This is a genomic window from Kordiimonas lacus (genome assembly GCF_001550055.1).
GTDB classification, from domain to species: domain Bacteria; phylum Pseudomonadota; class Alphaproteobacteria; order Sphingomonadales; family Kordiimonadaceae; genus Kordiimonas; species Kordiimonas lacus.
Genome location: NZ_LRUA01000003.1, coordinates 631,338 through 689,008, shown reverse-complemented (window position 1 = coordinate 689,008; position 57,671 = coordinate 631,338). Strand labels below are relative to the sequence as shown.

Genomic DNA, 57,671 nt, shown 5'->3' with positions numbered 1-57,671 from the left:
CTAGTGAGGTCTGGTTTTGATTTTTGCGCGCCCTGCTGGTTGGAAGCATGCGGTGGCGGGCATGGGTTTCTGCGGTTGATGGCTTCGGCCTTGGCCGCGCCCGAAAGGGAAGGGGTATGACAGAGATTACAACATGTATTGTTGCCGACATCGGCGGCACCAATGGCCGTTTCGGCGTTGCAACCTTCAGTGACGGCCGGGCCAGGCCGGAAATAGATCATGTGATCGTCTTCCCCTGCCGCGAATATGGCAGCCTCGGCCAGATGCTTGGGGCCTATATTGAAAAGCTGGGTGCCACTGTCCCGCGTGTTGCCAAGCTGGCGATCGCCGGCCCGACCACGGAAAAGAAGGGGCGCCTGACCAATTTGGGCTGGGATGTGGACGCAGACCAGATCGCCCAGACCCATGGGTTGGAGCTGGTTAAATTCGTCAATGATTTTGGTGCGCTTGCCCGTGCCTGCCCGTTTCTTGAAGAAGGCGTGGATTATGTCACGCTCAAGAACGGCGCGGTGGATAAGGCGGCGCCGATTTCCGTTATGGGGCCGGGCACCGGCTTTGGTGTGTCGCTTCTGGTGCCGAACGGCAAGGGCTATCACACGGTATCCACCGAAGGCGGTTTCATGGCCTTCGCGCCAGGTTCACGGCTGGAGCATGACCTGACCGAACATCTGCGCGCAGAGCTTGGTTATGTTTCGGTGGAAAGCTTCCTGTGCGGCGAAGGTATCGCCCGCATCTACCGCTTCCTGGTGGACTATGGCGGTGGCGGTGACCGGGACCTCAGCCCGGCGCAGATCACCAAGTTGGCTGCTGAAGGCGGCGCGCCCGCTTGCACGCGCGCTGTGCAACTGTTCCTGTCGATCGTGGGCGCCACGGCGGGTGATATCGCATTGGTGCACGGCGCCAAGGGCGGCATCTTCCTGGGTGGCGGTATCCTGCCGAAAATCGCCGACATGGTGGGGCCAAGTGACCTGCTGCGGCGCTTCGTTGCCAAGGGCGCGCAGTCAGCTTACGTGGAAACCATTCCGGTGCATCTGATCACAGCCAAATATGCGGCGCTTGTCGGCGCGGCGGTGGCCTAGGCTTCCGCCCTATTTGGTGGATCTGAAGAAGGAATAGAGCAGGGTGGGGCGAACTGCCCCATCTCTGACCCCGCCATTGGCGCCATCTGTGGGCGTCTCAAGAACCGGCAGGTCCAACACCCGCAACGGCAGGAACTCCCGCCCCTCGAACGGCACCAGGCCGATGCACTCCCCAAACATGTCACCACCCGCGATGCGGGCGAAATAGCTGGCATAATGCGGGAACAGCGTATTCGGCAGGTCCGCAAAGCTGCCGCCGGCCTTTATCAGATTGCCAAAAATGGCTTCAGCCGTGGTGCCCACCAATCGGAAGCGGATGTTGCCGTCGGCCCTCAGGTCGGAGATGATCATGCGGTCGTGCCAGCCGCCGAAGTCCTGGAAGGAAATATCACTTTTGAGCGGCAGATAGCCATCGCTGCGTTGCCACAGCCGGGTGACTTTGGCAAAGGGTTTCAGGAAGGGGTCGTCTTCAGCACCATCCAACTGCTGCAGGGGGAATGTGTTGGTGGTAAAGCCAACCGATGTTCTGTCCTTTATGCCGTCGTCCATCGCGCTGCCTGATGTTGAAGGGTTCATGCAAACACAACTCTAAGAAAAACACCCTATCATATTACGCGCATCAGGCGAGGGGTGGATCAAAAAAAGCACCCCGGTCAGCCGATGCTGCCGGGGTGAAGATGTGCTCTCTGCAGGTGCGGCGCGGGGTGGGAGGAACCCTGCCCGGGCCGATGCCCCGCAAAGAGGCCCCTAAACTGTTGGAAGCCGGGCACCCGGAGTATCCGGGGGCTGGCTTCCGAGGAAACAAGAAATCGCGGCGGAACCAGGGGCGCCTTGGGAGGGGGAGGAAGGCACGTGGAAGGTGCCAGGCGGCAGCCCCTGATTCCATCTTTTTTGCAAAATAAAGCAAAAAATGAAAATAGCAACAAAAATTGCAAAGGTCTTTGCAGTTGTGCGGTTTCGGAGTAGGTGCGAGAAAATAACGCCTGGCCGGGATGTTTTTCGATAAGCCATTGATTTAATGCGGTATATAAAGATTCTCATACCAATAGCCTCTGGCCTCCCTTTGATTTTTTTGTGAAAAAATTTGGAAATAGATTGCAAAAACATGCAAATATATGTTTATGTCAATCTCAAGCGAGAAGGATGAGTTCGCCCCCATGGGTAGGGAAGTAACGGGAAGTATGGGCAATGGCTTTGGCGCAGCATAATAAAAGCGATAACAATGTGGTTGGGCAGGCGCAGGCGGATACCGATTGGTGGCGCGGTGCGGTGATCTATCAGGTGTATCCGCGCAGTTTCATGGACGCGAGCGGCGATGGTGTCGGCGACCTGAAGGGCATCACCAGCAAGCTGGACCATATCGCCTCCCTTGGCGTGGACGGCATCTGGCTGTCACCCTTCTTCACCTCCCCCATGAAGGACTTCGGCTATGACGTGGCAGACTTCTGCGACGTTGACCCCATCTTTGGCACGCTTGCGGATTTCGACGCGCTTCTGGCACGCGCCCATGCGCTGGGCCTCAAGGTGATCATCGACCAGGTCTATAGCCACACGTCCGACCAACACCCCTGGTTCCAGGAAAGCCGCAAGGGCAGGGCGGGCGACAAGGCCGACTGGTATGTCTGGGCCGACGCCAAGGCGGACGGCAGCGCGCCGTCCAACTGGATGTCTGTTTTCATGGGGTCCAGCTGGGCATGGGACGCCCACCGCGGCCAATATTATCTGCATAATTTCCTGGAGAGCCAACCGGACCTGAATGTCCATAATCCGGCGGTGCAGGACGCGCTCCTGGAAGCGGGCCGCTTCTGGCTCGACCGCGGCGTTGACGGCTTCCGCATGGATGCGGTCAATTTCATGATGCATGACCCAGAGTTCAGGGATAACCCGCCGGCGTATGAATATCGCGGTGACAAGCCGTTTGACCTGCAGGAACATCTCTATAACCAGAGCCACGCCGACATCCCGAAATTCCTGGCCCGCGTGCGTGCCATGATGAACGACTATCCCGGCACCTTCACGGTGGCCGAGGTGGGCGGCGAACGCGCGCTTGAAGAAATGCAGCTGTTCACGCGTGGCGAGCAGGGCCTCAATACTGCCTACAGCTTTGAATTTCTGGAAGCCGACACGCTGTCGGCCAAGGTGATCCGCGAGGCGGTTGAGGCCTGGCCGGACACGCCTGACATGGGCTGGCCGTCTTTCACCTTCTCAAACCACGACCGGCCGCGTGCCGTATCGCGCTGGGCGCTGGACACCCAGACCGAGGACAATCCGGCTTTCGCCAAGATGCTGAATATGCTGATCCTCGGCCTGCGCGGCAGTGTGTGCCTCTATCAGGGCGAAGAACTGGGCCTGCCGCAGGCGCACGTGCCGTTCGAACGCCTGACCGACCCGGAAGCCATCGCCAACTGGCCGGCGACATTAGGCCGCGACGGCACCCGCACCCCCATGCCGTGGGACGCGAATGCCCCGCATGCCGGCTTCAGTGGCCATGAACCCTGGTTGCCTGTGGACCCGCGCCATGCCGCGCGCGCTGTCAGCGTGCAGGACGGGGATGAGGCGTCTGTACTGAATGCGCTTCGGGCGTTCCTCTCGTTCCGCAAAACCCAACCCGCGCTCATCAAGGGCGGTATCCGGTTCCTTGAGGCACCCGAGCCCGTTCTGGCATTTGACCGCACGTATGAGGGTGAGACACTGACATGTGTGTTCAACCTGTCCGATCAGCCGCAAACCTGGTCTGGCGATACATCCGGTGTGTCGCTCTTTTCCCTTGAAGGCGCGGCGCCAGGAAAACCCCTGCCACCCCATGGAGCCTATTGCCTGCGCCGGGTCTAGCCTGATCCTAAAGGCCGTAGTAAAGCGGCACGACTAGCGAAAAGACAGCCCACAGCAGCAGGATCAGGGGGATCCCCAACCGCATATAGTCCGTGAACCGGTAGCCGCCGGGCGCCATCACCAACAGGTTGGTCTGGTAGCTTACGGGTGTCGCGAACGAACAGTTGGCAGCAAAGATTACCGTAACAATGAAGGGTAGTGTCGGCAGCCCCAAGGTCATGGCCATATCCACCGCGATGGGTGTGAAAAGGATGGCCGTGGTATTGTTGCTGAGGATGTTGGAGACTGCCGCGATCAGCAGGAACAGGGCAGACAGGATGATGGCTGGGGATGCATCTGCGAGCGCGGTGAGCAAACCGTGAGCCAGATAGGCAGCGCCGCCCGACGCCGCGAGCGCTGTCCCCATGGCAAGCGCCGCCCCCACCAGCAAAAAGACCTGACGGTTGATGGCCCGGCTGGCTTCCTGGATGGTCAGGCAGCGGCAGGCGATCATCAGAAGCGCCCCGGTTAGCGCGGCGATAACCAGCGGCAGCAATCCGCTGGCAGCCACGATGACAGTGGCCAGAAAGATGGTGCGGGCGGCCCACCGTTTGCGCAGGTCCGGCACGGCGCGACCTGACCATTCCAGAAGAATGACGTCACGGCTGGACCGCAGGCTCCGCATCTCGGCGACCGAGCCGTATACCAGCAAGACATCGCCGGCCTGCAGCCTTATGTCGCCCAACCCTGTGCGCAGCATTCGGGTGCGGCGCTGGATGCCGACGATAATGCCCCCTATCAGCGCGGGATCGATACGCTGCTTGAGCGGGCGACCGTCAAGGACCGATGCAGGCGGCAATAGTACCTCGAACAGGTGGCCGCCCGACGGCTGTGGGGCGCCAACGTCCTGGTTCCGGCTGGTGTGCGGATTGTCAGGTATAAACGACATGGGATCATCGGATACAAGGCCATGCAGGTCTTCCAGTGTGGCCGCAAGGGTTACCCGGTCGCCCGGTTGTAGCGACAGGTCATCGAAGGGCGGCAGGATGGTGGTGCTGTCCCGGTGTATCAGACGCACCGTCATGCCGGGAAAGCAGGGGAACATGCCAGCAGTTGCGGTGGTGCCAAGCCATGGGCTCTGCGGTCCAACTGTCAGTTCGGCAATGAAATGCCTGCCGTGTTTGTTTGGGTTTGAGGCGCCCTGTCTGTCGGCGCGTGGTTTCAGCAGGAAAGGCCCGAATATCCAGAGATAGGCGAGGCCAGTGGCGGCCAATAGCATGCCGGGCGCTGTAAAATCGAAGAAACCAATCGTCTCGCCGGTTATGGATTGGTAGGCACCAGCAGTCAGGAGATTCGTGCTCGTGCCGATCAGTGTGGTCATGCCGCCCAGGATCGCTGCGAAGCTCAGCGGCATCAGGACACGGCCCGGGCTCTGCCGTAGTTTTTCCGACAGCACAATCATGATTGGCAGGAACATCACCACAACCGGCGTGTCGTTGAGGAAGGCACTGATCGCCATGACCAGCAGCAGGCAGACAAAGATCAACAGCTTCGGTCTGTGCCGTCCGCGCCTGAGCAGATACGCTGTCGGGCCGGCAAAGGCGGCGGTTCGGCTCATGCCCTGTCCAATAACCATCAATGCGAGAATGGTAATGAGTGCCGGGTGCGCAAGACCCGACAAAAGCTGGCCGGTGGTAACAAGGGGCAGGCCATCAGAACCCCGCAGGGGTGCAAACTGAAACAGCAGCATCAGGCCTGCCAGCACGCCAAGCGAGATCACTTCTACGCTGAACCGCTCGGTCGCATAGAGAAGGATTGCGCAGGCGATAACCAGAAAGGTCGCCCACATATGAAACGACGCTACAGCAAGGTCCATTCGGGTCTCCGGTAGCAGCTTCAGGCTCAGGGCCGCATGCAATTATATCTGGAAACAGGCTGGACGGTTACCAAAATCGGGGACCTGGCATGATGGGGTGTTCGAGGTCCATGCCTGATCACGGCCAGCGTAAAGGCCATTCAGAAAACCTGAATGGCCTATGGGAACTTTGCAGTTGTTTTGGTGCCTGCACTTGTCGGGCAAAGGCTCAGGCAGTCAGTTTGGGTTGCAGCCTGTCGGCGTGGTTGGTTTCAAGATACGCCTGTATTTTATCCAGCATCATATGACCGTAGGCTGTATTGGCGTGACGGATATCGCCTTCGATTTCGGTTTCGAGGTCCTGCCGCAGGAAGCCATCTTCCGCGCGCACACCGTCTGGCGGCATGATCACATCCACATCCAAGGCGTTTAGAAAGCTTGTCATCACATGATGGTAGCGGCTTTCCATATGCAGGATGACATCCTTGCTGACGTTGCGTTGCAGGATGGGCAGGTGGCGCTGCAGGGGCGGCGAGGCCATGACAAAGAATGGAATGTCCAAACTCTTCACGGCTTCAAAGAAGGCGCGTTGGCCTTTGGTGTCGTCTCTGATGATAGCGTCCGTCACGGCATCTGAAAGCGGCATCTTGTCTGTGCCTTCGCTGAAGTTCGCAGGTGCAAAACGCCGCCAGCTGGTATTTTGGCAAACCCGGAAGGGAAACAGGCCGAGCGAAATCCCGAACAGGAACTGGTCCCCTCGGCGCATGGTGTTTTTGCCCGTCAGCCGAAGCAGGGCTTGTCTGCTGCGCCTCAGGCTGAAGCTGATGTGATTGTCATGGCGGGTGAAAAAGTCATGCACCAGCTGGCCACCCGGGCCCAGGCCGGCGATGCGGATGCTATCCATCGCAGGGCGCTCCGCTGCCGCGCGGATCAGGCAGCTGGTATGCGAATCGCCGATAAGAATGATCATAAAAGGGCCTCCGCCGCCAGCAGTTCTTCCTCGCACACGAGGTCATCATCCGATGCCGCAGGGGAGGCGGTTTCCGGGGCTTTTTCTGTCGGGGGGCTGTGCTGGGCAAAGAAATGTTCCATCACAAAATCAACGCCCCTTGGCGTGACCGTGCGCAAATTTCCGTCAAAGAACATGGCCCGAACCGGGTGACTGGAAACAATCTCATAGGACGGAAAATAGTCGGTTCCCGCGTCTTCCGCCGTCAGTTCGCCGGCTGCGGCGCGCAAGACAGCCTTTGAATAGCTGCTGGCGACAAGAACATGGTTGCCGGATGCCGTGGCGGTCAGCGGAACAGGCGATACCGTCAACAGGAAGCGAATGCCGGGATTGATTGCCCTGACCCGTTCGCGGAACCGTCGGAAAGACGCGACGACCTCAGAAGTGGTGAAGTTGCGAAACTCGTACTTTGCGGGGTCGAAACTTCCGGCTGCAGTCCCGGGGCAGATAGGATAGACGCTGCCGTCCTCTTTGTTAACCCAGGCTTCCGTCAGGCCGAGGGTGAAGATGAAGACGTCCGTTTTGTTGAACAGGCGCTTTACGGCACCGAAGTGCGCCCGTTGCATGATCCTGAATTCTTTTTCAGATGCAAAGCCGTCGGGCTCAATCGTTGGCCGGAACGGGTCGTAATAGCGGCCGTCTTTTTCCCAGACATCTTCTGATGGCGTGAAGCGGCCCGTTGCTCGCTCAAGCAATTGTTCCAGTTGCTGGACAGTATATATGTTGCCGTAGCGGGCAGAATAGAGGTGATACCCGTAGGTCCGGGCTGTTTCTTTCGACAGGAAGCCGGGCGCTGGTTCAAAGTCCCGATAGTTGAACCCGCTTTTTGCCATATGGCGGCCGATATGCTGGGCGAAGCAGCTGCCTGCTGAGGCAACAGCCATGTCAGGTCCTATTGCAAATTTCTTTGTATACAGGCGTTGGAACGCTAGCGGATTATGCGCAGCGACGCCGGACCGCCAATAGGCTTCCTCCGGCAAGTTCTGATATGGATGCTGGACACCATTATCTGATGCAGACATGTAACTTCCTCAATAGCAAGATGTCTGGTTGAAAAACACTTTGTTAAGCAACCAGAGGTGTTCTAACGACTATAATTGGGGGAGTCCAGTGTCGCTATGGTTTACGGTCACGGCGGGTCGCCAACCACCAGCATCTCGCTGTCGATCTTGTCGCGATTCTGTACCCGTATCTTGGCGGCTTCATCGTCATAGAGGAACGGCAGCGTGGCGAACCGTTCGCCTTTGGTGACCGGTGTGGCTTCATGAAGGAGCGAGCAGGAAAACACCACGGCACCACCGGTTGGCGGCTTGTAGGTGCGCGTGCCGAATTCGGGAAAGCACAGTTCGCCGCCGTCATGGCCTTCTGCATTCAGATTGATGCTCACCGCAAAGCGGCGGTGGGCCGTGCCACTGGTGGTGTTGTCCCTGTGGCGTTTGAAAAAGCCTTTCTCTTCGGCGCCGTAGCGCGCAATGATGTAGCGTTCGATCCGTGTGGCATTAAACTGGAAGGCCTTCATGACTTCCGGCTTCAGCCGGTGCGCGATGGCGTTGTTCAGCATATTGCGGATCTTGGCGTCATTGATATGCATGTCGCTGCGGCGCTTGAAGGTCGTATCCATGATAGGGACGGTGCGCCCGCCAAGTTCCCGCATGAAGCCTGATGGGTTCGGTGCGCCTTGCCTGTAGAGGTCGATCAGATGTTCACAAAACCCAGGGGTCAGTACGCGGGGCACCATCAGTACCGGGGCCCACGGGCTCTGTCCTTCCACGGCATGATCTTCCGCCCGTGGCAGGGACCGGGTCGCGCTGAGCAGTTTGTCTGTCTCCTGCAGGCTTCCTTTGCGGTAAACCCGCATCATGGGGTCAATAAGATACCAGCCGCCTGAATACCGCAGGCCTTCGTCGGACCGTTCGGCCACGCCATAGGAAATGGCGATCTGGCCATCAGGATCGTGGAACACGCGGGCTGGGGAAAATACCCGCCCGACGCCTTCGTCCTGCTGGTCGCGCTCTTCCAGGCTCACGGCAAAGGCTACGAATTGTTGGCCGTTCTGTGGCAGGCCAGCGGCGGCAAGCGTATCAATGAAGGTGCGGGCCGCCGGGCACCGTCCGTCGCCCAGGAAAGCCAGAAGAATGAAGCGCCCACCCAGGCTGGCAAAGTTGAAGCGTGGGTTGGCTTGCGTGGCGGCATGAAACCAAGGCACAGGCCGACCCCATTCGATCAAGGATATATTCCCCATAATCACTGTCTCTCAAACGGCGCACAGCTGGCGCCAAAATCTGCCATATGGCAGCCCCCATGCGGCATGGCCTCTTTCGCTTCTGCCGATAGATTCATACGTCAGAATTTCATGCCTGAGAATAGGAATACCGTTGGCCCTGAACGCTTTTATTCCAGCGGTGGAAAATTTCCCTTTCCAAAGCCCCCTCGTTTCGGATAATGGGGTCGTGAAAAGGCGGCCAGGCCTTCAGGCTCCGTCCGTTTCGAGTATTCCAGAAAATGAAGTTTTGATTTTCCCATTGAATGAGCGGGGCTTATGTCCCACCTTCAGGACATGCGTGGAGGCACGGGAATGCGGAGCAAACTGATTATCGGTTGGCGCGAATGGGCGGCATTACCGGATCTTGGCGTGGACCATATCAAGGCCAAGATCGATACGGGCGCCAAGACCAGCGCGATCCATGCTTACCGTGTGAAGAAAATTGTGAAAGACGGCGCCCCGTGGGCGGCTTTCCGGCTGCATCCGGTGCAAAAGCACAAGAAGCCGGAAATCCTGTGCGAGGCCCCCATCGTTGATGAGCGTCTGGTCAGAAGCTCCAACGGTCACGAAGAGACCCGGTTTGTGGTCAGGACGACGCTGCGGCTGGGGCCGCTGGCGCGCCCGATTGAGTTGACGCTCACAAACCGGGACGAAATGGGCTTCCGCATGCTGATCGGACGCCAGGCACTGAAGAAATTTTATCTCGTAGACAGCGGACTGTCCTATGGCCTTGGTGAGCCTGACAACCCGCTCTACCGCACCTAATTCCAGAGGAAGGGCTATTATGCGTATTGCACTGCTCACCCGAAATCCAAACCTCTATTCGCACCAGCGGCTGATGGAAGCCGCGCGCGAACGGGGCCATGAAATCGACCCCATCGACACCATGAAGGTTTATATCAATATTGCCTCGCACCGGCCAGAGATGCGCTACAAGGGCGATATCCTGTCAGGCTATGACGCGGTGATCCCGCGGATTGGCGCGTCGGTTACCTTCTTCGGTACTGCCGTTTTGCGGCAGTTCGAGATGGCGGGCGTGTACCCCTTGAACGAATCGGTGGCGATCACGCGCTCGCGCGACAAGCTCAGGAGCTTCCAGCTGCTGTCCCGCCGCGGCGTTGGCCTGCCGGTAACAGCGTTCGCGAATGGCACCAGTGAAGCAGACGATCTGATCGACATGGTCGGCGGCACGCCCGTGGTGATCAAGCTTCTCGAGGGCACGCAGGGCGTGGGTGTGGTGCTGGCGGACACGCGCGATGCGGCGCGGTCCATGATCCAGGCGTTCGGCAAGCTGAAGGCCCACATTCTGGTCCAGGAATATATCAAGGAAGCCGGCGCGTCCGACATCCGCTGCCTGGTGATTGATGGCAAGGTTGTGGCGTCGATGATGCGCAAGGGCGCCGAAGGCGAGTTCCGGTCGAACCTGCACCGGGGCGGCAGCTCGGGCACCGTCAAGATCACGCCGGAAGAACGGTCCACAGCCGTGCGCGCGGCCAAGATCATGGGCCTCAATGTGGCGGGCGTGGATATGCTGCGTTCCAACCACGGGCCGGTGATCATGGAAGTGAACAGCTCGCCGGGCCTTGAAGGCATCGAGAAAGCCACCGGTATTGATGTGGCGGGCAAGATCATCCAGTGCATTGAAAAGAATGCACGTCCGCACCGCACCAAAACCAAAGGGAAGGGCTAGGCCCATGGCCAGCGAGCGTAAAGCGCGGCGGGCGGCTTTCACGTTCGGTGACCATAAGGTTCAGCCGGGCAGCCGGGCGTCGTTGGCGCTCGAACTGCCGGGCCAAAGCCGCTATACGCCCTTGTCCATGCCGGTCCATATCATTCATGGCAAGAAAGATGGGCCAACCATGTTCATCTCGGCCGCCATCCACGGCGACGAGATCGGTGGCATTGAGATCGTGCGCCAGCTTTTGAAGCAGAAGGCGCTCAACCGCCTGCACGGCACGCTGATCTGTGTGCCGGTGGTCAATGTGTATGGCTTCCTCAACCACACCCGCTATATGCCCGACCGGCGCGACCTGAACCGGTCGTTCCCGGGCTCGGAGCATGGCTCGCTGGCGGCGCGCGTGGCCCATGTGTTCAAAACCGAAATCCTCGACCGCGCCGACTACGGCATCGACCTGCACACCGGCGCCAATCACCGCACCAATTACCCCCATATTCGCGCCAACATGGAAGACGAGGAAACGGCCCGGCTGGCCCGCGCCTTCAATACCGCCGTGATCGTGAATGCCACGTTGCGCGACGGGTCCCTGCGTGGCTGCGCGGTGGATCAGGGCGTGCCTGTGCTCCTCTATGAAGCAGGCGAAGCGCTCAGGTTCGAGACGCTGGCGGTGTCCGCCGGTGTGCGCGGCATATTGAACGTGCTGGGCGCGGTGGGCATGATTAAGCGCACCGCCAAACGCCGCCCGCACGTGACGGTGGAAGCCGAAACCTCGCACTGGGTGCGCGCCAAGCGCTCAGGCCTGATCCGGAACCCGATCGCGCTCGGGTCCCACGTTGAAAAGGGCGACCGGCTGGCGCACCTGTCGGACTGGCTGGGTGACGAGGAAAGCGACATCCGGGCAACCAAGGAAGGCGTGGTGATTGGCCGGACCAACCTGCCGATCGTCAATGAAGGCGACGCGCTCTTTCATGTGGCGGAATTTGACAATGCCGAAAAGGCTGGCAGGACGGTGGAACGCTTCGCAAGCTCACTCGAAGGCCTGGGCGAGGGCGACTATGTCGATCCGGTTGTGGCGGAAGAATAAACGCCATACCGTCCCCACCGAGCAGCGGATACAACCTGTGTTCCGGTCTTTCTGCTTGGCCCGATTCTGACCCCTGTCATTGTGATCCCATCTATGGTAGATAAAATTGTATCGAATGGGGGTTCGGTCGCTAACTGGGGTGGAAAATGACCGATTTCGACTTTATTAAATCAATTTCAAATGTGCCGAAACAGCCTGTGGAATCAACCATTAAAGGCGACGCCTTTGGCCGTCGGGCCGCCAATATGGATGGTGGGGCACATCGGCCTGCATTTACGACTCAGGCTTCGCCGCCGTGGGAACATGAGCCCGGCACACCCAGGAACAGCATTGGCTGGAAGATGGGCTCGGGCGCAGAATACCGGCAGCATTTCGAAAGCTGGTTCACGGGCCTTGATGATGAAAAGCGCGAAACTTTTATGCGGGAACACCCGGAACCTGAGGGCTGGCGCGGCTTCTACGGCAGCCTGATCGAAGGCGACTAAGCCCACCCTGCGACACGACCGCACGCGCGGTTCCCAGGTCCCGCTATCAGGCTTACCCAATGGCGAAGGCAGTTGCACCTTCCGTGAAGACGGCCAGGCGATGATGCTGGTTCGCGGTGAAGACGATGAAATCTCGCTCAAGCTTTGGGGTGCGACGGCAACCAAAAAGGCGGGCTAGTTTATTCCTTCTTTTTCAGACTTGTGCTGTAGTGGCATATCCAAGGAATTCGGGGACAGCATGGATGGGTCTTTTGCTTTTGATTTTGGCGAGCGCAGGCGCGCAGGGGCTGCTTTGGTTTGCCGGACCGTATCGACGCCTGAACCCCATTTTTCGGGCTTTTGCGGGAACTCTTGTCGGATCCATCGCTGGATATCTGATGGTCGATCAGTTGGCAACAGATGCGCAGGACTATTTCGCCATCTTCTACGGGGTAGCCATCGCATTCATGGCTGCCATCCTATTTGAGCTGATTTGCTGGGCAAGGCGCATGGCGCGCTAAATCGCCTCGGTGGCCTTGATCAGCCAGTCTTTCACCTCGCCGCTTACCTGCGGTTCCATCTCATTGCGCACGCGGGCGTGGTAGGCGTTCAGCCAGTCCACTTCGGCTTTTGTGAGCAGGCTGAAATCAATCAGCCGCGTGTCGATGGGCGCGAGCGTGAGGTCGTGAAGCTCCAGGAAGCCGTCCTCGCCCTCGACAATCTCGCACAGGTTCTCGATCCTGATGCCGAAGCGGTCGGCTTCATAATAGCCGGGCTCGTTGGTGATGGTCATGCCGGCCACCAGCTCAACATCATTCACCTGCTTGCCGATGCGCTGCGGGTGTTCGTGAACGGAAAGCCCCACGCCCACGCCGTGGCCGGTGCCGTGGTCATAATCCAGCCCTGCTTGCCACAGCGGCATGCGCGCCAGCGCGTCCAGCTGGTGGCCCTTGGTGCCTTTGGGGAAACGGGCGGTCGCCAGCGCGATATGGCCCTTCAGCACGCGGGTATAACGGTCCTTCACCTCGTCTGACACGTCGCCGATGGCGATGGTGCGGGTGGTATCTGTGGTGCCGTCCAGATACTGGCCGCCGCAGTCCAACAGGTAAATGGTGTTGGCCTCCAGCTTGCCTTCCTTGCCCGCAACCGGCGCATAGTGGCACAGGGCGGCGTTGCCGTCGGCGGCGGAGATGCTTTCGAACGACGGCTCCATAAACTGGTTGGCTTCCTTCCTATGCTCCAGGATCTTGTCGGCGGCCTCGATCTCGCTGATCGGGTTGCCTGCCTTGGCGCGCTTGTGGGCGTTGGCGTCCAACCACGACAGGAACTTCACCCAGGCTACGCTGTCGCGCTTGTTGGCGGCGCGCATGGCCAGGCGTTCGTGGCTGTTCTTGTGCGCTTTCGCAAGCGTCACCGGGTCGGCGGCCTTGTGCACGCTGCCGCCCGCGGCCTCGACAATCTGCTTGGCCGCAACGGGGCTCCAGTTCGGGTCGATCCACACACACTTGCGCGCGCTTCCCGCAGCCTTAAGGGCGTCGCCGAAGCTGTCCACAGTGCGCACCGTCACGCCGCCCAGGTCGATGTCCGCGCGGTCTGTGCCGAACTTGCGCTCGTCAATGAACCAGTCGGCCTTGCCGTCCGCAGATAGCAGCACGAAGCTGTGCGGCATGGGGTTGTAGGGCACATCGCCGCCACGCACATTCATCAGCCAGGCGATATTGTCCGGCAGGGTGATGGCCAGCGCGTCGGCGCCTGCGTCCTTCAGCATGGACGCAATCTTGGCCCGGCGCTCGCTGGCGCTTTCGCCCGCCATGCTTTCCGGGTAGGCGATCACCTTTCCAAGTGGCGCCGCCGGCTGGTCATCCCACGCCCGGTCGATCAGGTTTTCTTTGACCGGCACCAGCTCCGCGCCCGTGCCTTCAAGCTTGTCCGCGATCGCTTCAACCTGAGCCGCTGTGTGCAGCCAGGGGTCATAGGCGATGCGGTCGCCTTTCTGCGCGTGCTCCCCCAGCCACCGGGCAGGCGGATGGTCGTGCAGATGCTGGTGCGAGAAGGTTTCTAGGTCCACCTGCCGGGCTACCTGAACTGTATAGCGCCCGTCGACAAAAATGGCGGCGTCATCCGTGCGGACAACCGCCATGCCAGCCGACCCCGTAAAGCCCGTCAGCCACTGCAGCCGCTTGTCGCGCGCGGCGATATATTCGCCCTGATGGACATCCGCGAGCGGCACAAGGAAGGCCTGAACGCCTTCTTTTTCCATTTCAGCGCGTAGGGCGGCAAGGGGGCTGGTGGCGAGCATTCTGGGGTCTGTCCTTCTGTTTTTATGTCGTCACTCGCCGGCTTGACCGGCGAGTCCATGGCACGTGCCTTATATGGATTCGCCGACCAGATCGGCGAATGACGATATTGCTGTTTTATTCGTTTTCCTGCAGGTGTTTCATCAGGTCCCGCCGCGCGCCATTGATATGGTCATGCAACAGGCCGATGGCTTCGTTCTTGCGGCCGGTCTCACACAGGTCCACAAGGCGCACATGTTCTTCGTTGGCGCGGTCGCGGTTTTCCTCACTGAGGCTCAGCTGGATGCGCACATAGCGGTCCAGGTTGTCGTGGATTTTCTTGACCAGCTCCAGCGTGATCGGTCGTCCGGCGATGGCGTAAATCTCGGCGTGAAGCTGCCAGTTGATCTCCCCCCATTTTGTGGGGCTGGCGCCGTTCATCCGTTCGATGATCTTGCGCGACCGGGCGATGACGTCGGGCGTCATATGGTCGATGGCGCGGCCCAGCAGGTCGCCTTCCAGCGACATGCGGATATCGAAATATTCGTTGATCTCTTCCATCGATAGGCGCGAGACGATGGCACCCTTGTAGGGCACATTGACGACCAGCCCTTCGGCTTCAAGCTGCTGGAAGGCCTCGCGTACCGGAATCCGGCTGACGCCCAGCTTCTTGGCCACGTCATCCTGCCTGAGCTGTTCGCCTTGGGCATAGTCGCCAGAGAGGATCAGCTCTCTGAGCGCGTCCGCCACCTGTATCGCCAGCGATTTCCGTTTTACCGCCTGCACCTTTGCCATAAAATATCTTCCCAAGTTTACGTGGTCTTGGCCCTGAAGGCCTTCAGGGCCGGTATATGGATCGATTTATACTGTATCCAATGTCCAATCGCACGCATTTGTCTGGAAAATGCCAAATTATCTTTTTTTCCAAAGATCTGCAGGGCGCTGTGGCGTGGCAAAACCTTCCGGCAGCGGGTCGTCCTCCTCGAGGATAAAGCGGCTTTCACCAAAATAGTGCGCCTGGCCACCGACGCGCGCGATCACGGCGTCATGATTGCCGAACCGGGTGCGCTCCATGATGGTGCCGCCGAAGCTGACGCCCGAAGCGCCCTTGAAGCAGCAGCGCTGGCCTTTGGCGATCTCCTCGCGGGCGTGGGCAAGCGCAAGGCGGGCTGTCACGCCGGACCCTGTCGGGCTGCGGTCCAGCTGGCCGTCACCGAAGAAGCATAGATGATAGTTGACCTCACCCCGGTTGATCACCGCGCCTTCGGTGAGGATGGTGCCATACAGGAAGCCCAGGTCTTCTTCATGCGGGTGGGTGATGGTTTGTGTTGCGCGCAGCTGTTTGGTGATCTCCAGCGCGCGGGCCTTCAGCTCTTCAAGCGGGCTTTCGTGCAGATCAAGGCCCAGCCGGTCAGCGGGCACGATGGCATAATAGGCGCCGCCGAAGGCGATGTCAGCGCGGGTGCGGCCGATGCCGTCTAGGTCCACCGGCACATGATCAAGCGCCACATAGCCGGGCACATTCAGGAAGCGTACATGCTCGACCAAGCCGTCCTTGACGGTGGCGGAGATATCCACCAGCCCGCAGGGGCATTCAAGCGTGAAATCGGTGGTGCCTTCGGTGGCTTTGACACGGCCGCTTTCAATCGCCCAGCGCCCGAGAGCGATGGTGGCGTGGCCGCACATGGTGGAGTAGCCACTGTGGTGCATGAACAGGACCGACAAGTCGGCATCCGGGTGGCAGGGCTCCAGCGGCAGGGCGCCATACATTTCGGCGTGGCCGCGCGGCTCATGCATCAGGGCCTTTCTGATCCAGTCGTGCTTCTCAAGCGCGTCCCGCCGCTTTTCCAAGAGCGTCTTGCCCTTGAGCGCGGGGTATCCGCCGGTGATGATGCGCACCGGCTCTCCCGCCGTGTGCATATCGGTGACTTGAAACTGTTGCATTCTAATGTCCACTCGTTCGCGGCTCTGGCTACCTGTTTCCGGTCTGGCCGCTGTTTCTGTTGGGGCTGCCGCTACCTTGATCCCCTGCGGGGCAGGCATCAAGGGGGCGCACGCCAAAGATTTCTTACTCCCGCGCCAAAATATCTAAACCAAAGCAGGGTTGCAATAATATATTTTATACAATATAAGCTGATTTAAATTGTATACAATATAAAAAATAACACGAACCATAAGCAGGCCGAAACTGGCTGCGCATAACAATAAAAAGACAGGTCTGGCTCTCTCTGGGGTGTAGCTCAGGAAACGAGGAAGGTTTTAAAATGTATAACCAATTGAGAGGGCTGCGCACGGTGCGCATGTCTGCCCTGATGGCTGGCGCGTCGCTTGTGAGCGTGCTGGCAGCCACTGCCCCCGCGGGTGCCCAGGATGAGAATTTCGATGTGGAAGAGGTGGTGATCACCGGCTCCCGCATCGTGCGCCGCGACTATACAAGCCCCAGCCCGGTCGCGACCGTGGGGCAGGAACAGGTGGCCACATCCGGCGCCGTGACAGTCGAACAAATTCTGAATGAAATGCCGCAGCTGCAGGCGGCCAATACATCCAACGTGAACGCCCCCGGTGGCTCGGGCACGCTGACCGCCGACCTGCGCGGTCTCGGGTCCGCCCGCACGCTGGTGCTGGTGAACGGTCGCCGGTTTGCGCCAAGTGGTGCTGGCGGCGTGGTGGACCTGGCATCGGTGCCGCAGGCGCTGATCGATCGGGTCGAGGTTGTGACCGGCGGTGCTTCCGCGGTTTATGGTTCCGACGCCATTGCGGGCGTGGTGAACTTCATCCTCAAGGATGATTTTGAAGGCATGGAAGCTGCCTATAGCTACGGCTTTACCGAGCACGGTGGCGGCGAAACCCACAATGCGGAAATCACCATGGGCACAGGCCTGGGTGACGGCCGCGGCAACGCCGTGCTGTTCGCCAGCTACACCAAGCAGGACCCTGTATTCCAAAGCCAGCGTGCGCATTCTGAAACCGCGCTGTTCGAGGAAGGCGATGCGCTTGTGCCGGGCGGCTCCAGCCGCGTACCGGGCACGGCCGTGTTTGGCTCGAACCTGATTTACCCGGACGGCATCGCGAACCCGGGCTGTGATGACAGCATCGGCGCCATCTTCGGTGAAGGCGGCCAGCCGGGCACCTTCTGTTGGCCGGCTGACGCCTATAATTTCGCGGCCCCGAACTATCTCTTGCGCCCGCGTGATCGCTGGCAGATCACCGGCTCCGCCAATTATGAGATCACAGACAATATCACCGCCTTTGGTGAGGCCTTCTACATGAACACAGTCAACAACCTGCAGCAGGCACCCGCTGCCGTTGACTTTGAAATCGTTCCGGGCACGGCCACGCTGCCAGTGCCGCTCAACAATCCACTGCTCCCAAGGGGTGTTCGCGACTTCCTCGCCGCCAACTTCGATGAAGACGGTGATGGGGTCGCGACACTCGTGGGCGCGCGGCGTCGTTTCCTGGAAACGGGTTCACGGCAGCAGATTTATGACCGCAACAGCTTCCAGGTCGTGGGTGGCCTGAAGGGTGACGTTGAAGGCTATAACTGGGAGCTGTTTTACCAGTATGGCCGTACGTCCACAGACGAGGAGTTGAAAAATCTGGTGTCCAACCTCAGGGTGGCGCAGGGCCTTGATGTGGTGGTTGATGATGACGGTAACGTAACTTGCCGCAATGAGACCTTCGGCTGTGTGCCGCTGAATATCTTCGGCTTTGATTCCATCACACCGGAAGCAGCAGCGTTTGTGACGCCGACCGCCTTCTCGAAAACGGTGGCCTCGCGCCAGGTGATCGGCGGCTCCATCGCCGGTGACGTGTTCGACCTGCCTGCGGGCGCCGTGGGCGTGGCCGTTGGTTTTGAGTATAGGAAGGAAAGCGCGCGCTACAGCCCGGACGCCACGATCCAGTCCGGCGAGCTGGGCTCGGGGTCTGACGGCCTGCCGCTGTCGGGCGACTTCGACCTGTGGGAAGTGTTTGCGGAAACCCGTGTGCCGCTCATCGCCGACGCGCCGTTTGCGCACTATCTTGGGCTTGAGGCGGCTGTGCGCTACTCTGACTATTCGTCCATTGGCGGTGTCTTCACCTTCAAGGCGGGCGGTGAATGGGCGCCGGTTGCGGACCTTCGTTTCCGTGCCCTGTTCCAGCGCGCAGTACGGGCCCCGAACCTCGGGGAACTGTATGCCGGCCAGGCCAGCGGTGCGGTGGCTTACTCCGACCCGTGTGACGTGGACCGAAACCCGTCGGAAGCTGTCAGAAACTTCTGTATCGCGCAGGGCATCCCGGCTGACACCATCGACAACTTCCAGGAAGACGATGTCACCATCGGTGTGTTTGGCGGCAACCCGGACCTGATGGAAGAACGCTCTGACACCTACACGGTCGGCTTCGTGTTCCAGCCGTCTGCGGTGCCGGGCTTCTCCTTGTCGGCGGACTACTATAGCGTGGATGTGGATGACGCGATCTCCAGTATCGGCGTGCAGACCACCATCGACCTGTGCTTTGACGCGCTTGACCTCAATGACCCAGCGTGCCAGCGCATCGGCCGGATCTCAAACGGCAAGATGAACCGGGTGCAAAGCTTCAATGCCAACATCGCGCGCTTCAGCGTGAAGGGCCTTGATGTGCAGGCCGATTATGTCTTCGACCTGCCAGACAGCGTGGGTGTGGGCGGCAACAGCGCCAGCCTCAAGACCCGTGCGCTCGGGTCCTGGCAGTTCCAGAATGAGTTCGTACCGTTTGAAGGCGAAGCGCCGACAGACTGCGCGGGCAAGTTCGGCGGGGGCGCTTGCTCCGGCCAGGGCATTCCGATCGTGCTTGGCTTCAAGGCGCTTGTGGGCATGGACTACCGCAGTGGGCCGCTGGGCGTCAGCCTGCAGGGCCGCTACCAGGGCTCTGTAGACCCAATCAATGCGGACAATGTGATCGATAAGATCGATGCCCGCATCTATGCCGACATGGCGGTATCCTACCAGGTCTCTGAGAATGTCGAGCTGATGGGGATCATCGATAATCTCTTTGACACCAAGCCACCGGTTATCGGTTTCGGTAACGGCGGCGACACCAACTCTGACCCGGCGGTGTATGACCCGCTTGGTCGCAGGTTCATGGTGAAGGCACGCTTCAGCTTCTAGGCGGGCGCGTGCTGCACTCGGGCGGGGGCCATTGTGTCCCCGCCTTTTTTATGATCACACTGCCAGAGAAATTGCCAGGAAAGGAGACATGGCCCCATGGTACAGATGATTGACGCAGCAGGCGTGGCGCAGGCCACCCCGTTTCCGGCCTTGGTGGACGCGCTTGACGCCGCGTTCAGGAACCCGCCGGAGACGCCCCGGCGGCATCATTATGACGTGGACAAAAATAACCCGGGGCGCATGACGCTCCTCAACATGCCCGCGTGGGAGGCAGGCCGCTATATGGGCGTGAAGCTGGTGTCGGTGGCGCCGGAAAATACTGCCAAGGGTCTGCCGACAGTGACGGGCTTTTACCTGCTGTTCAGCGCCCAGGACGGCCAGCCGCTGGCTTTCATTGATGCGGCGGAACTGACGGCCCGGCGCACGGCGGCTGCCAGCGCGCTCGCGAGCCGCTATCTGTCCCGTCCGGACGCCAAACGGCTCCTCATTGTCGGAACCGGGAAACTCTCGGCCTATATGGCCCAGGCCCATGCATCGGTGCGTGACTATGACGTGATTGAGGTTTGGGGTCGGAGCTCGGACAAGGCCGCCGCAATTGTGGATGCCGCGCGCGCAGCAGGCCTTGAGGCGCGCGTGGCGGTGGATCTGGAAGCCAACGCCCAGCAGGCGGATGTGATCAGCTGCGTGACGTCCTCGGCCAGGCCTGTGATCTCTGGCGACTGGTTGAAAGAGGGCACACATCTGGATCTGGTTGGTGCATACAGGCCTGACATGCGCGAGGTGGATGACAGCGCAATCAGAAAAGCCAGAATTTTTGTCGATACTTTCGAGAATGCGCTTCATGAAGCGGGTGAAATATTAATACCCATGAAAGCCGGTGTGATTGCCCGCGATGACGTGTTGGCCGACCTGTTCGATCTGGCGCAGGGGCGGAAAAAAGCCCGGATTTCTGCGGGTGAGGTGACGCTGTTCAAGTCGGTCGGAACGTCGCTTGAAGACTATGCGGGCGCCTGTCTGGTGGCCGAAAACCTGCCTGCATAAGGCTGCTTTTGGCAATAATAGTTAAAATTTGAAGCAAATATTTACGGTTTCATCACTAGGGGTCATTATGATTTCAACGAATCATGAATTACCTCCTTTGAGATGCAAAAGTGACTGGCAATATGGACCTGAAGACGCTGACAAATATGTTCCCGTCGCACAAACTTGTGATGGGCGAGCAGTTCGCCCAGGAAAATGTGAGTGCCCTGAAAGTCAAAAGCGTTCTTCGCTGGTCAGACACCATCTTTGTCAATTGCGATTTCAGCGAGACCAAGTTTCATCTGCTGATGTTGCAGGGTGCTATTTTCTTCAAATGTGATTTCGCTGGCGCCGTGTTCACCGCCTGCGATATCGACGGCACCGAATTTGTTGCCTGCAACATGACCTGCGCCGATTTCGAAGGCTCCTGCGTTCAGGACAGCAATTTTTCCGATTGCATCATTGGCGGCATGATTGGACCACGGGACTTTGAGAGCTGCAGCTTTGAAAGCCCTCGCTATTCGCGTCACATTCCGATCACCTCTAACGTGCCCTACTATTCCATTTCGACGCCTACGCGGCCGCTTACCATTTTCTGCACCCCGAACGCCTGGCGGGTGCACGGCGAAGGCATCCGCGTGACCGTGACGCCCGAAGACCTGCCCCATGTGGAGGAGCCCTTCAAAAGCGCGGTCACCTGCGTGCATGAGCTGGAACAATCCGTGGGCCGTGAGGCGGTGAAGCAGGTGCTGGGCGAACCGCACCGCATCCCGGAAAAAACCTCATCAAGCGAAGACGCCTAGGCGCACTTTGATCTGAGCAGACAGAAGCGGGCTTTCGCCCGCTTTTTTTATTGGCTGCGCTGCCAAGTTATTTCCCGAACAGGTCTAGTTCCCAAACAGAAATGTGAAGGCGTCGGGCAGGCGTTTGTTCCAGGACACCTCGCTGTGGTCATCGCCGGGGGCGTAAACCGTCAGCCAGTTGCTGTCATCATAGCCCAGTTCGGCCATCAGTTCGTCCACCCGTTTCTGCAGCGGCGGATAATGGGCGTCCAGCGTCTGGTCGCCATAGTCAAAGTAAATCTTGTGGCCTTCGGGCTGGGGCAGGGTGGCCCGCATATAGCTGATAAAGGCATCGGTCATCTCTGGGGTTTTGCCTGGATCAAATCCCGGCCAGTGGGTGGACAGGCAGGCCGCCCTGCCAAACACGTCAGGCCGTTCCGCAATCGCATACATGGAAATCAGGCCGCCCATCGAGGACCCCATCACCGCCGTATCCTCAGGGCCGGTCAGGGTTGAGTAGCGGCTGTCGATGAAGGGCTTCAGCTCATCAGCCAGGAAGGCGACATATTCGTCGGCCTTCAGGTCCGGGGCGTCCACGCCATAATAGCCTTCCCGAACGTCCTCTGGTAGCATGTGGTAGGGCTTTTCCGGCAGATAGTCCGCGTGCCGGGTGTCGCCGCCGTTGAACACCCCGACAATGATAAAGTCGCGCACTTTGCCCAAAGCCATCAGTTGGCTGGCCACTTCGTCCACACCCCATTCCTGTTTGTTCCAGGTGACGCTGGCGTCATAGAGCATCTGGCCGTCATGCATGTAAAGCACGGCATATTTCTTGTCCGCCGTGTAGCCTTCCGGCAGCCACACCTGCACGTCCCGGTCGGTCAGATCGGTAGCCTTGAAGTTTTCGAACTTTTCCAGCCGCCCGCTGGATACCTGGGCGCCGCGTTCCGCCCCCGTGGGGCCAGGGCCCCCGCACGCCGCCAGCAAAGCCATGGTGGCCACAAGCGTCAATTTCATCCCTCGCATATCGTCTCCCCCTTTTATTCTTTGGGTTATTCAACGGGTTATTCAGTGGGTTTTTCCATCAAGATCTGGCAGCTCTGGTCGACAGCGCTGTCAATTTTTCCACCCTTGCACATTCTGGCGCTGTCTTGAAGGTTGACAGCGCTGTCAGATTGAGCATAAGGTCCAAGATGGGAAAGGGAATGCCACAGCACGCCGGGAAGGGCGCGTGGCTTTTCATAAGACATTTTATGGACCCGATAGCTTTGTATCCGGGAGGGACTCTTGTTTAGCACAATCGATTTTGCCGTTGTGGCCATCTATGCTGTCACACTGTTTTCTTTGGCCCAGTGGGTGTCGCGCGAACGCGCCGGCCATGACAAAGATGCGTCCGACTATTTCCTCGCGGGCAAGAGCCTGCCTTGGTGGGCCATCGGCGCCTCGCTGATCGCGTCCAACATTTCGGCCGAGCAGATTGTCGGCATGTCCGGCTCTGGTTATGCGCTCGGGCTTGCCATCGCATCCTACGAATGGATGGCGGCGATCACGCTGATCATTGTGGGCAAGTTCCTGCTGCCGGTGTTCCTCAAGCGCGGCATCTATACCATGCCGCAGTTCCTGGAGCAGCGCTACGACCACCGGGTGCGGATGGTCATGGCCTTCTTCTGGATGGGCGTTTATGTGTTCGTGAACCTCACGTCCATCCTGTGGCTTGGCGCGCTGGCGATCAATTCCGTGACCGGCCTGGACCTGACGACCAGCCTTGTGGCGCTGGGTGTGTTCGCGGCGGGCTATTCGCTCTATGGCGGCCTGAAGGCTGTGGCCTTCACCGACATCATCCAGGTGGTGCTTCTGGTGTTTGGTGGCCTGATGATCGCCTACATCATGCTCGATAAAGTATCTGACGGCGCCGGCGTTATCGCAGGCTTCACCATGCTGATGGATCAGGCACCAGAGAAATTCGACATGATCCTGTCCAAGGACAATCCATACTATAACGACCTGCCGGGCATTTCCGTGCTGATCGGCGGCATGTGGATCATGAACATCTCCTACTGGGGCTTCAACCAATATATCATCCAGCGCGCGCTGGCGGCCAAAAGCCTGCAGGAAGCCCAGAAGGGTATCACCTTCGCCGCCTTCCTGAAGCTCTTGATGCCGCTGATTGTGGTGCTGCCCGGCATCGCCATGTATGTGCTGGACCCGGGCCTTGAGAAGCCTGATGCGGCCTACCCGACGGCGATGAAACTGCTGCCAACAGGCCTGTTGGGCCTCGTGTTCGCGGCGCTGATTGCCGCCATCGTGTCGTCCTTGGGCTCCATGACCAACTCCATCTCCACCATCTTCACGATGGATCTCTACCCAAGCTTCGTGAAAGAGGAAAAGCGTAAGGACCCTGTTCTGGTTGGCCGGGTTGTGGCGCTATCCGCCATGGTGTTCGCCATGATCACGGCGCAGCCGCTGCTGGGCAATTTCGATCAGGCGTTCCAGTATATCCAGGAATTCACCGGCTTCTTCACGCCGGGCATCGTGGTGATCTTCCTGATGGGTATTTTCTGGAAGAAGACAACGGCAAACGGCGCGCTCGCTGCGGCGATTGGCTCTGCTGTTTTGTCCGCCATCTTCTTCTTCTTCCTGCCGGAAGTGCCTTTCATCGACCGTGTGGGCATTGTGTTCCTCCTGTGTGTCGGGCTTGCCTTTGCCTTCTCTTCCATGGGCAACGGACACGATCAGGAAAACGCTGTGGATCTGAAGGATATCAGCTTCGCCACCACAAAAGGCTTCAATTTGGCGACCTTTTTGGTTGTGCTCATTCTGGCGGCGCTCTATGGAACATGGTGGTAGGGAAGCTGCCGGCATGGAATTTGAACCAACACTCATGACCGGAGCTACAGCTTAGGATGTTGAAGATGCGGTCAGTTACCATTGATGACGTCGCGAAAGCGGCGGGCGTTTCAATCAAAACCGTTTCACGGGTTGTGAACCGGGAGCCAAACGTACGCGCGGCGACCAAGGAAAAGGTCGAAGCAGCCATCAAGGAACTGAACTACCGGCCAAATCAAAGCGCGCGCGGGCTTGCCTCGCGCCGCTCCTATATGATCGGCCTGGTCTACGACAGCCCCAGCCCCAACTATCTGGCGAACCTGCAGGCAGGCATGATTGAAGCCTGCCGCGAAAGCCATTACGGCATGGCGCTGAACCCTGTGTCTTATCACGCCCCCGACATGGTGGACCAGGTGATGCACTGGGCACGTCAGGCCTTCCTTGACGGCGTGGTGCTGACCCCGCCTTTGACGGACAGCGAACCGCTTCTCGAGGCCCTGAGGGCGCAGGACATTCCTGTGGTGATCCTCTCCTCCAGAAGCACACTCGGCACCCCCGCCGTACTGATCGACGAAGTTGAAGCTGCTTACCAGATGACCCGTCACCTGATTGAGGCCGGCCACAGCCGCGTGGCGCTCGTCAAGGGACATCCGGACCACTATGCCAGCCGCTGCCGGGAGGAAGGTTTCCTCAAGGCCATGAAGGAAGCGGGCCTCGATATCCTCGATGGCTATGTCGCCCAGGGCTATTTCGATTTCGCCTCGGGCCGCAAGGCCGCTGCCGACCTGCTGTCGCTGCCGGTGCCGCCGACAGCGATCTTTGCGTCGAACGATGACATGGCCGCCGCTGCCATCTATGAGGCCCACAGCCGCAAGCTGAATGTGCCGGGCGACCTGGCTGTCGCCGGCTTCGACGATACGCCACTGTCGCGTCAGGTCTGGCCGGGCATGACCACCGTCAGGCAGCCGATCCGCGCCATGGGCCGCCAGGCCGCCGAAGCCCTGATGGACGCCATGACCGCCGAAGGCCGCGAAAAGCTGGCCGAACAGGGCGAAATGGTCATCGATTTCGAGCTGCAGCTTCGGGGTTCCACAGCCCGCTAACCCGCCTATCCATTAATTGAACCTTGCCACAGTCAGCCAAATCATGGTTGGCTGCGCAACCGAATGCATGGCTTTTCGTGCCCTTGCGTTCTGTATCTGAGTCGTGTGGTAAAATTAATCGAATCAATTACTGGACTTATTGGTCTAGTAATTATATGAGAGCTGTCATGCAGGTGTGCTATGCTGCTGCCTGCCATTGGATTCACGCTTCATCAAAAGGTCTGGCCCATGTCTCTTCGTGCTGCCCTCCACCGCCCGTCCGCCTTTGTCACTCTTATCGCTGCGTCGCTATTGCTGGCGTCTTGCGGTGATACCAAAAAGGAAGAGCGCGACCCGCCCGTAAGGGGGCTGAAGGTGTTCGAGGTAACGGAAAGCGCCGCCACCATGACCCGGCGGTACCCATCCGTGGTGCAGCCGGCAGATGAAACGCCGCTGTCGTTTGAAATTTCAGGCCAGCTCGCGGAAGTGACGCTTGAGGTGGGCATACAGGTGGATGCGGGCGATACGCTTCTGACGCTGGACCCAACGACGCTGCAGTATGAATTGCAGCAGGCCCGGGCCGCGATGGAACAGGCCGAAGCGTCCCTGAAGAACGCGCGCACAGATTTCTCCCGCAAGGAAGAACTGCTGAAAAGCGGTAACGTGACCAAGGCGGCTTACGACCAGTCTGAAACCAACCTCAAGAGCGCTGAAGCCGAGGCCGAACAGGCGCGCCAGCAATATGCCATCAGCCAGGAACGCCTCGATAAGGCCGTTCTGAAAGCGCCGTTTGACGGTGTGATCTCCAGTGTCGATGCGAAATCCTTTTCCAACATCTCACCCGGCCAGACGGTGCTGTCGCTCTATAGCGAAAACGCCTTCGAGGTAGAATTCAGCGTGCCTGCCACCGTGATCAACGCGCTCCACACCGGCGACCCGGCCAGGGTGGAAATTACTGATATTCCCAACACCTTCCTGCAGGGCCGGATCAAGGAGCTTGGGTCGCGCGCAGGGCAGGTGTCTGCCTTCCCGGCGGTGGTGTTGATCGAAGAAAACCATCCTGGCCTGAAGGCCGGGATGGCGGCGGAAGTGGCGCTGGATATCGGCCTGCTGATTGGCGAGGAAGGCTTCCTGGTGCCGGTGCATTGTTTTGCGCTTGAGGGCTCGGAAACGCTCCGCCGCGGCGAATCGATCCAGGATCATCAGGGCGGGCAGGCGCAGGTATTTGTGTTTGATCCGGCAACCTCAACCGTTCACACCCGCAACGTGCAGACGGCAGGCGTGCGCGAGAATATGATCATCGTCAGCAGCGGGCTTGAAGCGGGCGATATCATCGCCGCCGCGGGCGTCTCCTACCTGCATGACGGCCAGAAGGTTCGTCTGCTCGGCACTCAAGCAAACTAGGGGGCGGCCATGTCATTCCTGACCAAGTTCGGCCTCACCCGAAGCCGTTTCACCATGCTTCTGATGCTGGCGCTTGTGGCGTCCGGCTTCCTCCTTTATGTGGATTTCTCCAAGCGCGAAGCACCTGAAATCACCATTCGCACCGCGATTGTCGAAGCGCTTTATCCCGGCATGCCGCCCATCCGGGTGGAAAACCTGGTGGCCGAGAGGGTGGAGCGCAAGATCCGTGAAATCGCCGAGGTGAAAGAAATCCGCACGGTGCTGACCACCGGGCGTATGCGCACCTATGTGGACCTCAAGGATGAGGTGACCAACCTTGAACCCATCTGGCAGTCGCTCCGCGACAAGATGACAGATGTCAGCCGGGACCTGCCTGACGGTGCCTATGGGCCGTTCGTGAACACCGAATTCGGTGAGGTCTCTATCGCCTCCATTGCCATGACGGCGGAAGGCTTCAGCTACCGCGAGATGGAAGAAACCGCCAAGGACCTGCAGCGGCGGCTCTATACCGTTGACGGCATCTCCAAGGCGGAACTGTTCGGCGTTCAGGAAGAGCGCATCTGGCTGGAGCTGGACAGCCGCCGCCTGCAGGCCATCGGCGGCCAGATCAATGTGTTGATCGACGACCTGCAGAACCAGAATGTGGTGTTGCCGGCAGGGGAGATCAACGCCGAAGGCTCATCGATCCTCCTCGAATCCACCGGTGATTTCAAAAGTGTAGCTGAAATTGAGAATATGCTGACCCGCGCGCAGGGGTCTGAAGACTTTGTGCGTCTCAAGGACCTTGTCACCGTGCGGCGAGGCTATGAAAGCCCAGCCGACGCGAAGGTCTATTATAATGGCCGCCCGGCGGTCGTGGTGAGCGTGCAGATGCAACCCGGCTACGATATTGGCGACGTGGGCGAACGCCTGCAGGAAACGGTGCAATCATTTGAGGATGGCCTGCCCATCGGGTATGCGCTCAATTTTGCCACCTACCAGCCGGAGGAGGTTGAAAAGACGGTCGTGGGGGCGCTCAGTAACGTTGGGCAAACCTTCGCGGTGGTGCTCCTTGTGGTGCTGCTGTTCCTGGGGCTGCGCTCGGGACTGGTGATTGCTTCCATCGTGCCGTTCGCCATCATGTTCGCGCTTCTGGGCATGAGCGTGCTGGATATCTCACTCGAGCAGGTCTCGATCGCGGCGGTGATCATCTCGCTTGGCCTTCTGGTCGATAACGGCGTGGTGATTGTGGAAGACATTCTGACCCGGGTGGACGCGGGCGCCCGGCGGCGCGACGCCGCGCTTGAGGCGGGCAAACAGTATGCCGTGCCACTACTGGTGTCGTCGCTGACCACCATTTTCGCCTTCACGCCCTTCTTCCTGATCGACGGCGCCAAGGGCGAATATGCCTTCTCGCTCGGCGCCGTGTTGGCGCTGACGCTGATCGGGTCCTGGATTTCGGCCATGTATTTCCTGCCGCTGATTTCCGCCAAGTTCCTGAAGAAACGCACCGAAGGCCCGGAAGGCGAAGCGGTTGAGGTGGATGAGGTGATCCCGGCCTATGCCCGTTTCTATGAAAAGCTGTTGAGCCCCATGCTGCGGGCGTCGGCGCTGGTAATCGTGGCGGTGTATGGCCTCGTGTTCATCATGATGCAGCTGTTTTCCACGCTGCCGAACGAGATGTTCCCGGAAAGCGACCGGTCTGAGGTGCTGATCTATCTGGATATGCCGAAAAGCGCGCACTTTGAAGCCACCGAGCAGATCGCGCTCGCGGTTACCGACTGGATCGCGGATGAGGCCATCAATCCCGAAGTGAAGGACCAGATTGCCTATATCGGGCAGGGCGGGCCACGCTTTTACCTCAGCCTCAACCCGATCAACCCGTCGCCCTCCAAGGCCTTCATTCTGGTGAACGGCAAGACGCCGGAACAGTCGATCGAGTTCGCCGAGCGCGCCAAACGCTATTTCTACGAAAATGTCCCGGACGCCCGCTTCACCATCAAGCGGCTGGCCATGGGGGCCAGCGAAAGCGGCCTGGTGGATATTGAAATCTCGGGACCCGACCATGAGAGGCTCCTGACCCTGGGGCGCGGCGTTGAGGAGATTTTCGCCAAGGTGCCCGGCATCATGCAGAATGAGACCGACTGGGGCGAAAAGCTGGTCAAGATGGTCATCGACGTGGACCAGGACAAGGCCCGTAGGCTTGGCATGTCATCCCAGACGCTGGCCCAGAACCTGAACGCCTATTTCGACGGCTTTGAAGTCTCCACCTACCGCGATGAGGACAGCACGATCCCGATCATGCTCAGAGCGCTTGAAGAAGACCGCGACAGCCTCGAGGACCTGCTGAACATCATCCTGCCCGCCGGCGGCAATGTGGTGCCGCTGGAGCAGACGGCGGTCCTCAGGCCAACGCTGGAATATAGCCAGACCTGGCGCAAGGACCAGGAACGCACCATTACCGTGACCGGCAAAAGCTCCCTGTTCACGGCGGACCACCTGTATGACTATGTCAAAGACGACATCGCCAAGCTCGGTATCACCGGCGACTATAAGATGAAGATCGGCGGCGAGATTGAAGAAAGCCAGGAAATCTATGGTGACCTGGGCGCCGGCCTGCCATTCGCGGGCCTTCTGATGGTGCTGGCGGTGATGTTCCAGTTCAACAGCCTGCGTCGCACCGCCATCATTTTCATGAGCGTGCCTCTGGTGCTGGTGGGCGTACCTGTTGGGCTGATGGTGCTGGGCCAGCCCATTTCCTTCTTCGCCATGCTCGGGCTGATCAGCCTGGCGGGTATCGTGATCAACAACTCCATCGTGCTGGTGGACCAGATTGATATCGAACGCGCTGACAAGGGCCTGATAGATGCCATCACCAAGGCGGCGGGCATGCGGCTCAGGCCCATCCTGCTCACAAGCATCACGACCGTGATCGGCCTTGTGCCCTTGTATCTGTTCGGTGGCCCTTTGTGGGAGCCGCTGGCGGCGGTGATGATGTTCGGGCTGGCATTCGCGTCTGTCCTGACGCTCTTCTTCGTGCCAGCAGCCTACTTCCTGCTGTTCCGCAAGGAAGCATAAAGGTTTCCAGTCAGCCGCCTGGCCTGAATCGGCGGCTGATTGGTCCTATGTTCTGCAGCCTAATTTCGGGCCGCAGATCAACAGTTTGTAATAAAATTTGCTAAACTGGTCCTGTTTGGGACATTTTATGACGTGACTTTGTGGCGATTTCTGCTACAAAGGCGCCAATTGACAGCGGTGTCAAAACTTCAAAGATGAGGATTTCAGTATGTTTGATCATCCATCCAAGGGCAAAGGCGAAGCAAGACGGGAACACCTTTCGGCGGCGTTCGATATTGCCGACGCGCTGATGGAGGGACGTCAAACACTCGAGGATCTGTCGGCAGACCTGGCGGCGCGCGGCAAGCCCTGTCTGGATGATCGGCTGTCGCGACTTGCGCGCCAATGGTCGGCGGTGCCGATGAAGGACAATCTGGCGCGCCTGGCTGCGCTGGTGGAAAAAATCGCGACGAACGCAGACGGCAGCCGCAAACCGTTTGATGAGTTCCAAGCGCTGGTGGAAGACGAGGTGGCAGGCTTCGTGGTGACCGCTCACCCGACCTTCTCCTTGTCTGACACGGCCTGGACCTACGCCAAGGCCTATATGGGCGCGGTTGCGGACGGCGAGCAGGCGGTGCAGACCGCCACAGCCAACCTGGATGTGGGCACGGTGCATCCAACCACGTCACCGACGCTCCATCAGGAGCTGGATTACGCCGGCCTTGCGGTTGGCAACATGCGCCGGTCTGTGCGCACGCTGTACCGTGTGATCTTCACCGAAGCCGCCAAGCTGTATCCGGATGAATACCGGTCCTTGCGCCCGCGCCTTGCCACCATTGCAAGCTGGGTGGGCTTTGACCTTGACGGCCGGACAGATATTGATTGGTCCTTGGGCCTCCTGTTCCGCTACCGCTCGGCGCTGGCGGGCCTGGATGCCTGCCTTGGCCAAACCAGCGGTGTCAGGTTCGAGGGCGAGGCGGTCGAGCACTGGACAACCATCCGCGCGGGCTTTGAAGACCTGCGCGCCTGTTTCGAGCTCGGGGCCCGCACGCTTGAAGAACACCAGAACAGCGTTGACGGCAGCAGCAAAGGCCTGGGCAAGCTGAACCAACTGGCGGTCGAGAACCAGTCTCGCAAGGAAGCAGCGGTTGAGCGCATTGGTACGGCGTTTGAAGCGCTTCTCGCCCTTGAGCTTGAAGACGACGCCTGGTGTGGGGCCGCGACGCTCTACAGCGAATGGCGCGCCATCGGCATGGGCCTGTCGCACATCCATTTCCGGCTTAATGCAGCCCAGCTCCATAACGCCATCTCGGCGGAAATCCAGCTGACCAAATCGCCGGACCAGTCGGCCATGCGTCGCCACTTCCTGGCCGCGATTTCGGAAAAGCTGCATCAGGTCGAAACCAAGACAATCCATTATGGCACCCTGTCGCGCGAACAAACCACGGCGCGGCGCGTGTTCATGCTGGCCGCCCAGTTCCAGAAGCACTTTGATGCCACCACGCCCATCCGCATGCTGGTGGCGGAATCCGATACGCCCTTCACGCTGCTGACCGCGCTATATTATGCCAAGCTGTTTGGCGTTGAAGACCATGTGGAGATTTCCCCGCTGTTCGAGACTGCCGTAGGCCTTGAGCGCGGTGACCGGGTGATTGCCGAACTGGTCGACAACCCCCACTTCCTGGCCTACATCCGCAAGCAGGGCCGCTTCTGCCTGCAGCTCGGCTTCTCGGACAGTGGCCGCTATATCGGCCAGCCGGCTGCGACGCTGGCGATCGAGCGCTTCAAACTGCGCCTGATCCGGCTCTGGAAAGCGCGCGGGCTTGAAGACGTGCAGCTCTTGTTCTTTGATACCCACGGCGAAAGCGTGGGCCGGGGCGCCTTTCCCGAAAGCCTGAAGAAGCGCTTCCTCTATACCCACCCACCACGGGTGCGCCAGCAGCTGGCCACTTTGGGTCGGCCTGAAAAGCATGAGGTCAGCTTCCAGGGCGGGGAGGGGTATCTCTGGTTCCTGGCGGAAGAAACGGCGCTTGCGTCCCTGACCGACTTCCTTGAGGTGCGTTTCACGGACTATGACGCCAGCAATGACAAATTCTATGACGAAAAGGGCTGGTCGCTGGATTTCTTCCTGACGCTGGTGGAGTACCAGAACCACCTGACGGACCATAAAGGTTATGTGCGCCTGATCGACAGCATCGGCCGCAGCCTCTTGTTCCCGACCGGGTCACGGTCGCTCAGGCGCCAGGGTGGCGGGGCTGTGCACCAGCGGCTTGACCGCATCAGCCAGATCCGCGCCATCCCAAACAATGCGGTCCTGCAGCAGCTGGGCTATCTGGCCAACAGCTGTGGCGGTTTCGGCACTGCCATCGCGCGCTCGCCAGACCTGTTTGAAGCCATTCACAGCCAGTCGGACCGGCTGAAGATGGTCACCAGCCTGGCGGTCAATGCGCTGGCGCGCTCGGACGTGGGCGTGATTGAAGCTTATGCAAAGCTCCTCAGCCCGGGCTATTGGCTTGACCGCGCCGACGAGGTTTCCGATGTCGGCCGCCGCGAACAGCTCCGCCGCCTGTCGCGGCTTCTCGAGGGCCTGTTTGAAAGCGACAGCGTTGACGCCTGCATCCGCAAGCTCCGCCGCGACGCCGGCACCCTGACAGACTGCGTGCAGGACGAGGGCGTGATGGCCGCGTTCGATAGCGCATCCCCGGACGCGGAACTGTTTGAGCTGCACCAAATCAGGATCGGCCTCATTCAGTATATCTTCCTCAAGGCCATGGAAATCCCGCGCTTCAGCAGCCGGTTCGATGTGTCGCTTGAGGATGTGCTTGTGGAACTGCTCCATCTTGAGGTGGACGATACGGTCACGCAGCTCAGGAAGATCTTCCCGGAATCGCCAGTGAGGAACGATGACGAGCAGTTCGGCGAAGAGACGACCTATGAAGGCAGTGCATCATCGGGCTATGAGGACGCGCACCGGAATATCTTCGACAAGATCGAGCAAGCCTACGCCCAGGTGCTGGAAATCAGCGGCCTGATCGCGCTAAAGGCCGGCGCGTTCGGTTAGAAAATCTCGTCATGCCGGGGCTTGACCCCGGCATCTCTATCCAATTTATCCTGAGAAAGATACCGGGGTCCATGCCCCGGTATGACATCTGGGGCTAGGCCGTCGAGGGGCGCTCGATCAGCTCGGGTACGAACTCGGCTGTTGTGGTTTGCACTTCGCCTTCCGCCAACGCCTGCGGGCGCATCTCGGCAATCAGCAGCATCATGGCCTGGCGGGCGATCTCGCCAATCGACTGGGCGGCGGTTGTCAGCGGCGGGCGGCTGTGCTGGCTGAAGGGACTGTTCTCGAACCCCGCGATGGCCACATCGCCTGGCACCGTGAGGCCGGATGTCTTGACGGCTGCCAGCGCGCCAGCCGCGATTTCATCGTTACAGCCGAAGATGGCGCTGGGGCGGTCGCTGCGTTCCATCAGTTTGGTCGCGCGCTCGAACCCACTGTCGAACGAATAGGCGCCGGGTAGCACCAGGCTGTCGTCGACGCTGATGCCGTGGGCCTTCAGGGCTTCCTTGAATCCGGCGCGACGTTCGGGGGTGGAAAGGTGTTCCTCTTCGCCCGACAGGAAAGCAATCCGCGTGTGGCCATGGTCGATCAGATGCTCGGCCACGCTTCTGGCCGCTGCGCGGTCATTGACATACACGCAGGGTGCCTTGCCTTTGGGCGGCTCGGAGGCAGAGATGATGCGCACGAAATGGATGCCGTGTTCCGCGAGTGCATTTGTGATGGCTTCATTTTCCGACACCGGCGGCGCGATCACGAGCCCTGCCAGCCGGGAATTGTTCACCAAGTCGCACAGTTCCTGCACGATGCCGTCATGGGCGGCGTCGCACGGGTGAATCTGCAGGCTGTAGCCCATTTCGCGGCAGGCCTTCAGCACGCCTTCCTGCACATCCACCACATAGTAGGGGTTCGGGTTATCATAAACGAGCCCGATGGCGTATGACTTGTTGCCGCGCAGGTTCCGGGCCGACATGTCCGGCTGATATTTCAGGTCGTCGATCACAGCCCGCACTTTCTTGCGGGTGGCTTCCTTCACTGTGGGCTCATTATTGATGACGCGCGAGACGGTCTTCAGCGATACCCCAGCAACGCGGGCAACATCTTTGATCGTGGCCTTGGACAAAACGCAGCCTTTTCTTCCCTAAGGGGCATTCCATCTGCCCGAATTTCAAAAGGGCATCTGGTGCCCGATTCTCCCCCGGTTTGATCCGGAATGCTTGTAAAATTCGTTATGACCCGGCCTGACTGAATAGTCAACGTTGTCATGTTGACCAGAAGGTCAGGAATCCGGGATTCCGAGAGGATTCAATCAGTTAATAATGATAACGATGTCAGAAAAATGACAACGTGAACATTTTTTTATAAAAAGCTATGGACAACGTTGTCATTTTATATCATGAAAAGATGGCTCTGTGAGGCCTTCCCGGGGAAGCGAGCTTGTCTCCTTCCCCACCCCTTCCGGGGAGTGAGGTGGCCTGAGCAGAAGATGAATTGGGGGTCGTAGGTCGTTTTTGGTGTTTTTCGACCGGACCCGATGAGCCTGGGGAGGGTATGTGTTTGAGTATTGGTTTAAATATATCCGCTGCGCGGGACCGGAGGCTGGGCATGGTTGAACAGGCCCCCGTTGTCGCCGCGGATATCGGTGGCACCCACTCCAGGCTCAGCTTAATTGCACGGGCTGACCGCACGGCGCGCCCGCTGACGGTGCGCAAGTACCATAAGTATCGCAACGCCGACTATCCCGACCTGGATGCGATCCTGGACGATTTCCTGTCCGGTATGAACGCGAAAGAAATTTCCGGCGCATCGATTGCCAGCTGTGGCTATTTCATCGGCGACGACCTGATCGCCGCCAATATGCCCTGGCGCGTGTCGCTGGCGGATGTGCGCAAGAAACTGGGTCTTGCTGAGGTCTGCGCCATCAATGATTTTGTCGCCGTGGCTTACGGCACCCAGTATCTGAACCCTGCTGATGTGCTGGTGCTGAACCGCCGCGCGGTGCGCCCCGAGCGCGGCGCCGTGGCCGTGATCGGCCCGGGCACCGGCCTTGGGGCTTCGGTTCTGATCCAGGGGCCGGCGAGCCCCGCGGCACTGAATACGGAAGCCGGCCAGGCCTCCTTCGCGCCAGAGACAGACCTTGAGATTGAGATCTACAAGGCGCTCCGCGCCAAGCTCGGTTTTGTGTCGGTGGAGCATGTGCTGTCGGGCCCCGGGCTTCTGAACCTTTATCAGGCGCTGGCGACGGTCTCTGGCCGCGCGGCGGTGCTGACCACGCCTGAAGCCATTTCGGAGGCCGCGCTTGGCGGCAAAGACAAGGATGCCGCTGAGACGCTGGCGCTCTTTTGTGAGCTGCTTGGCAGTGCCGCAGGCAATTTTGCGCTCAGCTACGGCGCGCGCGGCGGCCTGTATCTCGCGGGCGGCATCCTGCCGAAAATCAGAGAATTTTTGATCGAAAGCCGGTTCATGGACCGCTTCACGGCAAAGGGCGACATGCGCCCTTTTCTGGAGGCGATCCCCGTGAACCTGATCGAACACGGTCAGCTTGGCGTCATTGGCGCGGCTGGCTGGTACATGGATTCGCTTAGTTGCTCATCATAAGCCATGAAAAACGAAAGAGGGCACTGATGCGAAGGGAGATAAAGAAGGCCAAAAACAGGGCGGCTGTGATTGCAGCGCCAGCGGCCGCTCAAAGGTTGGGAACCAGGAGGAAAAAATGAGTTTCACCAAACGTACGCTTTACCGCTCGGTAAGTGCGATTGCTCTGGCAAGTGTCGCCATGGCTGCGCAGGCTCAGGAGAGCCAGGACAGCGGGATGGAAGAATTCGAAGAGATCACCATCACGGGTATCCGTGGTGCTCTGCGCCAAAGTCTTGAGACCAAGCGCGCCAGCTATGCCATCGTGGATGCGATCTCTGCGGAAGATATCGGTAAGTTCCCGGACAAGAACGTGGCAGAATCCCTGCAGCGTATTTCCGGTGTCACCATCCAGCGCCAGTTCGGCGAAGGCCAGGGTGTGGCCATCCGCGGCGCCAGCCAGAATATGACACTGACCACGCTCAACGGCCAGAATGTGGCTTCCACCGGTTGGTTCGTGTTCGAGCCAGCACGCCGCAGCTTCAACTATTCGCTGCTGCCGTCTGAGCTTGTGGGCAACATCGAAGTTTATAAATCGTCGCAGGCTGACCTGAATGAAGGCGGCGTTGGCGGTACCGTTGTGATCAACACCCGCAAGCCGCTTGAGATGGACGACCTGTCGATCTATGCATCGGCTGAAGGCGCCCACACCAACGACAGCGGCGAGATTGACCCGCAGCTTTCCGGCCTCGTGAGCTGGAAGAACGAACGTGGCAATTTCGGCGTGCTGATGTCTGCCGTTTACCAGCGCCGCCAGATGCAGCGCCAGGGTAACGAAGCATTCTGGGAATGGGGCGCAGGCCCGGTTGCGTTCGAGCAGGACCGCAAGCGTCGTGCCTTCAACACCACCGTGCAGTTCGAGCCAACAGACGCCCTGACGCTGACCGCCAACTGGGTGGACATGCAGATGAAAGCAGACAACACCAACTATGCCCTGTGGCTGACCCAAGGCAACACGTCCTGGTCTGGTGTTGATGTGCCGGAAAACTGCCTGCAGAATGCAACACCTGTGTGCGGCCCGCTTGGCGTGGCCTACTATCAGGCGCGTCCCCGTGAAGCGACCATGAAATCCCGCGTGTATGATTTCGATGCTGAGTATCGTGGCGACGGCTATCAGGTGGATTTCCAGATCGGCAAGACGACGTCTTCCGGCGGCACGGACTTCGAGATGGTTCTCGAGGACGGCACGGGCGGCACAGCCATTCCTGGCGGCACCTACGATTTCACAGGCGGCAACCAGACATGGGATACGGCGTCGTTCGACATCACATCCTATGATCCCGGTTCCCTGGTGATGGGTACAGGTTCGGCCTTCAACAAGACGCCGAAGACCGACGAAGAGTTTTATGCGCAAGCCGACGTCGAATATGACGTGGATCTGGGCCTGATCAAGTCGATCAAGACCGGCCTTCGCTATGCCGACCACAACACCACCAGCCGTCAGTATATCTTCAACCAGGAAGCTGGTTTCGATCCGCGCATTTCCACAAGCGGCCTGAATGCGGGCCTGATTGATGTGGGTGCGGGCGACTATCAGATCCTGCGTATCGACGCTGATGCGGTGAAGGATTGGGCCAAGGCCAGCATCACCGGTGAAGCAACCGAGATTCTGGGTGCCTACAGCGAAATCGACGAAAAGAACACGGCCGCCTACGTTATGGCCACGTTCGAAGGCGACGGCTTCCGCGGTAACGCCGGTGTACGCTATGTGCACACCAGCGCCACCAGCACCTACTATCTGAACAACCAGCTGACGTCCACGAACGCCAAATATTCCCAGTTCCTGCCAAGCTTCAACGTGGCGATGGACCTGAAGGAAGATCTGGTTCTGCGGGCTTCTGCTGCACGGGTGATGACACGCCCACAATATGTGGACATGTATGTGAACCCGAACGTTGTCGGCGCGAATGACGACCTGCCGGACAACCAGTTCTGGATTGTTGGTAATGTGGGCCTGAAGCCTTTCATCTCCGACCAGTTCGATGTGTCGCTCGAGTATTACTTCGCTGAGGGTTCAATCCTGTCCGCAGGCTTCTTCCTCAAGGACGTGAAGAACTTCGTGTCGAACACCGAATATTCTGCAACAACGGCCGAAATTGGCTTCCCGGGCACGATGCGCGATACAGAGGTTCCGTTCGGCTGGACTGTTCAGGAAAAGATCAACGGCAAGTCGGCCAATATCAAGGGCTTCGAGCTGCAGTATCAGCAAGAGTTCGCGAACGGCTTTGGTACAGTACTGAACTATACCTACACCGACAGTGCCGCTGATGACGCCGATACCTTTACTGATGGCCAGGAAGTTCTCTCCGACGCGTCCAAGCACAGCTTCAACGCAACCGGCTACTATGAGAATGAAGACTTCCGGGCGCGCCTTTCCTACAACTACCGCAGCAAATATATGCTGCGTGAGACAGGCGCATACGGCAACCGTCTGCACAAGGCTTATGGCTCGCTGGACTTCAGCGCATCCTACTATGTCACCAGCCAGATTTCGGTGAATGTGGATGTGATCAATATCCTGGAGAAAAGCGCCAAGCAGTTCGGCAACAACGCAACGCCGACAGCCAACAGTGGCTTCACCGGTGGTTTCCCGCTCTATGAGTATGAAATGCCGCGCCGCATCCTGGTTGGTGTGAGCTTCAAATACTAAGGCTCGGAAAAAAGATTAGGGAAGGGGAGCAAGACTCCCCTTTTCCTGCAAATGCGATATAAGGAGCCGAACCTTTTATTGCATTTTAATTGTGGAGCGTAACCCGTGACCAATCTTGTAGCCCTGAATGTCGAGCAGCACGCCGACCTTAAAGTTAACGACAATATCGGTTTCGACCATGTCGCCAACCAGCATGTTGTGCCTGTTGTTGCGCACGAATTCGTTCAGGTTTCCACTGACGTGCCTGTTGTGTTTGTCAAGCATGCCGAGACCGGCCAGTTCCAGTCTGTGGCCATGCTGGGCCTGCAGCCAGGCGAAAACCTGCTGGTGAAAGACGGCAAGTGGCTGGGCATGTATATTCCGGGTATCGTGGCAACCTTCCCGTTCCGTCTGATGCCGACGCAGCATGACGAAACCCAGCTGATGCTGGCGCTGGATACAGATGCCAAGCAGGTTGGCAGTGAAGGCCAGGCCCTGTTCCTTGACGGCAAGGAAACCGATTATCTGACGAACCGCAAAGAGGCCATCACAGCCTATTTCGAGCACAGCCAGATCACCCAGGGCTTGATCCAGCTGATCGCTGAGCTGGACCTCCTGGTGGAGCGTAACCTGACGGTTGAAGTGAACGGCCAGCAGATCAACCTCAACGGCATTTATGTGATCGACGAGAAGAAGCTCAATGAGCTTGACGATGAAAAATCCCTCGACCTGAAGAAGCGTGGCGTCCTGCACGTGATTTACGCGCATCTGATTTCCATCAATCAGATCCGCCGGCTTGGCAAGCTCAAGAGCGAACTGGGCGAAAGCGAGGCGTAATGGCAGCAGGTGGCGGGCATGATACATTAATCAAACATGTGCTGGTCGTCGGCGGGGGAACCGCTGGCTGGCTGGCCGCCTGTCATCTGGCTAAAGCTTTAAGGTCTGCGGACGCTACGGGCGTCCGCGTGACCCTGGTGGAATCGGCTGATATTCCCACCATCGGTGTGGGCGAGGGCACTGTCCCTGCCATCCGAAAAAGTCTTCAGCATCTGGGCATCGATGAGGCGGATTTCATCCGCGAATGTGACGCCACTTTCAAGCAAAGCATCAAATTTGTCGACTGGCTGCACGCCCCGAACGGGACCAGCCATGCCTACCATCATGTGTTCGACTATCCGGCCAACAATGGGCTCGATCTGACGCCCTACTGGCTGATGGGCGGCGCGGGCAACGCATCCTTCGTGGATGCCGTGTCGGTGCAGGGGCAGGTGTGTGACGCGGGGCTCGGGCCCAAGGTGATGACCAACCGCCAGTATGAGGGGCTGACGAGCTACGCCTATCATCTGGACGCCGCCAAGCTTGCTGCCTTCCTGACCGGACATGCGACCTCAAAGCTCGGTGTTGAGCATAAACTGGCGAATGTCACGGACGTGGTGTTGGCCGAGGACGGATCGATCAAGGCGGTCACAACGGACGCGTTCGGCGACTTGGAAGCCGACCTGTTTGTGGACTGTACGGGCTTCTCGTCGCTTCTTCTGGGGCAGAAGATGGGGGTCGGGTTCATAGACAAGCGCGATACGCTGTTTGTCGACCACGCGGTGGCGGCGCAGGTGCCGTACACCAGCGCTGACGCGCCCATTCCGTGCCACACGATCTCGACCGCCAGGGAAGCCGGCTGGATCTGGGATATCGGCCTCACCGAGCGCCGCGGCACCGGCTATGTCTATGCCGCCGACTATACAGATCATGACCGCGCCGAAGCGGTGCTGCGGGACTATCTGCGCGAAAGCATCGGTGACGCGGCCGATGAGGTGGCCACCCGCCGCATCCCCATGCGCATCGGCTACCGCGAAAAATTCTGGGAAAAAAACTGTGTCGCCATCGGCATGAGCCAGGGCTTTGTCGAACCACTGGAGGCCACGGGCCTTTTGGTGTTTGACGCCACGGCGCGCATGCTGGCCGACCAGTTCCCGCCTACGCAAGCCGCCATGCCCTTGTTGGCCAAGCGCTTCAATGACCGGGTCCGCAACGCCTGGGACCGGGTGATCGACTTCATCAAGCTGCATTATTGCCTGTCGAAGCGGGATGACACCGCTTTCTGGCGCGATAACCGCGATGAAGCCAAGCTGCCGGAAGGCCTCAGGGAAAATCTGGCACTGTGGCGCACCCAGCCGCCGACCGTCTACGACTTCCCCAACAAGTTCGACGTGTTCGGGATCGAGAATTATCTTTATGTGCTCTACGGCATGGGGTTTGAAACCGACATGGCCCCGCTGGAGCACCGCTATACGGATACCGTCCTTGCGCGCGAGGACTTTGGCTATGTGCGCCAGATGGCAGACCAGATGACGGGCCAGCTGCTGCCGCACCGCACGCTGATTGACCGCATCAAGCAGTATGGCATCCAGAAGGTGTAGGCATGGAATCTGATACCAGAAAATCGATATTGGTTGCGGGTGGCGGGTCTGCCGGCTGGATGACGGCGCTTTACCTGAACCGGCTGTTTAACCACGCGGAAAAGACGGTCGATATCACCGTGGTGGAAAGCCCCGACATCGGCATCATCGGCGTAGGGGAAGCCACGGTCCACAGCGTGCGTTTCTTCTTTGCCGCTATGGGGCTGGATGAAGCCGAACTGATGCGCGAGACCAACGCGACGCTGAAGCTGGGCATAATGTTCAGGGGCTGGATGAAGCCGGTGGACGGCGAGATGCACCAGTATTTTCACCCGTTCGAGCACCAGCGGCTGGGGCGCGTGCTGGATATTTCCAGTATGTGGTTCCTCTCGGGCCGCGCGGCGACTGAGCGTTATGACGAAGGCGTGTGCCTGTCTGCCGAAATGATCAAACGTGGGCACGGGCCCAAGGGGCCAAACACCCCCGCCTATCAGGGCGTGGTGCCCTATGGCTACCATCTTGATGCGACGCTTCTGGCGCGCTTCCTGCGCAAAAAGGCAGTTGAGGCGGGCGTGGTGCATGTGGAAGCCACCATCGACGATATCGATGTGGCGGGCGAGACGATCACCGCGATCCATACCAACACCGGCCAGAGCTTCAGTGCCGACTGGTATATCGACTGCACGGGTTTCCGGGGCCTGCTGATTGACAAGGTGGCGCCTGATAATTGGGACAGCTTCGAGGACGCCCTGCCGTGTAACCGCGCGGTCGCGCTACAGCGGGAGCTCGCGCCCGGCGAAGCCCCGAACCCCTATACGGTTGCAACGGCGCTGAAGAACGGCTGGGCCTGGCAGATTGACCTGACGAACCGGCAGGGCACGGGCTACGTTTATGACGGCAACCGCATGACCGCGGATGAGGCCGAAGCGGAGCTGCGAGATTTCCTGGGGCCACAGTCACGCGTGCTCAAATCCACGCACCTGAAGATGCGTATCGGCTGCCGTAAGCGCTTCTGGGTCGGCAATGTGATCGCGACTGGTCTCGCGGGCGGCTTTATCGAGCCGCTGGAGTCCACCGGCCTGCATCTCATTAACCTGGCGGCGGGACTGATGGGCACGCACTTGGCCGGCACCGCGCCAACGGACGACAGCCGCGAGAGCTTCAACCGGCTGATGCGCGGCTTCTACCAGGACCTGAAGCAATTCATCGTGCTGCATTATTGCCTGACGAACCGCGACGACACAGCTTTCTGGCGCGCGGCGCCCCAGACGGTGGAGCATACCCCGTGGCTGAAGGCGCAGCTTGAGGTATGGAAGCACAAGGTCTGTGAATATCACGACCTGGCGGGGGCTTTCTCCACCACCTTCACGGACGAGAATTACCGCTACATCCTATACGGCATGCAGCATACGCCCACCCTTGGCCTCGTGGCCGATGGGGCAGAGAGCGACCGCATGTTCAGCCAGCTCCGCCAGATGCAGGAGAACGCCTGTGCGCTCACGATGACGCACGCGGACTATCTGGCAAAGCTGAACGGTACAGCGGAACAGAATTTGGAGGCGAAAGCCTCCGCATGAATGGCAGCGAACCCGGGCTCGGTTATCTCCCGTCCGGGTTCACTATCCATGACAGTCCTTCGGGACTGGTTATTGGGGAACTGGGGCGGCACGGGCAGTGGCCCGTGTCAGCCCCGCTTTTTTCCCATGCAACAGAATTCAGGGCCGGGGAGGCCCAAAAGGTCGCGCATGAGCGGCGAGGGTAAAGGGTGGAGACTATGGTGAAGAGTTTGTTTGGCGGTATCGCAGTGGCATCCTTGTTGGCGCTGGCTGGCTGTGGGCAGGACAGCGCGCTTGAGACGACTGACAAGGCGCCGGCGCCGCAGGTGATCCCGGTGCCCGCGAAGCTTTCGTATGGTAACGAGGGCATCATCATGCCAGAAGTTGCGCGGGTTTCCACACCAGACAGCGCGCTTTTCGACCAGTTCGCCGTTTTTGTGAACGGCTACACCGGCGCGTCGCTTGAGCGGGTCGGCGGGCAGGCGGATATCCGTTTTGTCAAAGCCCCCATGATCCAGGGCGATGAAGCTTACCGCATCAATGTTGACGCGACCGGTGTGACGGTCAGTGCGTCTGCGGACGCTGGCCTGTTTTACGGCGCCATGACACTGGCGCAGATGCTGGACGGCGCACCTGAGGGTTCGCTGGCGCCACTCGCGATCGGCACCATCGAGGACGCCCCCCGCCTTCAGTGGCGCGGCGCCATGCTGGATGTGGCGCGGCATTTCCGCTCGAAAGAGTTCATCAAGAAATTCCTCGACGTGATGGCAGCGCACAAGCTGAATGTCTTCCACTGGCATATGACGGACGACCAGGCCTGGCGGCTTGAGATCAAGAAATATCCGAAGCTGACGGAAGTGGGCGCATGCCGCGTACCGGCCGGTGACGGGCCGGACGCAGACATTGACGAAGCCACGGGCGAAGCCCGGCTTTACTGCGGCTTCTACACCCAGGATGATGTGCGCGAGATTGTGGCCTATGCCGCCGAGCGCCATATCACGGTGATGCCGGAAATTGACCTGCCAGGCCACGCCACAGCGGCTATCAAGGCATACCCGGAACTCGGGACCGCGCCCCTTGAAGGCGACATGTCCGACTGGGGCATTTTCCAGAACACTTTCAACCTGGAAGAAGGCACCATCACTTTCCTCGAGGATGTGATGGACGAAACGCTTGAGCTGTTCCCGTCGGAATTCATCCATATCGGTGGTGACGAGGTGGCGACCAGGCAGTGGTCGGAAAGCGCCCGCATCAGGGAACGCATGGCGGAACTGGGCATTGATGATGTTCATCACATCCAGGCCTATTTCACCCGCCATTTCGCCAATTATTTGGACGCGCGCGGCAGGCGGTTGATCGGCTGGGACGAGATTTTGGAAGGTGGCTCTATCGGCAATTCGGCCATTATGTCGTGGCGTGGCACCAAGGGCGGCATCGAGGCTGCGAAGGCCGGGCGCCAGGTGGTGATGGCGCCCTCGAGCATCTATTACACAGACTACCGCCAATCAGACAGCCGGCATGAACCACCGGGCCGCGAACATATCCAGACGCTTCAGGATGTCTATGAATTCGAACCGGTCTCGGAGGAGCTGACGGTGGACGAACAGAAGGCCATCCTGGGCGCCGAGATGACGATCTTTTCGGAGCATATGCGTACGCCGGAACGCGTCGAGCATATGGCCTTCCCGCGCCTGGTCGCCATGGCCGAAAGCGTATGGTCTGACCCTTTGAAAAAGGATTTCGATGCGTTCGCAAAACGGCTTGCCCCGCATATGGCGCGGCTGAAAGCGCTCGGTATCCGCCCGGCCGATAGCGCCTTTGCGCCAAAGATTGTTGTCGAGAAAGGCGAAGGCGACGCCCGCACGGTCACGCTATCAAGCCAGACAGGCGTTGGCATCTTCCGCTACACGCTGGATGGCAGTGGGCCAACGGTGGATGCCGCCCTTTATGAAGGACCGATCAACGCAAGCGCGGGCCAGACCGTGAAGGCTGCTGCTTTCTGGAATGGGGAGGTGCTTTCCGGCGTGCGCACCCGCGCGCTTGATGCCGTCAGCCTCTCGGAGCGCACGAGTGATGAGCTGGCGCTGTGCTCCAAATGGCTGTCGATCAAGCTGGATGACGACTTCCCGCGCGACGGGGACCGCGCCGCCATGCTGGTGGATATCATCCAGCCCTGCTGGATGTATGACGTGCCCGATATGGCGGGCGTGACCGGCATTGAAGTGGCTGTCGGCAACCTGCCTTATAATTTCCAGATCGGCGACCAGATCAATGATGTGATCCTGAAGCAACCGGAAACCGACGTGGGTGAGATCGTGATCTTTAAAAACAGCTGCGACACGGGCGAGGAAGTGGCGCGCCTGCCGCTCGCACCGGCCACGAACAGCTTCGGCATCACCACGCTGACGGCATCGCTTGACGCGCCGGACGCGAAGGCCCTCTGCTTCCACGTGGCGGCCAGCCACTATGAACCGATCTGGGCCATCGACCGCGTGCGGCTGACCCAGGATTAACTGCCCGTCAGTCGCATGCATGAAAGGCCGTCTTCTCCCAGGCGGCCTTTTTTTAGCTTTGCATTATCACAGCGAAGCCACCATAGATCATGCGTTTGCCGTCAAACGGCATGGGCATATTCTCGGGCGTCATGCGCTCGTCTTCCATCATTTTCTGCCAGCCGGCGTCGCGTGTCGCCTTGTCGGGCCAGGTAATCCAGGAAAAGACAACTGTTTCGTCGCCTTTCTTCTGCACGGCCATGGGGAAGCTGGTGACCTCGCCGTCCGGTACGTCATCGCCCCAGCATTCCACTACCGATTGAGCGCCGAATTCCTTGAAGAGCACGGACGACTCTTCAGCATGCTTCTTGTAAGCATCCTTGTTGGCTATAGGTACAGCCGCTACGAAACCGTCTACATAACTCATGATGTCCTCCTCGCTGCATAATGTTGAGGTATCAGCCTAAATATGTTTGCGGCAGGGCGCAACTTGGCCTTTTTTCTTGGGGAATGGGGGGCAGGGGCGTATAGAAAACGCAAACCAAAATTGAGGATACCCGCATGAGCGATCTGCCACCCTGCCCGAAATGCAACAGCGCCTATACCTACGAAGACGGCGCGCTGATGATTTGCCCCGAATGCGCGCACGAATGGTCGCCCGCGGCGGATGCGGCAGCGGCAGATGCAAACGCGGTGCGCGACAGCGTCGGCAATATTCTGCAGGACGGTGACGATGTGACGGTGATCAAGGACCTGAAGGTGAAGGGCAGCTCATCCGTTGTCAAAGTGGGCACCAAGGTCAAGGGCATCCGTCTGGTGGACGGCGACCATGACATTGACTGCAAAATCCCGGGCATCGGCCAGATGGGCCTCAAGTCCCAGTTCGTGAAAAAGATATGAGCGCCTTTCGTCATTCCCGCGAAGGCGGGAATCCATGAACACAGGACGGGCAAGCATTTATTGGGCGGCTGCCGTTTTGTGGATGCCGTTCCCTCGCGCCGGATGGCGCTCGCCCGGCATGACGGTGATAGTGAAAAGGCCGCAGCAGATGCCGCGGCCTTCGTGTTTGGGAAATGAATAAATCAATCCCGCTGTCGTTCTTTTACCAGCTGCGCATCTTGTGGCCCTTTAGGGCATAGAAGAGAATGTAGAGATAACAGGGCAGGCCGATCCAGTAGGCCGCCTGCATGTCGCCCATGCTGTGGGCCAGCTTGCCGAACGCGAGCGGCAAGACAGCACCGCCCGCGATGCCCATGATCAGAAGCGCAGACCCCTGCGCCGTGAACTTGCCAAGGCCGTCGAGCGCCAGCGGCCACAGGGCGGGCCACACCAGCGCATGCGCGAGGCCCATGAGGGCGACGAACATCACTGCATTCGGCACGGTGGGTACACCCGTCCAGCCGATCAGCACGTCCGCGATGGCGGTCGAGTCCGTTGAGCTCAAGACCGCGCCGAGGACACACAGCATGCCCGCGACGGCGGAGCCCAGAAGGGCTTGCTGCTGGCTGATGAATTTCGGGATGCAGGTCACGCCGATGATATAGCCAATCACCATGCACACCATCGTGTAGCTGGTGAGGCTGGCGAAGTTGGCGACCCCGATGTTTGAGCCAAAGAGGCCGATGGTGTCGCCTGCGATCACCTCCACGCCCACATAGGCGAACAGCCCGACGGCCCCCAGGATCACTTGTGGGAACGCGAGGATGCTGGACTTTTCGTCCTCACCTTCGGTCACTTCCTCTTCGGGGTCGATATGCGGCAGGTTGGAGAATTTTACCAGCCCGATCAGCGCCGTCAGGCCCACGGCCATATAGATGTAGGGCATCACCAATTTGTCCGCCAGCGCCTGCTTCTCCGCTGCCGTCGTGATGGTTTCGGGGTCGGCAAGGTCAGACAGCACAAGGGCTGTGAACACAATCGGCGCCACAACGCCCGCGCCCTTGTTGATCAGCCCCATGATGGAAATGCGCATGGCGGCGCTTTCCTTCGGGCCCACCATCACCACATAGGGGTTCGATGCCGTCTGCAGGATCGTGAGGCCTGTGCCCAGCACGAAAAGTCCGATCAGGAAGAACAGATAATAGCTGGTTTTGGCCGCCGGAATGAACAGCAGCACGCCCACCACCATGATTGCTAGCCCCAGGGCCATACCGTTGCGGTAGCCGGTTTTTTCCAGCACCTTGGCCATCGGGTAAGCCATCACCGTATAGGCGATATAGAAGGCGAAGGTGACGAACAGCGCCTGAAATTCGTTCAGGTCACAGATGATCTTGAGGAACGGGATCAGGGACCCGTTCAGCCAGGTCACAAACCCGAAAATAAAGAACAGCACGCCGATGATGATCATCGGTATCAGGCTGCTGCGGTGTCCGCCCGCCGGCATTGTTGTATCCACCATTTGTTCCTCCAAAACTATCCCTTTTGGGCGATGCCTGCGAAGGCCTCACCGTTGATCCAGACCTCTGTGACCTGGTCTTCCCCATCCAGCACGCATAGGTCGGCCCTCATGCCTGCGCGGATGTCCCCTATCTCATGCTCCAGCCCCAGAAAGCGGGCGGGGCTCCTTGATGCCATGCGTACAGCCGTATCGAGTGGCACCCCCATCAGTGCCACGGCGTTGCGCACGGCTGACGCCATATCAAGGTCAGACCCTGCCAGCGTGCCGTCTGGCCCCGTGCAGCGGCCGTTCTCGACTGTGATCGGCAGCCCCTGCAGGGTGAAATTCTTATTTGCCGCCCCCACGCTGGGCATGGCGTCGGTCACCAGCATCAGCTGGTCGGCGCCCTTGGCATAAAGGGCCGTGCGCAGGCTGGCGCCGTGTACATGGAAGCCGTCAGCGATCAGCCCCGCGAACGTCATGCGGCTGTCGAGCGCCGCCCCCACCACACCCGGCGCGCGGCTTGTCATCGGCGTCATGGCGTTATGAAGGTGGGTGAAGCCCGTGAGGCCTGCTTTGATCGCGGCCATGGTTTCCTCATAGCTCGCCGCCGTGTGCCCGGCGGCCACAATCACGCCCGCGTCCACAAGGCGCGCGACCAAGTCTGGTGTCGTGCATTCGGGCGCCAGCGTCACCAACGTCTTCCCAAACTTGAGGCTGGAAAGCAGCTTGACGGCGTCCGCGTCCAGCGTGCGGAATTTGTCGGCATTATGGATGCCCTTGCGCGCGCCGCTCAGGAACGGGCCTTCGATATGGATGCCGATGATGCCCGGTACGCCCGCCTCAATCGCTGCGTCCACGGCCTCAATCGCCTTGGCCACGACATTCAGATCATCGCTGATCAGGGTGGGCAGCATGCTCGTGGTGCCATAGGCGCGGTGGGCTTCGGCGATTTTGCGGATGCCCTCAACCGTTGGCGCATCATTCAGCAACACACCACCGCCACCGTTTACCTGGGTGTCGATAAAACCGGGCACCAGCTTGTGCCCGGTGATGTCAACTATCTCGACGGCATCAAACGGTTCGCCCGGCATGAGGACAGCCAGAATGCGGCCGTTCTCAATGAGTGCCGTGGCGCCCTTGTGCCACAGGTTCGAGACCAGGATATCGCCGCCCTTGAGCGCGGTTCGCATCACACGGTCTCCGTCACTTTATTGAGGTGCGGGGGCTCGTCCGGGTGGTATCCGCGCGCGACCGACAGGCCGTTGGCCATGCGGTAGAAGCTCTGGATCATCAGGATCGGTTCGATGAAGGCATGCGCGCCCCTGACCACAGGCAGGCTGATGCCGCCTTCAAGCCCCGCACCGGCTGTCATCACCACGGCGTCGCGCGCGGCGAAATCCTTCACAAGGTCCTGAATGCCGTCGCGCGTCTCATCGCTTTGGCTCATCACCAGCACCGGGAAGCCCGCATTCACAATGGCCATCGGGCCGTGCTTCACTTCGGCGGCCGAATAGGCTTCCGCGTGCAGGCCACAGGTTTCCTTGAACTTGAGCGCGGCTTCTTGCGCCACGCCAAAGCCCACGCCCCGGCCAACGACAAAGAAGTTTCTGGCGTCCAACAGCTTCGCGGCAGCCGGTGCCCAGTCGCACGCCCATGCGGCGCTCAGGTTCAGCGGCAGGGTCTCAAGCGCGGTCAGAAGCTCACAGTCTTCCGTCCAGTGCGCCACCAGTTGCAGGATCGCTGTCAGGCTGGCGATATAGGTTTTGGTGGCCGCCACGCTTTTCTCCGGCCCCGCATGCATTGGCAGCACCACGTCCGCGATGGCGGCAAGCGGCGAGCTGGTTACATTGACAATCGCCACCACAAAGGCGCCCGCCTGCCGTGCGGCATCAGCGGTGCGCACCAGGTCAGGACTGGCGCCTGACTGGCTGATGGCAATAAAAAGCGTGCCCTCCAGCATTTGCTTGGCGGCGTAAACCGAGCTCACGCTTGGTGCGGCGCTAGAGACCAAAAGCCCGGCTTTGGTCTCGATCACATATTTGGCGTAGGTCGCCGCGTGGTCTGAGCTGCCGCGCGCGCAGGTCACGACTGCGGAAGGTTTGAGGCTGCGAAGCTTTTTGCCCAGCTCTTTCGCGATCAGGGTATTTTCCGTCAGTTGTTTCTGGACAACAGCGCTGGCGCTGCCGGCCTCTGAGAACATCAACGTGTCCTCTGGCAGCAGTTTTGTCATGGTGGTCATGTCTTCATACTCCTTACTCACGGCGTGCCTCACGCATGCAGTTCAGCGACAAAGTCATAGGCGTCGCCGCGGTAATAGGATTGCGTCAGTTCCACGGTTGTCCCGTTAGCCAGGAAACCGCGGCGTTCGATAAAGAGCCCGGCGTCGCCTTCCGAAACGCCTAACCGGGCTGCTTGCTCTGTGTTGAACTTGACGGCGCGCAGGCGCTGTAACGCGCGCACTGGGCGGCAGCCTGTTTCTTCAAGCGCCGTATAAAGGGACCCTTCCACCGGTCCGGCACCCGCCAGCGCGAAGGAGGGCACGATGGCGGTCTCCAGCGCCATGGGCGTGTCGTCGGCATAGCGGATGCGGGTAAAGCGGTGTACCTTGGTGCCGGGGCCGAGGCCGAGGCTCAGGCTTTCCTCAGGGGTGATGATGCCTTGTGAGCGGTCGATCCATTCGCTGCGGGCTTTCCAGCCGCGACCCGCCATGTCTTCCGAGAAGCTGGATAGGCGCGAGAAGGGCTTTTCAACCCGGCCGGCAATGAAGGTGCCTGCGCCGCGCCTGCGGTCAAGAAGGCCGTTTTCCACCAGGCCGTCCAGCGCTTTCCTGACTGTGATTCGGGACACCGCCATATCGGTGGCGATATCCCGTTCGGCCGGGAGCGCATCCCCCTTCGGCAGGGCGCCCTGCTCGATGGCGCGCTCAATCGCGCGCGACAGCTGCTGATACTTGGGCAGCGCCGTTGAAGTGTCCAGTTTGCCGATAACGTCTGAAAGCTGCATGCGGTCTTGTTCCCTGAAGGCTGGTGGGCTTGCGTCTGGCCTCTGTGGTATCATAGATATAATACCAATTAAATACCAAAAATGTATTTAGATACTTATAAATTTACTAATTAATTGAAATATAATGATAAAAATAACAGTACCAATGAATTGTCTTTTGAATTTGACACCGCTGTCAATTGAGCGTAGGGTCCGAGGCAAGTAATTTTTGGGAAGAAAACCATGCAAGATGTGTTCGATTTGGTCATTTTCGGTGGTGGCGGCGACCTGTCGCGGAGGAAGCTGCTGCCGGCTCTCTATTCCGGTTTTGTGGCGGGGCGCGTGTCGAAAGACAGTCGCATCTATCTGACCAGTCGGAAGGGTCTTGATGGCAGCACCGAGCCATGGCTGAAGGATGTGTTCAAGGAAACGCCCCCAGCGTGCGAGATGGACGCCAAGTCGCTCAAGGAATTCGCAGGCATGGTTCGGGTCATAGAGCTTGGCCTGGTTGACGGTGGCGCGGACTGGGAAGCGCTGAAGGACGCGCTGAAAACCGACGACGAAACCCGTCCGCTGGTGCATTTCCTGGCAATACCCCCAAGCCTGTTCACCAGTACCTGTGAGCTGTTGGGCGCCTATGGGCTTAACGGCCCGCGCGCTCGCGTCGTGCTTGAAAAGCCGCTGGGCCATGACCTTGAGAGCGCCCGGGCGATCAATGAGGATGTCGGGCGTTTCTTCCCGGAAAACCAGACCTTCCGGATTGACCACTATCTGGGTAAGGAAGCGGTGCAGAACCTTCTGGCGCTTCGTTTCTCCAATATCCTGTTCGAGGAACTCTGGAGTGGCCGCACCATCGACCATATCCAGATCACCATTGCGGAAAACCAGGGCGTTCAGGGCCGCAAGGGCTTTTATGAAGGCACGGGTGCCATGCGCGACATGGTGCAGAACCATTTGCTGCAGCTGCTGTGTCTTGTGGCGATGGAGCCGCCAGCCCGGCTGGAAGCCGACAGCATCCGCGAGGAGAAGCTGAAGGTCCTGAAGTCGCTCAAGAAGCTTGAGGGCGCGGACATCGACCGCAATGTGGTGCGCGGCCAGTATCAGTCTGGCGCCATGTTCGGCGAGGCTGTGCCCGGTTACGCCGAGGACGTGGAGCTCGAGAGCCCGTCCAACACCGAGACCTTCGTGGCCCTGAAAGCGCACATTGAGAACTGGCGCTGGGCCGGGGTGCCCTTTTACCTGCGCACCGGTAAGCGCCTGCCGGACCGGTTCGCCGAAATTGTGATCCAGTTCAAGCAGATCCCGCATTCGCCGCACCCGGGCTGGGGAACCAATATCAGCCCCAACCGTTTTATTATCCGCATGCAGCCGGAAGACCATCTGGCGCTTCGGATGATGGTGAAAAACCACTCTTCCGCCGACGAGAAGCTGAAGGAAGTGGAGATGAACCTGGACGTGACAGGCGACGATCATCTGCGACTTGGGCCGTATCTGCGCCTGATCCTGGATGCTGTGCGCGGTGACCAGAGCCTGTTTGTGCACCGCGATGAGGTAGAGCACGCCTGGCGCTGGGTGGACCGGATCATCGGCCACTGGGAAGCATCTGCCGAGCCGCCTGAAAGCTATCAGGCCGGGACCTGGGGGCCATATGAAGCCCATGACCTGATGACCCGCGATCGCCGCGAATGGTTCCATGAAACCAGCGGCAAGCGAAGCGGCAAGTGAGCGACGCGATGACAGAGGCCCACAAAATTGAATGGCGCACCTTTGAGACGCGCGAGCAGATGGTTGACGAATTGACGGAAGCCTGCTGCGAAGCGCTGATGCGCGGTATCAGGAAACGCGGCACCGCCAGTTGGGCGGTGTCAGGCGGGTCTACGCCCAAGCCTTTGTTTGAGGCCATGAGTGAGGCCGAGATCGACTGGGAAAACATTCAGGTGGCGCTGGTTGACGAGCGCTGGGTGGACACTGACCACCCACGCTCGAACGAGGCCTTCATGCGCGGCGCGCTTCAGAAAGGCGAAGCCGCGGAGGCCATGTTCATTGGCATGAAAACCCCGCATGATACGCCGTTTGATGCGGTGGTTGCGGTGAATGAACGCTACGCCCAGGTGAAGCAGCCGTTCGACAGCGTGCTTCTGGGGTTGGGGTCAGACGGCCATACGGCGTCTTTCTTCCCGGACGCGGAAGGGCTTGAAGCCGCGCTGGACATCACGGGCGACAAGACATGCGTGGCCCTGACCGCGAAAAAGAGCGATGTGACGGGCGAGGAAGTTGACCGCATGAGCATCTCTGCCGCCGCGATTGCCAAGGCGCCGCATGTGGTGCTGATGATCACGGGCGATGAGAAAAAAGCGGTACTTGAGCGCGCGCTTGAAGTGGATACCCACCTGCCGATCGCCCGCCTGGCAGAGAATGTCGCAATCACAGTTTACTGGGCGCCCTGACGTTTCGGGCAGCCCCACTTTTACCCACGGGAGTCTATCATGACCCATCCAAAGCTTCTTGAAGTAACCGAACGCATCAAGGCGCGGTCAAAAGACACGCGGGCCACTTACGAAGCGCGCGTGAAGGCCATGCGGGATGCTGGTCCGGCGCGCCCGCACCTCAGTTGCGGCAACTTGGCCCACGCCATTGCGGCCTGCTCGGAAGCCGACAAGCAGAAGCTGATGGAAGAGGGTATGGTCAATATAGGCATCGTCAGCGCCTATAACGATATGCTTTCGGCCCACCAGCCCTATCACCAGAAACTGGACCAGGTGAAAGACGCGGTGATTCAGGCAGGCGGCGTGGCCCAGATGGCGGGCGGCGTACCGGCCATGTGTGACGGCGTCACCCAGGGTCAACCGGGCATGGAAATGTCGCTCTTTAGCCGCGACGTGATCGCGCAGGCCACCGGCATCGCCATGTGCCACAATGTGTTCGATGGCGGTCTGCTGTTTGGTATCTGCGACAAGATCGTACCGGGGCTGTTGATCGGCGCGCTGGCGTTTGGCCATCTGCCGTTCGTGTTTGTGCCCGCGGGGCCCATGCCCACTGGTATCTCCAACAGCGAGAAGGCCAAAGTACGCCAACAGTTCGCCAGCGGCGAAGTGGGCAAGAAGGAGCTGCTGCAAAGCGAAAGCCGAGCCTACCACAGCCCCGGCACCTGCACTTTCTATGGCACCGCCAACACCAACCAGATGATGCTTGAGATGATGGGCCTGCAGCTGCCGGGCAGTAGTTTTGTTAACCCGGGCGATGGGCTCCGTGAAAAGCTAGACGCCGCAGCGGCCAAACAGGTGGTCAGGCTCGCGGAAGCAAAGAATAATATCGGCCTCGCCGAAATGGTCACCGCCGAAGCCGTGGTAAACGGCATTGTCGGTCTTCTGGCCACCGGCGGGTCCACCAACCACACGCTGCATATCGTCGCGATCGCCGCTGCTGCGGGTTACATCGTCAATTGGCAGGATTTCTCTGATCTTTCAGAAGTCGTGCCGCTTTTGGCGCGGGTCTACCCGAACGGCACGGCTGACGTGAACGCCTTCCAGGATGCGGGCGGCACACCGTTCGTGATCAAGGAACTGCTGGCAGGTGGTCTGCTCAACGAAAATGTCCACACCATTCTGGGTGAGGGGCTTGAACCCTTCGGCGAAATGCCGGCGCTGGTTGAAAACCAGGCTGTATGGCGCCTGTCCCCTGATGAGCCGGGCGACGACATGATCCTCAGGAAGATCGACAACCCGTTCCAGCACCATGGCGGCCTGACGGTCTTCAAGGGCACGCTGGGTGAAGCGGTGATGAAAACCTCCGCCATCAAGGACCGGCATCTTATTGTTGAAGCGCCTGCCGTGGTGTTCGAGGACCAGGACGACCTTTTGACCGCCTACAAGGCGGGCGAGCTTGAGAAAGATTTCGTTGCCGTCATCCGCTATCAGGGGCCCAAGGCCAACGGCATGCCGGAACTGCACAAATTGACGCCAAGCTTGGGTGTGCTTCAGGACAAGGGCTTCAAGGTGGCGCTGGTGACAGACGGGCGCATGTCCGGTGCGTCGGGCAAGGTGCCTGCCGCCATCCACGTGACGCCGGAGGCCGCAAGCGGCGGCGCGATCGCCCGCGTGAAAGACGGCGATATCGTCCGCGTTGACGCAACAACAGGTGAGCTGCTGGTATTGGTGGGCGAGGCTGAATTTGATGCCCGCACGCCGTCAAGCGGCCCCACTGTGCCGGACACATTCGGACGTAACCTGTTCGCAGGCGTTCGCGGCATCGTTGGCCCGGCGGGCCAGGGCGGATCGTTCATTTAATTTTTCATCACTCCCCTGAGGGTCGAAACCATGACAGATGTATTGAAAGTTCTTGAAACCTCCCCGGTTATTCCAGTGCTGGCGTTTGAAAGCGCTGAGGAAGCGGTGGATGTATGCCGCGTGATTTTCGAGGAGGGCCTGAAGGTTCTGGAGATCACGCTTCGCCACCCCACAGCACTTGAGGCCATCGCGGCGGTCCGGAAGGACCTGCCGGCGGACGCCATTGTGGGCGCGGGCACGGTGATCACGCCGGACCTGGCCAAGAAAGCCATGGATGCGGGTGCAGAGTTCGGGGTCAGCCCGGGGCTTACAGAAGAACTTGCCAAGACCGTGAAGGCCCTTGACTGGGCCTTCCTGCCGGGCGTTGCGACGCTCAGTGAAGCCATGCAGGCGCGCGAATGGGGTTTTTCAGAGCTCAAATTCTTCCCGGCGTCGCTTTCGGGCGGCCCCGGTTTCCTGAAGGCTGTTGGCAGTGTGTTGCCGGACCTGACCTTCTGCCCGACCGGTGGCATTTCCGCCGACACAGCACCTGAATATCGCGCGCTTAAAAACGTGGCCACAGTGGGTGGCAGCTGGATTACCCCACGCGGCCGCGACGGCAAGATCCACCTGGATGTGGTGCGGGAGCTGGCGCGCACGGCCGTGATCGCGCACTAAGCAGTTGGGCGGCATTGGCCGCCCCGCCTTTTGCTATTCGTCTGCCTTGATAGTGGCTTCGATCCAGTCCCTGTATCGGGAAAGGCGCTGCTGCACCGACGTCATACCGTACACGCCGCCTTTGAAGTTCGCCAAATCGCCTTCATACCAGCGCCAGCTTGAGAGGCCGAAAGCGTATGGTTTGCCGTCAATCACGACAACCGAGGGCCCGCCACTGTCGCCAGAACCGGTTGTGCCTTCAAGTTCCAGTGCGTCTGCTCCTGGCCGGTCAAAGTCAAAATACAGCCAGCTTTCATCTGCCTTATCAACCACATTGCGGAAATATCCCAGGCGCCTGGCGGGCTTGGTTTCCATTTGTTCGCCTGTGATGCCGTCGCCTTTGGCTCCTTTGCCGTAGACGGTGATTTCATGGGCGACTTCGTCATTGCCGTTATAGATGGCAATTGGTTCAGGCCCTTCGACGCTCTCTGATAGTTTGATCAGGACAAGGTCGGTGCGACCGGCCAGAAATGTCATCAAGGGTGCTGCGTCGCCTTGTCCGAGTTCTGGCGGCATTTCCTGCCAGTTCGGGTGAAACACCAGCTTCTGTATCACATAGTCTTTGTCGCCGATGGTCAGCGTTTTGCCATGATAGTCGTAGAAAATATTGTGGGCCACCGAGAGCACCCAGTTTGGAGCCACCAGGATGCCGCTACCCTCATGGCGCATGTCCACGAGATAGCCGGGCGCCTCTTCTGGTTGATAGGCCTCTGCAGGCTTGTCATGGCGCCGGACTTCGGCGTTTGCAATTGTGCCGAGGGCCATAACAAGCGCGGCCGCAAGGCATACGGTGTATTTCATAGTTTTCCCCATCGATCGATTTGCTGTCCTTTGCGCGGCAGCGATGGGGACGGTACCCACTGCAAGTTAGGTCCGCAACCCCTTCGATGAGCAAGAGGTGATCAATTGCGCATCTGATAGAAACACTTTTTTCAACAAATGTTGAAAAAAGTGACCATGGCCTCTTGACCGCTTGGGCGAAAGCCCACTAGGCTCGCAGCCAACACGCACGGCGGTCGCCGCGCGGCATAAGCGGAGGGGAGGCCGCCCATGAAGTTTCTGAATTCGGTTCAGCCGATTCACGTCGTTCTTGCGCTGTTGCTGGTGATTGCCGGCATCACCGCCTTCGTGCTCCTGAGCGAACCGCCTGCGGGTGCTACAGGCGTGCCGCATGAGACCATCGCCGGCCTTTCTGTGGGGGGTGATGCGGGGCTTACGCTTGAAGCGCTGGGCAGCGCCCCTTTCTATTTCCAGATTGCGGTGATCCTGCTGTCGGGCGTGTTGCTTTACATGGGGGTGGCAGCGCACCGGCGTGACCATCGGCTCAGGTTGTTTTTCCTTTTGGGTATCGGCTTCGCCATCTTTTCCTGGGTTGCCCTGTTCCTGACGTATGAGCTCTGGGTCACCAGCGGCAAAACAACTGTTTTCATGGGGTTCCCGACGCCTACCAACTGGATGTTCTGGGGCATCTGGGGCAGCTTCGCCGCCTTTGATCTCTTCTATGTGATCTTCTTCCGGCGCTATTTCCTGCCGCCGGAGGACGAACAGGCCTTCAACGACCTGATGGATGAAATCAAGGCCGAGGGAGGCGACGCATAATGGAAGAGCTTCGCCAACCAATCATTCTGAGCTGTGTGGCCGCCTATATGGGCCTGTGTATCTGGGTCGGTATCTGGGCCATGCGCCGCACCAAATCTGCCGGGGACTTTTTCGTCGCCGGGCGCGGGCTGGGGCCTGTGGTTGTCAGCCTCGCGGTCTTCTCAAGCACGCTTTCGGGCTTCGGCTTTGTTGGCGGCCCGGGCCTTGTCTATGCCACGGGCATGTCGTCCATCTGGATGGCGGTGTGTTCGGCACTTGGCTATGCCACCGGCTTCTACCTGGTGGCCAAGCGCATCCGCATGGTCGCGGAAGTGCGTGATACCATGAGCCTGCCGGACGTGGTGTTCGCTCGTTACGGAAGCGAAACAGCCCGTCTATTGACAGCCGGCACCATCCTCCTTGGCGTGCTCGGCTATCTGGCGACACAGATTCTGGCGATGGCGCTGGTGCTGCAGTCGATCCTGTCGGCGACCGAGATGTTCGCGGACATCAGCTTGCTTGCAAGCGTGGTGGTTTCCTCGGCCGTGCTGATCTTCTACTGCGTCACCGGCGGGATATTGGCCTCGGTCTACACCGACCTTGTGCAGGGCATTGTGATGATTGTCGCAGGTGCCCTGGTGGTGATCACGGCGGCCAGCGTTTTCGATGGCGGCTTCGCGGAAGCATCCAGCATTATGCTGGCGAACGATGGCGATGACATCATGCCGTTCGGCACGCTGGGGACCATGGCGTCCCTCAGCTGGTATTTCCTGTTTGGCCTTGGTCTCGCTGGCCAACCCCATGTGGCAACCAAGATGATGATGAACCGTAACCTGGCGGACAACCGGATCATCCTGCCCATGACCGTGCTTGGTTATGTGGTGGCGGCCATGCTGTGGGTGTCCATCGGCGTGATCATGCGGGCGCTGGTGATCGGCGATATCGCGTTGCCGCTTGGCGCGGCGGACGAGGCTGCGCCGGTATTCCTGTCGACCTACGCGCATCCGCTTCTGGCGGGCATCGTGTTCGCCGGGCTTTTCGCCGCCATCATGTCCACAGCAGATGGGTTCCTCAATATTGGCGCGGCGGCCATCATCCACGATATCCCCAAGGCCATCCGGGGTCGGTCGCTCAACAATGAACTCTTTTGGGCGCGCACGGCCACGATTGTACTCTCCATCGTGGCCGC

Annotated in this window: 44 protein-coding genes (1 of these 44 only partly in view); 28 read left to right on the top strand and 16 right to left on the bottom strand. The window is 59.5% G+C overall.

Going from position 1 to position 57,671, the window contains the following annotated elements; genetic code table 11:
* The first annotated feature begins 116 nt into the window (after positions 1-116).
* Positions 117-1,079, top strand: a complete 963-nt coding sequence (gene glk / locus KORLAC_RS06520; RefSeq protein WP_068304572.1) for a glucokinase — start codon at positions 117-119, stop codon at positions 1,077-1,079.
* 9 nt (positions 1,080-1,088) lie between these two features.
* On the opposite strand, the gene KORLAC_RS06515 is transcribed toward glk (KORLAC_RS06520), so the two are convergent.
* Entirely contained in the window at positions 1,089-1,655 is a 567-nt protein-coding gene (locus KORLAC_RS06515) for a PAS domain-containing protein (protein WP_139167547.1), read from the bottom strand.
* Positions 1,656-2,267: 612 nt separating this feature from the next.
* Between KORLAC_RS06515 and KORLAC_RS06510 the strand changes: the two genes are divergently transcribed.
* A complete protein-coding gene (locus KORLAC_RS06510; protein ID WP_068304567.1) occupies positions 2,268-3,911 on the top strand; it encodes an alpha-glucosidase family protein in 1,644 nt (547 codons plus the stop codon).
* Between the two features lie 7 nt (positions 3,912-3,918).
* On the opposite strand, the gene KORLAC_RS06505 is transcribed toward KORLAC_RS06510, so the two are convergent.
* The 4 genes from KORLAC_RS06505 to KORLAC_RS06490 all read right to left on the bottom strand — a co-directional run bounded on the left by KORLAC_RS06505 (position 3,919) and on the right by KORLAC_RS06490 (position 8,996).
* On the bottom strand, positions 3,919-5,766 hold the full coding sequence (locus tag KORLAC_RS06505; RefSeq protein WP_068304565.1) for an SLC13 family permease: 1,848 nt from the start codon (positions 5,764-5,766) through the stop codon (positions 3,919-3,921).
* A 208-nt stretch (positions 5,767-5,974) separates the two neighbouring features.
* Positions 5,975-6,715 carry a hypothetical protein gene (locus KORLAC_RS06500; RefSeq protein ID WP_068304562.1) on the bottom strand — a complete coding sequence of 247 codons (741 nt, stop codon included), beginning with the start codon at positions 6,713-6,715 and terminating at the stop codon, positions 5,975-5,977.
* Positions 6,712-7,638, bottom strand: a complete 927-nt coding sequence (locus KORLAC_RS06495; protein ID WP_206594867.1) for a GSCFA domain-containing protein — start codon at positions 7,636-7,638, stop codon at positions 6,712-6,714. The genes KORLAC_RS06500 and KORLAC_RS06495 overlap by 4 nt, the downstream gene beginning before the upstream one ends.
* Before the next feature lie 245 nt (positions 7,639-7,883).
* Positions 7,884-8,996, bottom strand: coding sequence for a 2OG-Fe(II) oxygenase (locus tag KORLAC_RS06490; RefSeq protein WP_068304555.1), 1,113 nt, complete (start codon positions 8,994-8,996; stop codon positions 7,884-7,886).
* A 333-nt stretch (positions 8,997-9,329) separates the two neighbouring features.
* Between KORLAC_RS06490 and KORLAC_RS06485 the strand changes: the two genes are divergently transcribed.
* From KORLAC_RS06485 to KORLAC_RS06465, 5 genes are all read left to right on the top strand, one after another.
* Positions 9,330-9,782 carry an ATP-dependent zinc protease family protein gene (locus tag KORLAC_RS06485; protein WP_068304553.1) on the top strand — a complete coding sequence of 151 codons (453 nt, stop codon included), beginning with the start codon at positions 9,330-9,332 and terminating at the stop codon, positions 9,780-9,782.
* A gap of 19 nt (positions 9,783-9,801) precedes the next feature.
* Entirely contained in the window at positions 9,802-10,707 is a 906-nt protein-coding gene (rimK, locus tag KORLAC_RS06480; RefSeq protein ID WP_068304551.1) for a 30S ribosomal protein S6--L-glutamate ligase, read from the top strand.
* A 4-nt stretch (positions 10,708-10,711) separates the two neighbouring features.
* On the top strand, positions 10,712-11,779 hold the full coding sequence (locus KORLAC_RS06475; RefSeq protein ID WP_068304550.1) for a succinylglutamate desuccinylase/aspartoacylase family protein: 1,068 nt from the start codon (positions 10,712-10,714) through the stop codon (positions 11,777-11,779).
* A gap of 146 nt (positions 11,780-11,925) precedes the next feature.
* Entirely contained in the window at positions 11,926-12,264 is a 339-nt protein-coding gene (locus KORLAC_RS06470; RefSeq protein WP_068304548.1) for a hypothetical protein, read from the top strand.
* Between the two features lie 242 nt (positions 12,265-12,506).
* Positions 12,507-12,764 (top strand): hypothetical protein, encoded by a 258-nt coding sequence (locus KORLAC_RS06465; protein WP_068304546.1) that lies wholly within the window; start codon positions 12,507-12,509, stop codon positions 12,762-12,764.
* Here the strand turns inward: KORLAC_RS06465 and KORLAC_RS06460 are convergent.
* From KORLAC_RS06460 to KORLAC_RS06450, 3 genes are all read right to left on the bottom strand, one after another.
* Positions 12,761-14,542, bottom strand: a complete 1,782-nt coding sequence (locus KORLAC_RS06460; RefSeq protein ID WP_068304544.1) for an aminopeptidase P family protein — start codon at positions 14,540-14,542, stop codon at positions 12,761-12,763. The genes KORLAC_RS06465 and KORLAC_RS06460 overlap by 4 nt on opposite strands.
* 115 nt (positions 14,543-14,657) lie before the next feature.
* Positions 14,658-15,314, bottom strand: a complete 657-nt coding sequence (locus KORLAC_RS06455; protein WP_068304542.1) for a GntR family transcriptional regulator — start codon at positions 15,312-15,314, stop codon at positions 14,658-14,660.
* 117 nt (positions 15,315-15,431) lie between these two features.
* Positions 15,432-16,463, bottom strand: coding sequence for a proline racemase family protein (locus KORLAC_RS06450; RefSeq protein ID WP_074519386.1), 1,032 nt, complete (start codon positions 16,461-16,463; stop codon positions 15,432-15,434).
* A 320-nt stretch (positions 16,464-16,783) separates the two neighbouring features.
* On the opposite strand from KORLAC_RS06450, the gene KORLAC_RS06445 reads away from it, so the two are divergent.
* The 3 genes from KORLAC_RS06445 to KORLAC_RS06435 all read left to right on the top strand — a co-directional run bounded on the left by KORLAC_RS06445 (position 16,784) and on the right by KORLAC_RS06435 (position 21,468).
* Positions 16,784-19,645 carry a TonB-dependent receptor plug domain-containing protein gene (locus KORLAC_RS06445; RefSeq protein WP_068304540.1) on the top strand — a complete coding sequence of 954 codons (2,862 nt, stop codon included), beginning with the start codon at positions 16,784-16,786 and terminating at the stop codon, positions 19,643-19,645.
* 96 nt (positions 19,646-19,741) lie between these two features.
* Positions 19,742-20,686, top strand: a complete 945-nt coding sequence (gene lhpI, locus KORLAC_RS06440; RefSeq protein WP_206594866.1) for a bifunctional Delta(1)-pyrroline-2-carboxylate/Delta(1)-piperideine-2-carboxylate reductase — start codon at positions 19,742-19,744, stop codon at positions 20,684-20,686.
* Positions 20,687-20,796: 110 nt separating this feature from the next.
* Positions 20,797-21,468 carry a pentapeptide repeat-containing protein gene (locus tag KORLAC_RS06435; RefSeq protein ID WP_139167550.1) on the top strand — a complete coding sequence of 224 codons (672 nt, stop codon included), beginning with the start codon at positions 20,797-20,799 and terminating at the stop codon, positions 21,466-21,468.
* Positions 21,469-21,552: 84 nt separating this feature from the next.
* Here KORLAC_RS06435 and KORLAC_RS06430 read toward each other — a convergent pair whose 3' ends face one another.
* Positions 21,553-22,473, bottom strand: coding sequence for an alpha/beta hydrolase (locus tag KORLAC_RS06430; RefSeq protein ID WP_082714534.1), 921 nt, complete (start codon positions 22,471-22,473; stop codon positions 21,553-21,555).
* Between the two features lie 261 nt (positions 22,474-22,734).
* Here KORLAC_RS06430 and KORLAC_RS06420 point away from each other — a divergent pair, with 261 nt between their 5' ends.
* From KORLAC_RS06420 to KORLAC_RS06400, 5 genes are all read left to right on the top strand, one after another.
* The gene (locus KORLAC_RS06420; RefSeq protein WP_068304534.1) at positions 22,735-24,294 is read left to right on the top strand and encodes a sodium/sugar symporter; all 1,560 of its coding nucleotides are present in this window, start codon (positions 22,735-22,737) and stop codon (positions 24,292-24,294) included.
* A 65-nt stretch (positions 24,295-24,359) separates the two neighbouring features.
* Positions 24,360-25,376, top strand: coding sequence for a LacI family DNA-binding transcriptional regulator (locus KORLAC_RS06415; RefSeq protein WP_068304532.1), 1,017 nt, complete (start codon positions 24,360-24,362; stop codon positions 25,374-25,376).
* Between the two features lie 228 nt (positions 25,377-25,604).
* On the top strand, positions 25,605-26,759 hold the full coding sequence (locus tag KORLAC_RS06410; protein WP_160328605.1) for an efflux RND transporter periplasmic adaptor subunit: 1,155 nt from the start codon (positions 25,605-25,607) through the stop codon (positions 26,757-26,759).
* Between the two features lie 9 nt (positions 26,760-26,768).
* Positions 26,769-29,816, top strand: coding sequence for an efflux RND transporter permease subunit (locus tag KORLAC_RS06405; RefSeq protein ID WP_068304529.1), 3,048 nt, complete (start codon positions 26,769-26,771; stop codon positions 29,814-29,816).
* Between the two features lie 208 nt (positions 29,817-30,024).
* Positions 30,025-32,856: a phosphoenolpyruvate carboxylase gene (locus KORLAC_RS06400; RefSeq protein WP_068304527.1), complete on the top strand. Its 2,832-nt coding sequence runs from the start codon at positions 30,025-30,027 to the stop codon at positions 32,854-32,856.
* 94 nt (positions 32,857-32,950) lie between these two features.
* Here the strand turns inward: KORLAC_RS06400 and KORLAC_RS06395 are convergent, their stop codons facing one another.
* A complete protein-coding gene (locus KORLAC_RS06395; RefSeq protein WP_068304525.1) occupies positions 32,951-33,976 on the bottom strand; it encodes a LacI family DNA-binding transcriptional regulator in 1,026 nt (341 codons plus the stop codon).
* Positions 33,977-34,458: 482 nt separating this feature from the next.
* Between KORLAC_RS06395 and glk (KORLAC_RS06390) the strand changes: the two genes are divergently transcribed.
* The 6 genes from glk (KORLAC_RS06390) to KORLAC_RS06365 all read left to right on the top strand — a co-directional run bounded on the left by glk (KORLAC_RS06390) (position 34,459) and on the right by KORLAC_RS06365 (position 44,581).
* On the top strand, positions 34,459-35,451 hold the full coding sequence (gene glk / locus KORLAC_RS06390; protein ID WP_068304523.1) for a glucokinase: 993 nt from the start codon (positions 34,459-34,461) through the stop codon (positions 35,449-35,451).
* Positions 35,452-35,566: 115 nt separating this feature from the next.
* Positions 35,567-38,137: a TonB-dependent receptor gene (locus KORLAC_RS06385; RefSeq protein WP_068304521.1), complete on the top strand. Its 2,571-nt coding sequence runs from the start codon at positions 35,567-35,569 to the stop codon at positions 38,135-38,137.
* Between the two features lie 105 nt (positions 38,138-38,242).
* Positions 38,243-38,953 (top strand): SapC family protein, encoded by a 711-nt coding sequence (locus KORLAC_RS06380; RefSeq protein ID WP_068304519.1) that lies wholly within the window; start codon positions 38,243-38,245, stop codon positions 38,951-38,953.
* Positions 38,953-40,533: a tryptophan halogenase family protein gene (locus tag KORLAC_RS06375; RefSeq protein WP_068304517.1), complete on the top strand. Its 1,581-nt coding sequence runs from the start codon at positions 38,953-38,955 to the stop codon at positions 40,531-40,533. The genes KORLAC_RS06380 and KORLAC_RS06375 overlap by 1 nt, the downstream gene beginning before the upstream one ends.
* Positions 40,534-40,535: 2 nt before the next feature.
* A complete protein-coding gene (locus KORLAC_RS06370; protein WP_068304515.1) occupies positions 40,536-42,089 on the top strand; it encodes a tryptophan halogenase family protein in 1,554 nt (517 codons plus the stop codon).
* Positions 42,090-42,286: 197 nt separating this feature from the next.
* Positions 42,287-44,581 (top strand): beta-N-acetylhexosaminidase, encoded by a 2,295-nt coding sequence (locus tag KORLAC_RS06365; protein WP_068304513.1) that lies wholly within the window; start codon positions 42,287-42,289, stop codon positions 44,579-44,581.
* Between the two features lie 52 nt (positions 44,582-44,633).
* Here the strand turns inward: KORLAC_RS06365 and KORLAC_RS06360 are convergent, their stop codons facing one another.
* Positions 44,634-44,987: a DUF1428 domain-containing protein gene (locus tag KORLAC_RS06360; RefSeq protein WP_068304511.1), complete on the bottom strand. Its 354-nt coding sequence runs from the start codon at positions 44,985-44,987 to the stop codon at positions 44,634-44,636.
* Between the two features lie 134 nt (positions 44,988-45,121).
* Between KORLAC_RS06360 and KORLAC_RS06355 the strand changes: the two genes are divergently transcribed.
* A complete protein-coding gene (locus KORLAC_RS06355; RefSeq protein ID WP_068304509.1) occupies positions 45,122-45,460 on the top strand; it encodes a zinc ribbon domain-containing protein YjdM in 339 nt (112 codons plus the stop codon).
* Positions 45,461-45,662: 202 nt separating this feature from the next.
* Here KORLAC_RS06355 and KORLAC_RS06350 read toward each other — a convergent pair whose 3' ends face one another.
* From KORLAC_RS06350 to KORLAC_RS06335, 4 genes are read right to left on the bottom strand one after another with little or no spacing between them, the layout of a single operon-like run.
* Positions 45,663-46,958, bottom strand: coding sequence for a sugar MFS transporter (locus tag KORLAC_RS06350; protein WP_068304507.1), 1,296 nt, complete (start codon positions 46,956-46,958; stop codon positions 45,663-45,665).
* Between the two features lie 14 nt (positions 46,959-46,972).
* Positions 46,973-48,130, bottom strand: a complete 1,158-nt coding sequence (nagA, locus tag KORLAC_RS06345) for an N-acetylglucosamine-6-phosphate deacetylase (RefSeq protein ID WP_068304505.1) — start codon at positions 48,128-48,130, stop codon at positions 46,973-46,975.
* On the bottom strand, positions 48,130-49,179 hold the full coding sequence (locus KORLAC_RS06340; RefSeq protein WP_082714532.1) for an SIS domain-containing protein: 1,050 nt from the start codon (positions 49,177-49,179) through the stop codon (positions 48,130-48,132). The genes nagA and KORLAC_RS06340 overlap by 1 nt, the downstream gene beginning before the upstream one ends.
* Positions 49,180-49,208: 29 nt before the next feature.
* Entirely contained in the window at positions 49,209-49,943 is a 735-nt protein-coding gene (locus KORLAC_RS06335) for a GntR family transcriptional regulator (RefSeq protein WP_068304504.1), read from the bottom strand.
* 222 nt (positions 49,944-50,165) lie between these two features.
* Here KORLAC_RS06335 and zwf point away from each other — a divergent pair, with 222 nt between their 5' ends.
* The 4 genes from zwf to KORLAC_RS06315 are packed head-to-tail and all read left to right on the top strand — an operon-like array spanning position 50,166 to position 54,865.
* On the top strand, positions 50,166-51,647 hold the full coding sequence (gene zwf / locus KORLAC_RS06330; RefSeq protein WP_068304502.1) for a glucose-6-phosphate dehydrogenase: 1,482 nt from the start codon (positions 50,166-50,168) through the stop codon (positions 51,645-51,647).
* Positions 51,644-52,369, top strand: coding sequence for a 6-phosphogluconolactonase (gene pgl, locus KORLAC_RS06325; RefSeq protein WP_068304500.1), 726 nt, complete (start codon positions 51,644-51,646; stop codon positions 52,367-52,369). The genes zwf and pgl overlap by 4 nt, the downstream gene beginning before the upstream one ends.
* Before the next feature lie 39 nt (positions 52,370-52,408).
* A complete protein-coding gene (edd, locus tag KORLAC_RS06320; protein WP_068304498.1) occupies positions 52,409-54,208 on the top strand; it encodes a phosphogluconate dehydratase in 1,800 nt (599 codons plus the stop codon).
* Between the two features lie 30 nt (positions 54,209-54,238).
* Positions 54,239-54,865: a bifunctional 4-hydroxy-2-oxoglutarate aldolase/2-dehydro-3-deoxy-phosphogluconate aldolase gene (locus tag KORLAC_RS06315; protein WP_068304496.1), complete on the top strand. Its 627-nt coding sequence runs from the start codon at positions 54,239-54,241 to the stop codon at positions 54,863-54,865.
* 33 nt (positions 54,866-54,898) lie between these two features.
* On the opposite strand, the gene KORLAC_RS06310 is transcribed toward KORLAC_RS06315, so the two are convergent.
* Positions 54,899-55,705 (bottom strand): trypsin-like serine protease, encoded by an 807-nt coding sequence (locus KORLAC_RS06310; RefSeq protein WP_068304494.1) that lies wholly within the window; start codon positions 55,703-55,705, stop codon positions 54,899-54,901.
* A gap of 249 nt (positions 55,706-55,954) precedes the next feature.
* Between KORLAC_RS06310 and KORLAC_RS06305 the strand changes: the two genes are divergently transcribed.
* The gene (locus tag KORLAC_RS06305; protein WP_068304492.1) at positions 55,955-56,503 is read left to right on the top strand and encodes a hypothetical protein; all 549 of its coding nucleotides are present in this window, start codon (positions 55,955-55,957) and stop codon (positions 56,501-56,503) included.
* Positions 56,503-57,671, top strand: partial view of a sodium:solute symporter family transporter gene (locus KORLAC_RS06300; RefSeq protein ID WP_068304490.1) — the 5' portion only. The gene runs 316 nt beyond the window's last position; the window shows 1,169 of its 1,485 coding nt (coding positions 1-1,169); the start codon lies at positions 56,503-56,505; its stop codon lies off the right edge, out of view. Before KORLAC_RS06305 ends, KORLAC_RS06300 begins: the two co-directional genes overlap by 1 nt.

What these genes read in the sequence shown, in the direction of transcription:
- glk (WP_068304572.1), top strand. Translation starts at nt 117, where the DNA reads ATGACAGAGATTACAACATGTATTGTTGCCGACATCGGCGGCACCAAT.
- KORLAC_RS06515 (WP_139167547.1), bottom strand. Translation starts at nt 1,655, where the DNA reads ATGAACCCTTCAACATCAGGCAGCGCGATGGACGACGGCATAAAGGAC.
- KORLAC_RS06510 (WP_068304567.1), top strand. Translation starts at nt 2,268, where the DNA reads ATGGCTTTGGCGCAGCATAATAAAAGCGATAACAATGTGGTTGGGCAG.
- KORLAC_RS06505 (WP_068304565.1), bottom strand. Translation starts at nt 5,766, where the DNA reads ATGGACCTTGCTGTAGCGTCGTTTCATATGTGGGCGACCTTTCTGGTT.
- KORLAC_RS06500 (WP_068304562.1), bottom strand. Translation starts at nt 6,715, where the DNA reads ATGATCATTCTTATCGGCGATTCGCATACCAGCTGCCTGATCCGCGCG.
- KORLAC_RS06495 (WP_206594867.1), bottom strand. Translation starts at nt 7,638, where the DNA reads ATGGCTGTTGCCTCAGCAGGCAGCTGCTTCGCCCAGCATATCGGCCGC.
- KORLAC_RS06490 (WP_068304555.1), bottom strand. Translation starts at nt 8,996, where the DNA reads ATGGGGAATATATCCTTGATCGAATGGGGTCGGCCTGTGCCTTGGTTT.
- KORLAC_RS06485 (WP_068304553.1), top strand. Translation starts at nt 9,330, where the DNA reads ATGCGGAGCAAACTGATTATCGGTTGGCGCGAATGGGCGGCATTACCG.
- rimK (WP_068304551.1), top strand. Translation starts at nt 9,802, where the DNA reads ATGCGTATTGCACTGCTCACCCGAAATCCAAACCTCTATTCGCACCAG.
- KORLAC_RS06475 (WP_068304550.1), top strand. Translation starts at nt 10,712, where the DNA reads ATGGCCAGCGAGCGTAAAGCGCGGCGGGCGGCTTTCACGTTCGGTGAC.
- KORLAC_RS06470 (WP_068304548.1), top strand. Translation starts at nt 11,926, where the DNA reads ATGACCGATTTCGACTTTATTAAATCAATTTCAAATGTGCCGAAACAG.
- KORLAC_RS06465 (WP_068304546.1), top strand. Translation starts at nt 12,507, where the DNA reads ATGGGTCTTTTGCTTTTGATTTTGGCGAGCGCAGGCGCGCAGGGGCTG.
- KORLAC_RS06460 (WP_068304544.1), bottom strand. Translation starts at nt 14,542, where the DNA reads ATGCTCGCCACCAGCCCCCTTGCCGCCCTACGCGCTGAAATGGAAAAA.
- KORLAC_RS06455 (WP_068304542.1), bottom strand. Translation starts at nt 15,314, where the DNA reads ATGGCAAAGGTGCAGGCGGTAAAACGGAAATCGCTGGCGATACAGGTG.
- KORLAC_RS06450 (WP_074519386.1), bottom strand. Translation starts at nt 16,463, where the DNA reads ATGCAACAGTTTCAAGTCACCGATATGCACACGGCGGGAGAGCCGGTG.
- KORLAC_RS06445 (WP_068304540.1), top strand. Translation starts at nt 16,784, where the DNA reads ATGTATAACCAATTGAGAGGGCTGCGCACGGTGCGCATGTCTGCCCTG.
- lhpI (WP_206594866.1), top strand. Translation starts at nt 19,742, where the DNA reads ATGGTACAGATGATTGACGCAGCAGGCGTGGCGCAGGCCACCCCGTTT.
- KORLAC_RS06430 (WP_082714534.1), bottom strand. Translation starts at nt 22,473, where the DNA reads ATGCGAGGGATGAAATTGACGCTTGTGGCCACCATGGCTTTGCTGGCG.
- KORLAC_RS06415 (WP_068304532.1), top strand. Translation starts at nt 24,360, where the DNA reads ATGCGGTCAGTTACCATTGATGACGTCGCGAAAGCGGCGGGCGTTTCA.
- KORLAC_RS06410 (WP_160328605.1), top strand. Translation starts at nt 25,605, where the DNA reads ATGTCTCTTCGTGCTGCCCTCCACCGCCCGTCCGCCTTTGTCACTCTT.
- KORLAC_RS06405 (WP_068304529.1), top strand. Translation starts at nt 26,769, where the DNA reads ATGTCATTCCTGACCAAGTTCGGCCTCACCCGAAGCCGTTTCACCATG.
- KORLAC_RS06400 (WP_068304527.1), top strand. Translation starts at nt 30,025, where the DNA reads ATGTTTGATCATCCATCCAAGGGCAAAGGCGAAGCAAGACGGGAACAC.
- glk (WP_068304523.1), top strand. Translation starts at nt 34,459, where the DNA reads ATGGTTGAACAGGCCCCCGTTGTCGCCGCGGATATCGGTGGCACCCAC.
- KORLAC_RS06385 (WP_068304521.1), top strand. Translation starts at nt 35,567, where the DNA reads ATGAGTTTCACCAAACGTACGCTTTACCGCTCGGTAAGTGCGATTGCT.
- KORLAC_RS06375 (WP_068304517.1), top strand. Translation starts at nt 38,953, where the DNA reads ATGGCAGCAGGTGGCGGGCATGATACATTAATCAAACATGTGCTGGTC.
- KORLAC_RS06370 (WP_068304515.1), top strand. Translation starts at nt 40,536, where the DNA reads ATGGAATCTGATACCAGAAAATCGATATTGGTTGCGGGTGGCGGGTCT.
- KORLAC_RS06365 (WP_068304513.1), top strand. Translation starts at nt 42,287, where the DNA reads ATGGTGAAGAGTTTGTTTGGCGGTATCGCAGTGGCATCCTTGTTGGCG.
- KORLAC_RS06360 (WP_068304511.1), bottom strand. Translation starts at nt 44,987, where the DNA reads ATGAGTTATGTAGACGGTTTCGTAGCGGCTGTACCTATAGCCAACAAG.
- KORLAC_RS06355 (WP_068304509.1), top strand. Translation starts at nt 45,122, where the DNA reads ATGAGCGATCTGCCACCCTGCCCGAAATGCAACAGCGCCTATACCTAC.
- KORLAC_RS06350 (WP_068304507.1), bottom strand. Translation starts at nt 46,958, where the DNA reads ATGGTGGATACAACAATGCCGGCGGGCGGACACCGCAGCAGCCTGATA.
- nagA (WP_068304505.1), bottom strand. Translation starts at nt 48,130, where the DNA reads ATGCGAACCGCGCTCAAGGGCGGCGATATCCTGGTCTCGAACCTGTGG.
- KORLAC_RS06340 (WP_082714532.1), bottom strand. Translation starts at nt 49,179, where the DNA reads ATGACCACCATGACAAAACTGCTGCCAGAGGACACGTTGATGTTCTCA.
- KORLAC_RS06335 (WP_068304504.1), bottom strand. Translation starts at nt 49,943, where the DNA reads ATGCAGCTTTCAGACGTTATCGGCAAACTGGACACTTCAACGGCGCTG.
- zwf (WP_068304502.1), top strand. Translation starts at nt 50,166, where the DNA reads ATGCAAGATGTGTTCGATTTGGTCATTTTCGGTGGTGGCGGCGACCTG.
- edd (WP_068304498.1), top strand. Translation starts at nt 52,409, where the DNA reads ATGACCCATCCAAAGCTTCTTGAAGTAACCGAACGCATCAAGGCGCGG.
- KORLAC_RS06315 (WP_068304496.1), top strand. Translation starts at nt 54,239, where the DNA reads ATGACAGATGTATTGAAAGTTCTTGAAACCTCCCCGGTTATTCCAGTG.
- KORLAC_RS06310 (WP_068304494.1), bottom strand. Translation starts at nt 55,705, where the DNA reads ATGAAATACACCGTATGCCTTGCGGCCGCGCTTGTTATGGCCCTCGGC.
- KORLAC_RS06305 (WP_068304492.1), top strand. Translation starts at nt 55,955, where the DNA reads ATGAAGTTTCTGAATTCGGTTCAGCCGATTCACGTCGTTCTTGCGCTG.